The sequence below is a fragment of the Actinoallomurus oryzae genome, from assembly GCF_039541955.1.
GTDB lineage: Bacteria > Actinomycetota > Actinomycetes > Streptosporangiales > Streptosporangiaceae > Actinoallomurus > Actinoallomurus oryzae.
In genome coordinates this window covers 1-55,952 of record NZ_BAABHF010000059.1, presented here as the reverse complement: position 1 = coordinate 55,952, position 55,952 = coordinate 1, and the positions used below count along the sequence as shown (strand labels likewise).

Genomic DNA, 55,952 nt, shown 5'->3' with positions numbered 1-55,952 from the left:
CTCACGATGACCTTGGCGCCCGCGCGCCCCGCGTACAGCCACGCCGCGGTGAGGTCGTCGGTGCGGTCGAGCGCCTCCTGGCCGGCCCGGATCGGCATCAGCCGGCACTTCGGGCAGATCCCCGCGCCGAGCTTTCCGTTGTCGGTCTGCGCGCCGGCCTTCCTGAGCTGGTCGTTGGCGTGCCCGTACGTGCCGTCGGAGGTGGCCGGGTCGTTCTGGTCGTCGTAGAAGTCCCAGCCGGAGATGTCGTCGGTGAAGCCGTTGCCGTCGTCGTCCTTGCCGTCGGAGAAGGCGGCGATCAGGTCCTCGGGGTCCATCAGGCCGTTCCCGTTGGCGTCGTGGACGCGGTCGTCGTCCTTGTAGTCGGCGGCGGTGACCGCGCCGTCGCCGTCGCGGTCGTAGGACGAGGAGCCCTGCGGCTTCGGCAGTTCGCCGGTGTTGAGGTAGACCTTGTTCGCCAGGTCGGCGACGTCCGAGCCGTGCCAGTTGATGCCCGCCTCGACGTAGGCGATCACCGTGTCGGGCGACCCGGTGGTGTAGTCCCGCCAGGCCGCGTCGACCGACATTCCGGACGCGCCCTCGGGGTCCTTCGCGCCCGGCGTGCAGCGGGGCATGAAGGAGTAAAGGTTGTGCTGCTCGGCCCCGGGCGCCCCCGCCGTCAGGCAGGTGAGGGCGCCGCCCTGCTCGGCGGGCGCGTAGTCGGGGTCGTCCGGCGGCCCGGCGGGGAAGGTGGCGGCGCCGCCCCGACCGGCGGAGAGCGTCACCACGAGGACGACGGCGAACACGACGGCCAGGACACGCCTCATCCGACCCACCTCAATCGCGTCTGATCGCGCTGATCACATTGAGGCAATCGGGGAGTCAGGAATACCCCTTTGACCGCATGAGGACATGAGTAATTTTCGCGTTAACCGGGATGCGGTGAACGCCCGCGACGCGGTCGCCGTCGAGCGGGGCGGTGACCGGCATCTCCCGGCCACGGGCGGGCGCATCGCCCCGTGCGGCCGGTTTCCGCGCTACGCGGCGTCGCCGCCGAGAGGCGTCTCGTGCTCCCACAGGTGGGTGCAGGACGGGCACTGCAGGTACAGGACGCGGCCTCGGTTGGCGAGCAGGTAGCGCCAGTGGACGGTGCAGGTGCGGCCGGCGCCGCAGTCGTCGCAGCCCTCGTGGTCACGGCACCGGGGGCAGGGGATCCAGGCGCGGCGTGCGATGTCGGCGCCGGGGTCAATCGGCAGCACGGCCGGGCTCCCGTCGCGGCAGCACACCGGCCGAGACCAGCCGGTCGTAGATCTCCTGCTGCTTCGCGTCGAGACCGGAGTAGAGCAGGTCGTGTGCCGCCTCCTCGTCCCGCAGCGCGGCGGCCGGATCCCAGTGCGGGCCGAGCGCCGCGACCGCCTCGGCGCGGCGGCGGGCCTCCTCGCGCTCGAGATCGACCTCGAAGACGACGTATCTCTGGGGGTCCTGATGCATTCGGCTTCCCGGGGGTGGGGGGTGACCGGGCGCCCGGAACAGGCACGCCGATCACGGAGGGTGAAATTGGACAAAGGGGTAATGCCTCATGTTATCGCTGGTCAGCGGGGGTGCCGTCATGGGCTGAACGCCGTCCGAGCGGCCCCCGGAGTCCTTGGCCGGGGCATTGTCGTGATTGGAGAAGCGCGGGAGATCCCTTGGTGCGGACTGCGTTGTCGCTCCCCGGCGGCTGACATATGTTCTGTGAGTCCTCTGTCACAGGCCGTCATCGACGCCTCCGACCTCGCGAAGGAAGAAGGTCCGCCATGCCGCGGACAACAGAACACCTCGGTGCGGTCTTCGCCCGGCGAGAGGCGCCCGGGCGGGCGCTGGCGGCCCACGCGGAAGCGATCGCGGAGGCCTGCCACGCGATGGCCGGGCGCTTTCACCGGGGCGGCCGGCTGTTCACCTTCGGCAACGGCGGCGCGGCCACCGACGCCCAGCACATCGCGGTCGAGTTCGTCCACCCGGTGATCGTCGGCAAGCGCGCCCTGCCCGCCCTGTCGCTGACCGGCGACGTCGCCACGCTGACCGGGGTCGGCGCGGCGGCCGGGTTCGCCGACATCTTCGCGCACCAGCTGCGGCACTTCGCCGCGCCCGACGACATCGCGCTCGGTGTCTCGCCCGACGGACGGTGCGGCGACGTGCTCGCCGGGCTGCGCACCGCCCGGGACATGGGCCTGCTGACGGTGGCGCTGCTCGGCGGCGACGGCGGCGACATCGCGGCGGCCGGGGTCGCCGGCCACCGGATCGTGGTGCCCTCCGATGACCCGCGCGTGGTCAAGGAGGTGCACGTCACCGCGTACCACGTGCTGTGGGAGCTGGTCCACGTCCTCCTCGAACAGCCCGGCGTGCTCGGCCCGGAGGTGATCGCGTGAACCACTGCTCCGATGACCACTGCGTGACCTGCTCCGATGAGGCCGTCGCGGTACGCGTGGTCCGCCTGCGCGACGGCGACCTGGCCGACGTCGACGTCGGCGGCGGACGCATCGAGGAGGTCAGCGTCGCCCTCGTGGACGCCGAGGTCGGCGACGTCGTCCTGGTTCACGCCAAAGAGGCGATCGGCGTGGTGCCGTGAGCGAACCGGACCGCCCGGCGGAGGAGGGCTCATGAGAGAGCGGAGTGACGAGAGCGTGCCGTCCGGCGACGGGGCGCTCCCGGGAGGGATGCGGGAGCTGTACCCGTTCCTCTACTCCGGGACGGCCGACCTGGAGCCGGTCCTGGCCGACGTGCGCCGGTCCACCGTCGAGAAGGCGGAGGAGATCGTGGCACTGCGCCAGAGCGTGCTCGCCCTGGACGGCCCGCGGCTGGAGGCCTGCGCCGCGCGAATGGCGGTGGCCTTCCGCGCCGGCGGCCGGCTGTTCACCTTCGGCAACGGCGGCAGCTCCACCGACGCGCAGGACGTCGCCGCGCTCTTCCTCAACCCCGGCGGCGACGCGCGTCCGCTGCCGGCGCTGGCGTTGACCACCGACGTGGCGGTGATGACCGCGCTGTCCAACGACATCGGCTTCGACGTGGTGTTCGCCCGCCAGCTCGGCGCGTTCGGCCGGGCGGGGGACCTCGCGCTGGGCCTGTCGACGAGCGGCAACTCCACCAACCTGATCCGCGCCTTCGAGGAGGCCACTCGCCGGGGAATGCTGACGATCGGACTGGCGGGGCACACGGGCGGGCAGATGGCCGAGCTCGACGGCCTCGACCACCTCTTCACGGTGCCCTCCTCGTCGGTGCATCGCATCCAGGAGGCGCAGACGACCGTCTACCACGCCCTGTGGGAGCTCACCCAGTACGCGCTCTGACGCCCTCCCCGCGCCGCCCGCGGTTCGGTGGGTTGGACGTCTCCACCTGGTGGGTAACTGTCATAGGTGCCCGTCATCGCAGGTCACCGCCACGATGGCCATCGAGAGAAGGCCTCGTGAGCGCACGAGCCAGAAGACACGCGCGCGTGGTCGTCCCTCCGGCGAAGGAGGCCCCGTGACCGACCTGGAAGCCGCTCGCGCGGTCGCCGACGCCGTCCTCTACGACGGTCACCGGCCCGCCCCGTACGGCGCGGTGCGGGACCGGGTCCGCCGGCAGCTCGTTGTGCTCGTACCGCCCGGCTTCACCGCCACCGAGGAGCCGTCGGCCGCCCAGACCGAGTGCCTGCTGGACGGCGGCGACGGCGGGGTGCTGCACGTACGCTGCCGTTTCCTGCACGTACGGGCGCGAACCGCCGAGGGCGCCACACCGCGTGACGAGGCGGCCGAGCGTGAGATCGACCTCGCCTGGCCCCTCGCCGACCTGCTCGCCGGCGAACGCCGGCACGATGAACGGATCCCCGGCGGCCGTGAGACCGCCGACGGCGTCACCCGCACCGCGGAACCGCTCGACGTGCGGGTCCGCGCCTCCGCCGAGCGCCTGCCCGGCCCGTACGGCGTGGTGCGGCTCCGGCTGCGGCTGGAGAACACCAGCGGATGGACCGGCGAGGAGCGGCCCGAGGCGCTGCGGCGCTCGCTCGTCACGGCGCACGCGCTGCTCGGCCTCACCGGCGGGGTGTTCCTCTCGCTGGCCGACCCGCCGGAGTGGGCGCGGCCGTACGCCGAAGGGTGTGAGAACCTCCGCGCCTGGCCGGTGCTGGTCGCGGACGACCTGGTGCTGTCCTCGCCGGTCATTCTGCGCGACCGGCCGCGCCTCACCCGGGAGGACCCCGGCGAGCCCGCGACGACGCTCACCGACCGGCCCTGGTGCGGTCCTGGCGCCGACGCGCCGGCCGCCCCGGAGGCCGACCGGATCACCATCGCCGGACACGAGGTCGGCAGGGGCAGCAAGGTGCGCCTCACGCCGGGCGGGCGCGCCGACGCGCAGGACATGTTCGTGGCCGGGCGGATCGCGACCGTCGAGGCCGTGCTGTTCGACGTCGACGGTTCGCGGCACCTGGCCGTCACCGTCGACGACGACCCCGGCACGGACCTGCGCCGGGCCCAGGGCCGCTACTGGTACTTCGGCCCGCAGGACGTGGAGCCGCTGTGAAGATTCTGGTCGCGGGCGTGGGCAACGTCTTCCTGGGCGACGACGGGTTCGGCGTCGAGGTCGCCCGGAGACTGAGCGAGCGGCTCGACCGTACCCCGCTGCCCGACGGCGTCGTCGTCGGCGACTTCGGCATCCGCGGCATCCACCTCGCCTACGAGCTGTCCGCGTACGACACGACGATCCTCATCGACGCGGCGCCGCGCGGCGAGGAGCCCGGCACGCTGTACGCCCTGGAGCTCGGACAGGGCGAGCCCCAGGCCGCCGTCGACGCGCACGGGATGACGCCCGACGTCGTGCTCGGCCTGGTCGGCGCCGTCGGCGGCGAGATGCGCAGGGTCCTGCTCGTCGGCTGCGAGCCCGCGGACGTCGCGCCGGGCATGGAGCTCAGCCCCCCGGTCGCCGCGGCCATCGAACCCGCCGTCCGGCTGGTTCGCGAACTCATCGAGGAGGAGCTCCGTGACCATCAGGAACCCACGGTGGGGCGGTGACGTGAATGCATGAGATCGGACTCGCCGCCGCGATCCTCGAGGCGGTCGAGAAACGCGCCGCCGGACGCCCGGTCTGCCGGGCGACGATCCGGGCCGGCGCCCTGCTGCGGATCGTCGAGCCCTCGATGGACCAGGCGTTCCAGCTGGTCACCGAGGGCACCGTCGCGCAGGGCGCGGCCATCGACATGGTCGTGACCCCGGCCCGGCTCACCTGCCGCGCCTGCGGCCACGACGGCAGCACGCTCGACCCGCTGGCGGTCTGCCCCACGTGCGGCGACGGCGACGTGGACGTGACCGGAGGCGACGAGCTGGTGCTGGAATCCATCGAGATAGGGGAGGCACCCGATGTGCCTGGGAATCCCGGGGGAGATCGTGGAGATCCTCCCCGACCAGCCTGACCTCGCCAAGGTCGACGTCAGCGGCGTCCGGCGGGCGATCAACATCGGGCTGATCACCGACGAGGAGCCACGGCCGGGCGACTGGATCCTCATCCACGTCGGGTTCGCCCTGTCCAAGATCGACGAGGCCGAGGCCAAGGCGGCGATGGACTTCCTCGAAGGCGTCGGCCAGGCCTACGCCGACGAGATGGAGGCGCTACGGGAATCGAGGATCGAGTGATGCGTTTCGTCGACGAGTACCGCGACGCGGACCAGGCCCGCGCGCTGGCCGCCTCGATCGCGCGCCTGTGCGACCCGGGCCGGGAGTACAAGTTCATGGAGGTCTGCGGCGGGCACACGCACACCATCTACAAGCACGGGCTGGCGGACCACCTGCCGGACAACGTCACGCTCGTGCACGGCCCCGGCTGTCCGGTCTGCGTGATCCCGATGGGCCGGGTGGACGATGCGATCCACATCGCCGAGCAGGACGACGTGATCATGACTTCCTTCGGCGACATGATGCGGGTGCCCGGCGGGCGCGGGTCCTTCTTCGACTCCAAGGCGCGCGGCGCCGACATCCGGATGGTGTACTCCCCGCTGGACGCGCTCAAGATCGCCCGGCAGAACCCGGGCAAGAAGGTCGTCTTCCTGGCGATCGGCTTCGAGACGACCGCGCCGTCCACCGCGATGACCGTGCTGCGGGCCAGGGCCGAGGGGCTGGCCAACTTCTCCGTCTTCTGCAACCACGTGACGATCATCCCGGCGATCAAGGCGATCCTCGACTCTCCGGACCTGCGCCTCGACGGCTTCATCGGCCCCGGCCACGTCTCGACGGTGATCGGCTGCCGGCCGTACGACTTCATCGCCCGGGAGTACGGCAAGCCGCTGGTCGTCGCCGGGTTCGAGCCGCTCGACATCCTGACCTCGATCCACATGCTGCTCACGCAGCTCGCCGAGCGCCGGTCGGAGGTGGAGAACCAGTACGCGCGTGTCGTGCCGTGGGACGGCAACCCCAGGGCGCTCGGGGCCATCGCCGAGACGATGGAGCCGCGGCCGTACTTCGAGTGGCGGGGTCTGGGCTTCATCTCCCACTCCGCGCTGCGCGTCCGCGACGCGTACGCCGGGTTCGACGCCGAGCGGATCTTCCAGATCCCCGGCGGGCGGGTGACCGATCCGAAGGCCTGCCAGTGCGGCGAGGTGCTCAAGGGGGTGCTCAAGCCCTGGGAGTGCAAGGTCTTCGGCACCGCGTGCACACCGGAGACGCCGATCGGCACCTGCATGGTCTCCTCCGAGGGCGCCTGCGCCGCGTACTACAACTTCGGCCGGTTCTCCCGCGACCGGGTACGGGAGGCGGCCCGTGACTGAGGACGTGAGGCGGCCCGTGACCGGGCGTTCCGCGGAGTGGGCCGAAGCGGCCGTGCGCGAGCACGCGCACACCGAGGTCGCCGACCGCGAGGAGCAGGTGCTCGAACGCATCGAGCGGGCCCGCCGCCGCAGGCCGCGGCTGCGCGAGGACGCCATCACCCTCGCCCACGGCTCCGGCGGCAAGGCCACCCACACGCTCATCGAGGCGGTCTTCCTCGACGCCTTCCGCAACCCGCTGCTCGAACCCCTGGACGACGGCGCCCGGTTCGCCGTCGACGGCGCCTCGATGGTGTTCACCACCGACTCCTACGTCGTGTCGCCGCTGTTCTTCCCCGGCGGCGACATCGGCGACCTGGCCGTCAACGGCACCGTCAACGACCTGGCCGTCTCCGGCGCCGAGCCGCTGCACCTGTCGGCCGGCTTCATCCTGGAGGAGGGCTTCCCGGTCGCCGGCCTGCGCCGGATCGTCGAGTCGATGCGCGCCGCCGCCGAGGCGGCGGGCGTGCGGATCGTCACCGGTGACACCAAGGTGGTCCAGCGCGGCAAGGCGGACGGCTGCTACATCAGCACCGCCGGGGTCGGCGTGGCCCGGCGCCCGCCCGGCGGCGAGGTACGGCCGGGCGACGCCGTCCTGGTCTCCGGCCCGATCGGCGAGCACGGCGTGACGATCATGCTGGCCCGCGGCGAGCTGGACATCGAGTCCGACCTGGCCTCCGACACCGCACCCCTGAACGGCCTGGTCGCGACCCTGCTGGAGGCCTGCGGAGGCGGCGTGCGCCGCATGCGCGACGCGACCCGCGGGGGAGTGGCGACGATCCTCAACGAGGTGGCGAGCGACGCGGACGTGGCCGTCGTCGTGGAGGAGAACGCGATCCCGGTACGCCCGGACGTGCGCGGCGCCTGTGAGCTGCTCGGCATCGACCCGCTGTACGTCGCCTGCGAGGGCCGCATGGTCGCGGTCGTGTCCGGCGACGCGGCCGGCGACGCACTGGCCGCCCTGCGCTCGCACCCGTTGGGCGAGGGAGCCGCGATCGTGGGCCGGATCAGGGACGACCCGCCGGGACTCGTCCTGCTCAAGACCGCCTTCGGCGGCACGCGCATCGTCGACCTGCTGGTCGGCGACCCCCTGCCGCGCATCTGCTGAGGCGGCGGCCCGTCAGCGGGCGGCGAGCGCGCGGGCGGTGGCGATCGCGGCCTGGCCCAGGCTGATGCCGCCGTCGTTCGGCGGTACGCGGTGGTGGACCAGCACGTCGAAGCCCTCGGCCTCCAGGCCGGCGACCGCGCGTTCCAGGAGCAGGACGTTCTGGAAGACGCCGCCGGACAGGGCGACCGTCGTCAGGCCGGTGGTCTCGCGCAGGCGTACGGCGCCGGCCACCACCAGGCGGGCGACCGTGTTGTGGAACCGCGCGGCGACCGCCGGCACCCCCGAGGCCAGGTCCGCCACGACGGCCGCGACGAGGTCGGCGCCGCGTACGGTGAACGGCGAACCGCCGTCGAGGCGGACCGGGTAGGCGCCCTGCTCGTCCGGGTCGGCGCGCTGCTCCAGCTCGACGGCGGCCTGCCCCTCGTAGGTGACGCGGTCGCGGACGCCGAGCACGGCGGCGACGGCGTCGAACAGCCGGCCCACGCTCGACGTCGGCGGCGAGCCGACCCCGCGGCGGGCCAGCGCGACGACCCGGTCCCAGCTCGCCGCGTTGCGCCGGGCCACGTCCAGCCCGGCGGGCACGCCGTACGCGGCGGCCATCCGCCACGGCTCGCGGATCGCGGCCGCGCCGCCCGGCAGCGGCACCGGCAGCAGGTGCCCGGCCCGCTCGAACCCGACGAGGTCGGCGACGAGGAACTCCCCGCCCCACAGCGTGTCGTCCGTGCCGTACCCGGTGCCGTCGAACGCGACGCCGATCACCGGTCCGGCCCGCTCGTTGTCCGCCAGGCACGCGGCGATGTGCGCGTGGTGGTGCTGCACGCCGACCGGCGGCAGGCCGCGATCGAGCGCGTACTTGGTGGACAGGTACTCCGGGTGCAGGTCGTGCGCCACGACCGAGGGCGTGATCGCGAAGAGCCGGCGGAAGTGCGCCACGCCCTCCTCGTACGCGCGCAGGGTCTCGTGGTTCTCCAGGTCGCCGATGTGGTGGGAGACGAACGCGCGGCCCTCGTGGGCCAGGCAGAAGGTGTTCTTCAGCTGCGCGCCGCAGGCGAGCACCGCGGGACCGCCGGGCGGCAGGGGCACCGGCGCGGGCACGTACCCGCGGGAGCGCCGCACCGGCAGCTCCCGTCCCCGAAAGACCCGGGTCACCGAGTCGTCGGTGCGCACGTGGATCGGCCGGTCGTGGGTCAGGAAGGCGTCCGCGATCGCGCCGAGGCGCGCGAAGGCGTCGTCGTCGCGGTGGGCGATCGGCTCGTCGGAGACGTTCCCGCTGGTCAGCACGAGCGGCTCGGCGGTGAGCAGGTGATGCAGGGGCGTGTAGGGCAGCATGACGCCGATGGACCGGCCGCCCGGCGCGACCGACCCGGCCAGCGGGGCATCCGCCCGCCGGCGCAGGAGCACGATCGGGCGCCGCGCGCTCGTCAGCAGGACCTCCTCGGCGGGGCCCACGTCGGCCAGCCACCGCGCCGCGGGCACGTCCGCGACCATCACGGCGAACGGCTTGTCCTCCCGGTGCTTGCGGGACCGCAGCGCGGCGACCGCGGTTTCGTCGCGCGCCGTCGCGGCCAGGTGGTACCCGCCCAGCCCCTTGACCGCCAGGACGCCGCCGTCCGCCAGGAGCGCACGCGCGGCCTTCACCGGGTCGCCGGGCAGGTCCCGGCCGTCCGTGTCGCGCAGCACGAGCCGCGGCCCGCAGGCGGGACAGCAGACCGGCTGGGCGTGAAACCGCCGGTCGGCCGGGTCGTGGTACTCGACCGCGCACGCGTCGCACATCGCGAAGCGGGCCATCGTGGTGCTGGGCCGGTCGTAGGGCACGTCGGTGACGATCGTGAAGCGCGGCCCGCAGTTGGTGCAGTTGACGAACGGGTAGCCGTGGCGGCGGTCCGCCGGGTCGCGCAGCTCGCGCAGGCAGTCGTCGCAGGTCGCGGAGTCGGCGGCGACCAGAGCGGCACGCCGTCCGGTCGCGTCGCTGCCGACGATGGCGAAGCCGCGCGGCCCGCCGGGCGGGAGCGCCCGGATGGTGATCCGCTCGATCACGGCCAGCGGAGGCGGCTCGCGCAGCCCGCCGAGAAACCGCTCGACGGCCTCCCGGTCGCCCTCCACCTCGATGAAGACGCCACGCGCGTCGTTGCCCACCAGACCGGTGAGCCCGAGCCCGGTCGCCAGGCCGTGCACGAACGGCCGGAACCCGACGCCCTGGACGGTGCCCTCGACTCTCACTGCGGTGCGGACGCGCACGCTCGGTATCGTCCCCCGCACGGACCGCGGGAATCGCGACCGTACCCGGCAGAGATTGGAGGGCGGCCCTCACCGCACCCCGCCCGTGGTGAGAACCGCCCCCATCATCGCCGGCCGGGGGACCGCGCGTCCGCGCCGGCGACGGCCCGGTGGCCGCCCGGACGCATCCGGGCGGTCTCTCAGGCGGCGTACGCCTTCAGGCCGATCCAGGTGCCGAGGTCGTAGGTGCTGATCGTGTAGGTCTTCGGCACGGCCGTCCAGCCGGAGCCGCCGGCGCCCGCGCCCGCAGGGTCGGCGATGACCGCGCTGTCGCCGTCGTCGGCATAGCCGACCACGGCGACGTAGTGGTAGATCGTGCCGCTGGGGTAGCCCGGCGGACGCCAGCCGCTGACGACGTTGGCGACGATCGCCCAGCCGCGGTCGACGTCGAAGACCAGGTCCTGCTTGAGCAGGTCCCGCTGTGCCTGGGTCGGCGGGTCGTTGACGGGCTTGCGCTCGTACCAGGTGGTGCCGAGGAAGTGGTTGAGGGTGGCGACGACGTTGGAGATGTCGTCGGTGCCGTTCGTGGTGGTGCCCAGGCTCGCGGCGAGCGTGTCCTGCGACGGCGGCGTCATGCGGGCGCTCAACGCGATCTTCGTGGACGCGGGTCCGCAGTAGTAGTACCGCTCCTGCCCGAACCAGGTGAACGGCAGGGTCTTGGCGGCCGCCGCCCGTACCGTTCCCGTCGTGGTGCGGGCTCCGGTGGCGGAGGCCGACGCGGGTGGCACGACGAGCAGGATTCCGGCGGACGCACCGGCCAGTGCGATGACCGCCCGAGGGACCGATCGCTTCATCTGTGTCTCCTCAATCCGCTGTGCGCGGAGGGACCTTTCACCCACAATGCCCGTGACGGACGTTGTTTTCCGCATCTTTCAGGCACAGCCAAAACACTCCGCGCGGAGGTGGCCGACCGACCATGCTGCGGATCTGGTTCGGCAGCGAGGATCTGGAGCGGGTACGCGTGGCGCGGCGCCCGCACGCGCTCTGGGAGACCGTGCTCAGCCTGCAGACGCTGCGGACGCGGCAGCGCACGCCGCTGACCGGCTGGCGGGACGCCGCGCTGGCCCGGCTCGCCACGCCACGCGCCACGGCCGCACTGAGGACGCTGCACCCACTGGTCCCGCTCCGCGGGTACTTCCCCGACTTCCTCACCCCCGCCGCCGACGACCTCGACGGCGGCATCGCGGCGGTGCTGGGCACCCCGCGCCGGCGGGTGGCCGCCGAGCTCGAGCTCCTCGGCCGGGGCCGTACGGGCGACGAGGACGGCGCTCTGCCCCCGGCCGGCCGGCGGCTCGCGCCCGTCGGCGACGCCCTCGCGCACTATCACGATGCCGCCGTCGCCCCGTACATGCCGCGGATGCGCGCGCTGATCGACGCCGATCGCGCGGTACGCGCGAGGGCCCTGCTCGACGGCGGCGTCGAGGGGCTGCTCAAGACCCTGCGGCCCGCCGTACGCTGGCGGCGGCCGGTGCTGGAGACCGACTACCCCGTCGACCAGGAGCTGGCGCTGAACGGCCGCGGCCTGCTGCTGGTGCCGTCGGTGTTCTGCGAGCGCACGCCCGTCAGCCTCCTGGACCCGAACCTGCCGCCGACGCTCGTCTACCCGATCGACGACAGCGGCCCGGCCGAGACGCCGGCCGGCGACGGCCTCGCCGCCCTGGTCGGCAGCACGCGGGGCGAGGTGCTCCGGCGTCTCGGCGAGGCCGCGGCCACCACCAGCGAGCTGGCCCGCGTGCTGGACATCTCCACCGCCTCCGCCAGCCAGCACGCCTCGGTGCTGCGCCGTTCGGGCCTCGTGGTGAGCCGTCGCGCCGGCAACGCCGTGATCCACCGCATCACCCCGCTCGGCGCCGCCCTGCTGCGCGGCGGCGGCCACCCGCCGGCCGGCTGATGCGGTGACCCCATACGTTCACCGGGTTGTGGTACACCGGCCGGCGTCGTGAGAGTGGGGCCCCGACCGGCACCCGAGTCGCGTGCCGCCCGCTCGATCCGCGAACACCGGCTACCGTGCGGTAACGATCAGGTTCGTTTCCTGGAGCTCCAGGTGCTGTACCAGTACGCGCCGATAGGGACGACCGCGGCCAGCGCCGGTCCGGCACACACGATGAAGGTGAAGCCCTTGCCGGCACCGCCGCTTCCCAGAACCACCACGGCCATGACCGCGCCGGGCGTGACGCCGAACGCGGGCCACCATGAACCGGATTTCTTCATCCATGACTGGAGCGCCATGAGCGTGCCCCATCCCAGAAGAACTCCGCCCCAGAGCGCGAAAAAGCCGGCCTTGCCGTCGTCCGGGACCCCGCAGTTTCTTCGCGCACGTGACGCCTGGTAGCCCCAATCGCATCCGTGGGTGATGGTCCCAGCCAGTCCCCAGAGCACCAGGAACGCGGCTCCGCACAGCAAAAGCGCGATGAGCCATCCAACGACCAGCCGCATCGTCGGCCTGGCAGGCGATCGGCGCCGGCCGGGGTCGGGCACGACGCGACCTTGTGGCGTTCGGCCCGAGATCGGATCCATGACCTCACCCTCCGAACGATCGTCACCGTCGTGGGTGAGGCCATCCAGGCCGCCGTGGACTTCACCCGGCGTGTCACCAGACCCGGTGAACGCAGGTGGTCATCCTAGGAGACAATGCCGAGGTAGGCGCGGGCGCGGGCGGCGCGGACGGCCGCGGACAGGGTTTCGATGTCGTACGCGCCGTAGTGGCGCTTGCCGTTGATGAAGAACGTCGGGGTGCCGGACACGCCGCTCAGGTCGGCGGAGTCGAGGTCCTCGGCGACCCGCGCCGCGCCGAAATGGCGGCGCAGGTCCGTGCCGAACCGTTCGACGTCGAGGCCGAGCGCGCCGGCGTGCGCGACCAGGTCACGGGCGCGCAGCCGCTCCTGGTGGGCGAACAGCCGGTCGTGCATCTCCCAGAACATGTCCTGGGCGGCGGCCGCCTCGGCGGCCTCGGCGGCGAGCTGGGCCGCCGGGTGCACGTCGTGCAGCGGCAGGTGCCGCCAGACGTAGCGGACGTCGCCGAAGTCGGCGAGCAGCTCGCGTACGACGGGCTCGGCCTGCCCGCAGTACGGGCACTCGTAGTCGCCGTACTCGACCACGGTGACGGGGGCGTCCGCCGGCCCGCGGATGTGGTCGCGTTCGGGGTCGACCGGGGCGGCCAGGTCGACGATGGGTTCGGCGGTGCCGAGCAGCGCCCGCAGCTTCATCTTCTTGGGCAGCATGCGGGTGACCCGGAAGATCGCCCAGGTGAGGATCGAGGCGACGAGCGCGGAGCCGAGGATGCCGAGCTTGGCCTCCTCCAGCCGCATGCCGCGGAAGGCGAGCGTGGCGATCAGTAGCGAGACGGTGAACCCGATGCCGGCGATCGCGCCGCCGCCGACGACCGCCGCCCACCCGACCGGCACCTGCACCCGCCCGCGCGTCAGCCGGCTGATCAGCCATGAGCAGCCGGTGATGCCGATCGGCTTGCCGGCGATGTAGGCGATCAGGATGCCCAGCGTGATCGGCGAGGTCAGCGCGTGGGAGAGGAGCCCGCCGCTGATGGCGACCCCCGCGTTGGCGAGGGCGAAGATCGGCACGATGACGTAGCTGGTCCACGGGTGGTAGAGCAGTTGCAGCCGCTCGTTCGGGGAGATCGCCGAGGCCAGTCCGTCGCTGGCGGTGCGCGCCAGTTCGGCGGTCGGCTGCTCGCGGAACAGCCGGAACATCTCGCTCGCGCGTTGCAGGTCGTCGCGAGCGGCGGGGGAGGCGTAGGTGAGCAGGCCCAGGATGAGCCCGACGACGACCGGCTCGATGCCCGACTCGAACATCGCCACCCACGCGGCGATGCCGAGCACCGCGTACACGATCCCGTGCCGCTCCCCGCGGACCCGCAGGGCCAGCACGACGACGAGGATGGCCAGGGTGACGAGCAGCGGCACCACCCGGACGTGGCTGCTGTAGAACACCGCGATCACGGCCAGGGCGACCAGGTCGTCGACGACCGTGACGGTGAGCAGGTACGCGCGCATCCGCGACGGAACGTTCTTGGCGGCCAGGGTGAGCATGCCGAGCGCGAACGCCGTGTCCGTCGACATCGCGGCGCCCCAGCCGTGCGCGGACGGCCCGCCGGCGTTGAACGACAGGAAGATCACGATCGGCACGATCATCCCGCCGACGCCCGCCGTCAGCGGCAGCACGAGCCGCCGGCGGTCGCGCAGCTCGCCCATGTCGAACTCGCGGCGCGCCTCCAGCCCGACGACGAAGAAGAAGAACGTCATCAGCCCGGTGTTGACCCACTCACGCAGGTCCTGGGACAGCCCTGAGCCGCCGAGCCGGATCGACAGGCGTGTGCCCCAGACCGACTCGTAGGAGGACGTGTCGACGTTCGCCCACAGCAGCGCGGCCACCGTCGCGGTCAGCAACAGGGCGGCGCCGCCCGTCTCCGTACGAAGGAACTCGCGCAGCGGCGTCTTCAGCTGCATCGCCCAGGCGGTGCGCCCGGAGAACCGCTCGGCTGCCTCCCCGGTCTCGCTCATTCCGGAGAGCCCAACTGGTGCCGTCTCCCCTGGAGACCGGTCAAGATTCCCACAGAAAACATCGTAATCGGGCATGACCGCACCTCAGGCCATGTGCGCCGGCGGGCGGCGCGCCGCCCCCGCCGGGCGCGGACACGGCCCGGGACGGAGCCGGGCGAAGCTCTCGGCCGGTGGCGCGGCGCGGCCACCGGCCGAGAGCCCCGCCCGCTTGCGGCGGTCAGGGCACGCCAGGCGCGTGACGTCGTTTCCAGGCCGTGTTTCGAAGCCGGGTTGTCTGCGCTGCGGCGTGTCGTGATCGTTAAGCCGTGAGGACTCCGGTAGGTGGTTCGGCGACCAAGCAGAACCTGTAACCGGAGGCCTCGTGGCCGCCCTAGCGGTGACGAGAGTTGATCGATGGGATCCGATGGCGGGTGTGGGTCGGCGCGCCGTGGCGGAATGTGCCGGAATGCTATGGCTCCTGGCAGACGGTGTAGGGGTTGTTCCGCCGATGGCAGCGTTCCGGCGTGTGGGAGCGGACCGTTGGTGGCCTGCCGGCCGGCGCAGATATGGCTGGGTTGATCATCTGGCGTGTGAGCAGTGCCAAAAGCCGATGTCGATCGTGGTGACCGGCGGGCAACGCGGGGACAGCCCGACGACAAGCTCGCCGTCCGCTAGGAAGCCACCATCCACATAACCACCATCAACGAATGGCTCCACTCACTTCGAAACACGGCCTAGCGCCACTCCGGTTCGCGTAGCGGTGCCCAGTGTTTCCGGTAGTAGCCGTGAATCGCCACGAGCAGCATGATCGAGGCGATCAACAGCAGGACGAACAGTACGATCAGGGCGATGACACCGCCCGGGAGCGCGGCGCTGACGTCGTCGGCGTCGGACAGCAGGAGGATCGTCGGGCCGGCGCCGAGGAGCGGTGCGAACAGCCAGCAGTACAGATAGGTGCGGATGATCTCGCTGCCGCGGAGCGGGGCCACGCCGAAGATCTCGTACCTGGTGGTGGTCGTCGAGCCGAACCCGTGGGAGACCACGGTCATCCCGGTTTCTTTCAGGTAGTAGCGGTCCAGCGGAACCAGCGGCAGCCCGAGAGCGGTGACCCACCGCGTGGCGAAGCACCGGCCGCTCTCGTCGACTCTGGTGAGCCCCATCATGGCCCACCCGAACCCGTTGCCGGTGCCCAGCCGCGGGCCTCGGCCGCCGGCGAACGGCGTCACTCTGTCCGGCATGGCGGAGATCCTAGCTGGATCGTGACCGAAATGTTCCGGAGAGTGGCCGTAGGCCGGGACCGGCCATGGGCAGGGCCGCCCCGACGCGTGGATAACCCGCCTGGCGTGGTGCCTCCTCTCCCGGCTGAGGGCCGATGGCCGGTAGCGCGCGGGGCCCGTCTCAACGGCCCGCTGTCCTACTGCACGGCAACACGGCCGGGACTTCGAGACAGGCCCCAAGCGCGGTACGAGACGTCCGGCGGCGCCGGACGGGGACTGCGAGCCCTACCCCGCCGGAACCCCGATCTGGATCTCGGCGGCCGAGGCGTATCCGCCGCCCCCCTCGACGGCGGTGAGCCGGACATAGCGGGCCTCGACGTCCGGCAGGGAGATCGACTTGCGGGTCGCGTCGAGCGGCCAGGTGCCGCTCGCCACCCGCGTGTAGGTCACCCCGTCGACGCTGGTGGCCAGCTCGTAGCGGGTGATCACGCCGTTGTGGTTGCCGTCCTCACGCGGCTGGTAGGTCACCTGCGAGATCCGCCGCGTACGTCCCGTGTCCACGGTCACCGCCTGGGGGAGGGCGGCGCGCGGGCTCCACTCGCTGTGCCACATCGACTCGACGCTGCCGTCGACCGCCTTGCGCGGCTCGTAGCCGTGGTGGAATCCGGTCCCCGTCGCGCTCAGCCACTGCCCGGGCAGATACCGGACGTCTCCGGTCGGGGCCACGGGCGTCACCGCCAGGTCGTCGAACTCCGCGTGCCGCCACGGCGCGACCGCCAGCCCGGCCTGCCCCGACACGTGCGTCGACGAGACGACCCGCGCCAGCCGCCTGCCGTCGAGAGACGCGGTCACCTCATCGCCGGAGAAACGCAGCCGCAGCCGGTGCCACGTGCCCTCGCCGACCGTCGTACGGCCCGCCGCCAGCGTCCGGCGCTGGACCGGGCGCCGGCTCTGGGCCTGGACGCCCGCGCAGGCCGGGTCGCTGGGCACGCAGAGCGTGGAGTCCTGTCCCTGGAGGTTCTCGTCGTACAGCTGCCAGTCGCCATCGCCCGACACGCGCAGGTGGATGCCGGAGACCGCGTCCGCCCACTGGCCGTCGACCCGGCCCAGCAGCTCCACCCAGCCGTCGCCGTCGCCGTCGAGGCGGGCGTCCACCCCGGCCTCGTAGTCGCGCCAGGACCTCAGGTCCCCGACGATGGTCACCGGCCGCCGGAGCCAGCCGTTCCACCACACGGGTTGCTCGCCGATGACCTGGCGCAGGCAGCGTCCGGGCCGCCCGTCGCAGCGCGCCACCTCGAACGCGCCGTCCAGGTCGGAGACGTAGCGCGGCGACGACCCGACGGCGGAGGAGTCGAAGCCGTCGCGGTAGGGCAGCCGGAGCGGCGCCGCCGGCGGTGAGACGGCCCGGCCCTTGCCCTGCCCTCGTGTCGTCGTCAGCGTGTAGACGTGCCCGGGCGCGAGCGTGAGGGTGTCTCCGGGCCGTACGGTCCCCTCGCGGACGAACCACCGCCGCGAGTCACCGGAGGACAGGTCCGTGGACCACAGGGTGGCCGGGCCGTCCGCCAGGCCGCCGGTGACCGTGAACCGCAGCCGCTGCGGCGCGGTGGCGTCGATGGTCTCGGCGATCAGGCTGTAGTCGCGGGAGTCCGGGGAGCGCAGCGCCACGTAGCTGCCGCCGCCGTCGAGGTAGCCCTTGGCGGAGTCGACGTAGCGCCAGCCCGGCCGGGTGAACTGCGTCGTGTGGGCGACGGCCCACAGGCTCGGACCCGCGACGTACGCGCCGGACCACGGCTCGTTCGCGCCCATCAGCCCGGACGCCTGGAAGGGCATCGTGTCGTACCAGGAGGCGATCAGGGACCAGTTGATCGTCGAGGTCATCGCGCCGTCGATGTAGGGCCGCGAGAGCGCGCGGGCCAGGGGCGCGGCGCCCGAGTCGTACGGCAGCGACCCCTGTTCGCTGGCGTGCAGCGGCTTGCCGAGGGCCTGCGCCGCGGCCGGGCTCGGGCACTGCAGGTAGTCGCTGAGGTACCCGCAGACGTAGTGCTGCCCGACGACGTCGACGGCCGCGGCGAAGGCCGGGTTCGCGGCCATCGGCTGGAGCACGTCCCAGTTGAAGCTGTCGTCGGCGACCACCTTGACATCGCCGTACCCGTGCTCGCGCAGGGCCTGGTGGAGCCGTACGAACCAGTCGCCGTCGGAGTAGCCCTCGTTCCAGCCGCCGAGGTAGTCGATGCGCAGGTGGTGCCGTGCGGCGCAGCCGAGCCAGGAGATCAGATAGTCGATGTTGCGGTCCGTCCACACGGTCGGGCGCGCGTCGCCGCTGCCGGTCCAGCCGGGCGCGCCCCACTGCAGCGCGGACAGCTTGATCCCCGGGTTGCGGGCCTTGGCCTGCTCCATGAGCCACCATTCGTAGCCGCGGTCGCAGTTCAGGTCCGAAGGGGTGCGCATGTGGCTCGGTTCGGCGCCGTCGGTGGAGTTGGTGTCGCCGCCGATCTCGACCTTCAGGATCTGCAGCGCCGCCCCGTAGCCGGGCTTGAACAGGTAGTCGAGTATCCGGCTTCGCTGCGGCTCCGGATAGTCGACGAGCAGCCGGGACGAGGCGCCGGCGCTGAGCGCGCCCACGCCGTCGAAGACCCGTCCGCTCGCGGCGCCGTCGATCGTCACCTGCGGCGGGGCGGCGGCACGTGCGGGGGCGGCCAGGGCCAGCAGGGGCAGCAGGCCGAGGACGAGCAGGATCCAGCGGGGGCGGGGGCGCATGTCGTCTCCTCACGAAACGCAACGCACCACCGATTTTCACGTCCGTCACCGGACGTCAACAGATCTGTCCGGAACCGGCAGGGCGCCGATCCGGAGGTTTGCCCGCCGGAGACCGTACGGGAGCCGTCAGCCGCCGGGTGTGAACAGCACGTGCTCGGGACGCACGCGGACCGTGATCCGCCGCTCCTCGGCGGACCGGTAGGGGTACCGGTCGACGCCGAGGTACTTGTGCGCCAGCCGGTCGATCACGTCGTCGGCGCCCTCCTCTTCGAGCCGCGCGTGCCCGGAGACGCTGACGGTGCGGAAGGCGTCGTTCGGGTCGACCATGCTCACCGACACCCGGGGGTCGGCGCGCAGGTAACGCTCCTTGGCCCGCCCGACGGCGGTGTTGAAGATCACGTCCTCGCCGTCGACGTCGACCCACACGACCGTGTTGTGCAGGGAGCCGTCGGGGCGCACCACCGTCGCCCACCCGGGAAAGGCCTCGGTCAGCAGCGCCTTGGCGCCGTCGCTCAGCGTGGTCATGAATGGAGCCCCCGTCTGTCGCGACGGTGTGTGACGCCGCCGCCTCTTCGCGTGACCGAACCGAGTGTGGCCGCTGATCATTCCCAGCGGAACGACCAGACCCGCGCGTCGCGGATCTGCTCGGCGTGCCCGGCCAGCGAGCCCGGTCCCTGGACGATGACCTCGGGGCAGAACGTCGCGTGCTCGGCGGCCACCCGCAGGGCGTGCCGGAAGGTGACGGGAGGCGCGGCGACGCTCAGTTCGAGGGTGTCGAAGCCGAGCCCGACCACCCGCACGCCGAACCGGTCCTCCCAGCCCCGCACGACCGCCGACAGCGGCGCGGTGAGGGCGTTGTGGTGGCTCGCGCCCTGCCAGCCGACGGCGGCCAGCACGTCGGCGCCGCGCGCGGCCGGGACGAGGCCGAGAGGACGTCCGGCGAGCCCCGCGGAGAGGCGCTCGGCGGCCACGCCGGGATCCTCGCGGAGGCGCCCCGCCGGGGCGAGGCCGGGGGAGTAGCGGCCGAACGGCGTCAGGTCGATCGGGGGCTCGAACCACTCGGCCCACACCTCGGCCACGAACGCCGCGGGGTCGTAGGCGTCGATCTCGGCCACCGGCTCGGGCGCGATCTGCCCGGCCGACCAGGGCTGGGCGGAGTCGTCCAGCAGCAACGGCCACAGGCCGGTCTCGGCGTGCGCCGCGTGGAACCGGGCCCACAGGCCGGGCGGCGCCGGCCCCTCCGTCATCCAGAGCGCCGGCCCCGTCACCCCCTGGTGCTGGGGGAAGCTCGGGTCGGGCCACACCGCGTATCCGGGCGGGAGCGTCACGGAGAGTGACGGGTCCAGGGCATGCCCGGAGAACAGCTCGTCTACGCCTGCCGTCAGCGGTTCGAGATCGTCCATCGCATCGCTCCGGCACCGGGCCTCCCGGCGCTGCGGGAGATCGTAATGCGGCCGGGCCGCCCATGTGCGGGCGGCCCGGTCAAAGTGTGATTTCGGTACGGGAGCCGTCGCGGTGTCAGCTGTCCTTCGCGTGCGACGCGGTCAGGGCGGCGCCGGCCGCCGAGGTGAATACCGGCAGGTAGCCCGACGCGTGGCCGGTGGCCGTCGGGTGGTACGAGTTGCCGATGTTGGTGAAGTCGACCGCGTGCAGCCAGTCGTCGCCGGAGCACAGCTCGTGCCCGGAGAACTGGCTGCGTACGTCGGCGAAGGTGAACTGCGCGTTCGAGGCCGCGGTCTTGATCACACCGTCGAGCACGTCGGCCGCCTGGTTGAGCGCCACGTGCTTGGTGTGGCTCATGCCGATGCAGAACGTGTCGTTGGTGATGTACAGGTGCGGGTAGTCGAGCACGACGAAGCGCGCGGAGGGGGCGCGGTTGCGCATTGTGGAGAACAGGTTGTTGAGTTTGCCCGGCAGCGTGTTCTTCGCGTAGCTCTCGGCGGTGGCGACGGCGTTCAGGCAGTCCTGGTCGCTGCCCAGAACGCACGTCTGCATGGTGCTGGAGAAGCCCGCGTCGTTGCCGCCGATCGTGATGCTCGCCAGCGTGGTGCTGGAGCTCAGGGCGCTGACCTGGTTGTTCAGGACATCACCGGTCTTGGCGCCGGAACAGGCGACGAACTTGAACGACGCGGGGGAGTGCGAGGACGCCCACAGCGCGGCATAGGCCTTGCTGCTGCGCTGACAGCCGCTGTCCAGGTCGTAGGACCCGGTGCCGGTGCCGGAGGAGTAGGAGTCGCCGAGGGCGACATAGCTGGTGGACGACGCGAACGCCGGCGAGGTGGCGGCGGTGACGGCGGCCGCCGCGAGGGATACGGCGCAGGCGGTCGAGGCGACGAGGCGGGGGAATTTCATCGGCTCTCCAAGGCGGGACTGACGCTCGCCTTACTCAAGCACCGTTTTCGCCATTTGGGGAGGAGCCAATATCGGCCGATTTATGGGCAATTTCGCCATTGACAAATGTGGAGGGTATGTGTCAGATAACCGACTGTTACTTATGCGAGCGTGACCTGGCGGTCGCGCCCGAGCGCGATGAGCGTCAGGTTCCGCAATGACGGCGAACCAGGCCGCAGGTAGTCGCTGTGCCCCGCCGAGCCGGCCGCGAAAACCCGGGCGCCGAAACCCGGGGAGACCGGGTCGGCGCCGAAGCCGAGCCCGAGCACGTGGACGTGCGGCACGAGCTGGATCCAGTCGCCCGACCCGCGCGCGGCCCAGACGTTCGCACGCGTGCCGAGCGCGCCCACGGTCGCCGCGCGCATCCCCGGACTGCCGAACGCCGCGACGTCGTTCACGGGCAGCCCCCGCAGAGCCTCGCCGCACACCACCGAGCCGTAGCTGTGGCACAGCAGCGTCGTGCCGGCCCTGGGGTTGAGGCGGTGCAGCGCGCGGACCAGCCGGCGCAGCCGCGGGGCGGCGGCGTCGGCACGCACGTCCGTCATGACGCCTGCGCTCGTCACCTTCGGCGGGCGGTAGCCGAGCCAGGCGACGACGGCCAGGCCCGGATGCGGATCGAGCGCCCTCGCCTCCGCGAGCAGGGCGCGCGCGCCGCCCCCGGGCGTGGCGTACGGCCGCTCTCCGCGGGCGTCGAAGGTGGACAGCGTGGTGTCGGCGCCGGGCACGAAGACCGCCACCCGCCGGGCGTGCGCCAGGTCGCCGATGACCTCCACGGCCCGCCCGGTGCCGCGCGGGTCGAAGAACAGGAACTGCCGGCCGGGTGCCAGGAGACGGCTCAGCGACCGGGCGCGGTCACGGTCCTGGATGCGGCGCGCCGTCCGCAGCGCCTGCCCGACGGCGCGGCGGTTCGCCTTGTAACGCGCGGCGAGCGTGGACACCGAGATGGCGGGCAGCGCGCCCGGCCGGGAGTACAGGTCCACCCTGGACGCGCCCAGCGTGGTCACCCAGACCGCGATGATGACGGCCGTGGCCGCCAGGCACCTCCCCAGAACGCGGGAGCGGGGAAGGTGCGGCGTGGCCATACGGGACATCCTCCAGGCGTCGGGTGCGGGGAACGGGAGCCGATCCCCGGAGCGGATCGGCCACGGCCGGCGCGACCGCCCCGAGTCGCCGATGGTGTCAGAGGAAACGCCGACATGTCCGGGATCTGGCCGCCATACGAAGTGAGACGGGCGGCCGGAGGATTTTGTTCCGCCCGGCCGCCGCCGATCCTAAGGGCTGTTCTCACCCCGGCGGACCGGCGAAACACCCGCCGGGGACGGCCGCCTCGGCAGTTCGCCCCGGTCGCGCCGGTCGCGCCGGTCGGGCCGGTCGGGCCGGTCGGGCCGGGCACACGGTGACGTCCGACCCGGGTGGCCCGCGTTCGTGGATGCGGCCGACGTCACAGCGGCCCCGCGGCGGCCGGCCGCGTCGGGGTGGTTACGCTCGTCGGGTGGACGGCGGCCGGGGAGGCGAGATGGAGACGGAGACCGGGTCGCGGCCGCCGGCGGTGACCGGGCGTGACCCACGTCGCCGCCGCTCGCTGCTCGACGCCGCCGACCGCATCATCCTCCGCGAGGGGCCCGACGTGTCCATGGCCTCGATCGCGGCCGAGGCGGGCATCAGCAAGCCGATCCTCTACCGCCACTTCGGCGACAAGAGCGGGCTCTACCAGGCCCTCGCCGAGCGCCACGTCCGCGTGCTGATCGACGGCGTGCGCACCGCGTTCCGCGGCCCCGGCGAGCTCCGTGAGCGGGCGCGGGCGGCGATCGACACCTACCTCGCGACGATCGCCGCGAACCGGCACCTGTACGGCTTCCTCGTCCACCGCGCCGGCGCCGAGGACACCGCGACGCACAGCGTGATGGGCACGCTCATCCGCGGTCTCGGCGGGGAGCTCGCCGAGACGCTCCTCGCCGAGGGACGCCTGCGCGACCCCGTCCGCGGCCACATCTGGGGACACGCCGTGGTCGGCATGGTCCAGGCCGCCGGAGAATGGTGGCTGGAGCACGCGACCGTGCCCCGCGCCACCGTCGTGGACGGCATCGTCGACCTGCTCCTCGACGGCTTCACCGCCGCCGGCCACCCCTGAGTACGGCCGCTGCGGCCAAGCTCACACGAATCCGCCGCCGGTAGGCGGGGCCGGCCAGGACCGGCCCGGGGTTGTCCACAGCCGCTGCCGCGCCCTTCTCAACGTGTGGGCGCTGGACACTGGAAGTGGGCTGGAGCCCCGGGCGGGCGGGGACCACTCACCCCGGGCGGGTGGGGCGGTCGTGGCGACGGCCCGGCGGAGACCGCCGGGCCGTGCCGATGCTCGCTCAGGTGGCGAGGCCCTCCTCGACCTCGCGGGTGCCCTGGACGACCTTCGGGTCGCCCTCGTCGGCGAGGTAGTCGTCGGTCCGGGTGACGTCGACGCCGTCGGTGGTTTTGAGCGCCCGCAGCAGCACCGTCGCCAGCACCGCGACGATCAGGTTGATCGCCAGCGCGATCGCGCCGACGTACACCGTCATCTTGGTGTCGAGCCCGATGTCGCTCAGCGGGTAGGCCGAGCCGCCGAAGTGCAGCTTCTTGGTGGCCGGGTTGGGGATGCGGTAGAGCATCCACATGCCCGCCGCCATGCCGGCCACCCAGCCCGCGATCAGGCCGCCGCGGTGGAACCAGCGGGTGATCAGGCCGAGCCCGACCGACGGCAGCGTCTGCAGGATGATGACACCGCCGATCAGCTGCAGGTCGATGGAGAACTGCGGGTCGAGCAGCAGGATGGCCAGCACCGCGCCGATCTTGACGACGAGGGAGGCGAGCTTGCTGACCGTGGCCTCCTCCGACGCGCTCGCGTCGCGCCGGAAGTACTCCTTGTAGATGTTGCGCGTGAACAGGTTCGCCGCGGCGATCGACATGATCGCGGCGGGCACCAGCGCGCCGATGCCGATCGCGGCGTACGCCACGCCCGTGAACCAGCTCGGGAAGATGTGGTCGAACAGCAGCGGCACCACCGTGTTGCCGTCCGGCTTGCCGTTGCCCCCGGCGACCGGCTTGATCCCGCCGGCGATCGCCATGAAGCCGAGCAGCGCGATCAGCCCGAGCAGGAAGCTGTACGCCGGCAGCGCCGCCATGTTCCGCTTGATCACGTTGCGGTTCTTGCTGGCCAGGACGCCGGTGACGCTGTGGGGGTACAGGAACAGCGCGAGGGCGGAGCCGAGCGCCAGCATGGCGTAGTTCAGCTGGTTGTTGTGGTTCAGCAGGGTCCCGTCCGCCGGGGCGGGGGTCTTGTCGAACTTGGCCTGCGCCGCGCCGAAGATGTGGCCCCAGCCGCCCAGCTTGTGCGGGATGTAGAAGATCGCGACCAGGATCACGATGTAGATCAGCAGGTCCTTGACGAACGCGATCAGCGCCGGCGCGCGCAGGCCCGACTGGTACGTGTAGGCCGCGAGGATGGCGAACGCGATGATCAGCGGCCAGTGGCCCGTCACGCCCATCGCCTCCAGCGTCGCCTGGATGCCGACGAGCTGCAGGGCGATGTACGGCATGGTCGCGACGATGCCGGTGATCGCGACGAGCAGCGCGAGCGTCGAGGACCCGAACCGGGCCCGTACGAAGTCGGCCGGCGTGACGAAGCCATGGACGTGCGAGACCGACCAGAGCCGGATCAGCACGAGGAACACCAGCGGGTACACGACGATCGTGTACGGCACGGCGTAGAAGCCGGCCGCGCCCGCGCCGAACACCAGCGCGGGGACCGCCACGAAGGTGTAGGCGGTGTACAGGTCGCCGCCGACGAGGAACCAGGTGATCCACGAGCCGAAGCTGCGGCCGCCCAGTCCCCACTCGTCCAGGCTCTGCATGGTGGTCGGCCGCCGCCAGCGGGCGGCGACGAAGCCCATCGCGCTGACGATCACGAAGAGGACGGCGAAGACGACCAGTTCGGTGGTGTGCCTTCCGGACATCGGTCAGTCCTCCTTCGGTGCGGCCGGGGACGACGCGGAGGCGTTCTCGCCGCCCGACGGGCGCCGCGTCACCAGATAGACGATCGTCGTGCAGCCGACGCCGAGGACGATGAACGCGAACTGCATCCAGTAGAAGAACGGAAAGCCGGCCAGCCGGGGCTCGTCCTTGTTGAAGAGGAACGTCAGCAGGGGAACGACGACCGGGATGATGAGCAGCCAGTTCCAGGGGCTGCGGTCACTCCGGCGTGGTCCGGGCTCTGTATCGGCCAACGGTCCTCCTCACGTACACCAATGTGGAGCCGCGCCGGGGCACCTTCCGGGCGGCCGAATCTCGTTCGCAGAAGATTTAAGGAAGGACGGGTCTCGGTTCGGTCTCGGCTACGCGTCTCTTTGGACGTTTCGTCCCTCGATCTGGCTCGTTGTCCATGCTCACGGCGGGGGTGCGGCTGGCGCGCGGCCCGGTCAGGGGGTAGCCTCGTGCCATGCGAACCCCGGCCAGGCAGCAGTGGTGGTGGCGCCGCTAGGCGGCGCGGGTTTCGCGTTCTCGGACACCGCAGCGACCGCCCTCGTCCGGCGGTCGTTTCTCGTTTCCGCCGACGAGGGCCTGGATGATCGAAGGGCCGATCGTGGAGACGACGACGGACTATACGACGGCGGGCGGCCTGCGGGTCGTCCGTACCGACACGCCCGTTGACCCGGCGCGCAAGAGCGAGGCGCTGGACGCGCTGGTCGAGGCCGTGGGCACGCGCCGGGGCGGCGTGCTCAGCTCCGGCATGGAGTACCCCGGCCGGTACAGCCGCTGGCACATGGCCTACGTCGACCCCTGCCTGGAGATCGTCGCGCGCGGGCGCCGCCTGGCCGTACGCGCCCTCAACGAGCGCGGGCAGGTGCTGCTCCCGGCCGTCTCGTCGGCCGTGGCCGCCACCGGCGAGCCCGCCGAGTTCCCCGGTGGCGTCGAGGTCTTCGTCCCCTCCTCCGACGAGGTCGTCGCCGAGGAGGAGCGCAGCCGCCGGCCCACCGTCTTCACCGCGCTGCGCGCCGTCTGCGACCTGTTCGCCGGGCCGGACCCGCACCTGGGCCTGTACGGCGCGTTCGGCTACGACCTGGCGTTCCAGTTCGAGCCGATCCGGCTCGCCATCGAGCGCCCGGCCGACCAGCGCGACCTCGTCCTCCACCTCGCCGACGAGATGATCGTGGTGGACCGCAAGCGCGAGACGTCGGCGCGGATGTCGTACGACTTCGAGGTCGGCGGCGTGAGCACCCGGGGCCTGGCGCGGCGGACCGAGCCGACGCCGGTGCCACGGCCGCGCGAGCTGCCGCCGCAGCCCACGCCCGGTGCGTACGCCGAGGTGGTGCGCGCGGCCAAGGAGAAGTTCGTCCGCGGCGACCTGTTCGAGGTCGTGCCCGGCCACGTCATGTACGGCCCCTGCCCGTCGCCGGCGGCGTTCTTCGAGCGGTTGCGGGTCACCAACCCGGCGCCGTACGAGTTCTTCTTCAACCTGGGCGAGGGGGAGTTCCTCGTCGGCGCCTCGCCGGAGATGTTCGTGCGCGTCACCGGCGACCGGGTCGAGACGTGCCCGATCTCGGGCACCATCCGGCGCGGCGACGACCCGCTGGAAGACGCCGACAACATCCGTGAGCTGCTCAACTCCGCCAAGGACGAGTCCGAGCTGACGATGTGCACCGACGTCGACCGCAACGACAAGTCGCGGGTCTGCGTGCCCGGCAGCGTCAAGGTGATCGGCCGCCGGCAGATCGAGATGTACTCCCGGCTGATCCACACCGTCGACCACATCGAGGGGCGGCTGCGGCCCGGGTACGACGCGCTCGACGCGTTCCTGACGCACATGTGGGCGGTCACGGTGACCGGCGCGCCCAAGACCTGGGCGATGCAGTTCATCGAGGAACACGAGGAGACGCCGCGACGCTGGTACGGCGGCGCGGTCGGCTGCATCGGGTTCGACGGCTCGATGAACACCGGCCTGACGCTGCGCACCGCGCAGATCCGCGACGGTGTCGCCGCCGTACGCGCCGGGGCCACCCTGCTGTACGACTCCGACCCCGACGCGGAGGAGCGCGAGACCTACCTCAAGGCGCGCGCCCTGATCGCCGCGCTCTCCCCGGCCGACGAGACCGGTGAGGAGACGGAGGTCGGGCGGGCGCGGGCCGGCGAGGGCCTGCGGGTGCTGCTCGTGGACCACCAGGACTCCTTCGTCAACACCCTGGCCGACTACTTCCGCCAGCAGGGCGCCGACGTGACGACGCTGCGGTTCGGCTTCCCCGACAAGATGCTGGACGAGATCCGGCCCGACCTCGTCGTCCTCTCACCGGGCCCCGGCCGGCCCGCCGACTTCGACACGGCCGGCCTGCTCGACGCCGTCTACGCCCGCGACCTGCCGGTCTTCGGCGTGTGCCTCGGCCTGCAGGGCATGGTCGAGCACGCCGGGGGCGAGCTGGCGCTGCTGCCCGAACCCGCGCACGGCAAGCCGGGCCGCGTCGTGGTCGCCGGCGGGCGGCTGTTCGAGGGGCTGCCGGCGGAGTTCACCGCGGCGCGCTACCACTCGCTGCACACGACGCGGGACCGGGTCGGTGAGAGGTTCGAGGTGACCGCGACGCTGGGCGACGTGGTCATGGCGATCGAGGATCCGCTCCGCCGGCGCTGGGCGGTGCAGTTCCACCCCGAGTCGATCCTCACCGCGACCGGCGAGACCGGCCACCGCATCATCACGAACGTACTGGAGATGTGCCGCGCCGCCCGTCCGTGAGCCGCGCGGAGACCGTACGGGAATCCCGGCCGTGGTTCCCGTACGGTCATCGGCCGCCCGAGCGGCCGTGGGAGCCTCCTCGGCGCGACCGCGGGCCTCCGGGGAGCGCCCCGGTCCCACGTGACACCGTTCCGGCGGCGGCCGGGCTCCCGGTACGGCCTGTCACCGGCCGCTCAGGCGGGCGTGGAACTCCTCCAGCAGCGGCCGCAGGTCGGCGGGCGACAGCCGCGGCGCGGCGCGGCTGAGCCGCTCCTCGTCCGCCCCGGCCAGGTAGACGTCGGTCGCGGCGGAGGCCACCTCGCCCTGCACGATGAGCGTGCTGGTGCCCTGCGCCATCGACGCGGCGTTGTGCACGATCGCGTACGGCTGGTGGTAGTACTCGCCGGACGCGACCTTCCGCCGCCGCACCTCGAGCAGCCGGGCGGGGCCGGTCAGCCGCAGGACGTACTCCGCGCGGGATCCGGGCGACTCGTAGCGGTAGTGGCTCACCGCCAGCTCGCCGTGCGGGTCCTCCTCGTACTCCGTCAGCTCCAGCTCACCCGCGGCGAGGTAGGACACGAAGTCCCAGCGATGGTTGTGGTAGTCGCCGTCCACCCAGGGCTGCCGCTGCCGCCACTCATGCCAGACGAGCTTGCGTCCGGCGGGCGAGACCGCGAGCACCACCTTGGTGAAGTCGTTGTGGTGCCGGTAGCCGTTCGCGGCGCACCAGGCGAGACGGCTCTCGTCCGCGAGGATCGACCGGATGAGCGACCGCGCGCCGCCGCCCTCGACGAAGGGCCGGTAGAAGGTCTCGATGTAACCGGGAGACAGCGGCAGGGCGTCTCCCAGGTCCGTACATACCGCTTCGTGCGTCATCACGCTCCGATCGACCGATGATCAGTACAGGCCAATACCCGTACGTCGCCTGTCTTGATCGGTTCAGCGGTGAGGTGCGCCGGTGGCAGGCCGCGGCGGGCAGGATCCACCGGGAATATCAGTAAATCTCAGGAAAGATCAACCTCGACACGGTTGTCATGAAAGACCGCGCCGTGCCTCATGTCCGCGTCCCGTTCGTCGATCGTCGCGTTGACGGTGGCGCCACCGGTGAACTTCGCCCAGCGGCCCTTGGTGGTGGCGGCCACCCCGGGACGTACGCGGTCCGAGACCTCCGCGGTGGCCTCGAACGCGCCCCGTGCGTTGTGCACGCGGACCGCGTCGCCGTCGGTGATGCCCCGCGCGGCGGCGTCGTCCGGATGCAGGACGATCACCGGCCCGCCGGCCCGGCGCCGCAGCTCGGGGTTGTTGCCGAAGGTCGTGTTGAGGAAGTGGTGGGGCGCGGCGGAGATGAGCACGAGCCCCTCGCCGGGATCGGCGTGCGGGGTGAACCCGGGCAGCGGGTCGAGCCCCAGACGCGTGGCGCGCTCGGAGTAGAACTCCAGCCGCCCCGAGGACGTCGGGAAGCCGTCGGCGAACGGCAGGAAGGGCCGGTCGACCCGCAGCCGGGCGAACCCGCGCTTGCGGAGTTCCTCCACGGTGATGCCGTCCAGCCACGGGTGGGCCGAGTCGAGGAGCTGCCGTACGAGGTCCTCGTCGGAGTCGTACAGGCTCGGCTCGGTCATGCCCATGCGGCGGGCCAGCCGGCGGAACGTCTCGGAGGTGGACAGGCACTCGCCCGGCGGGGCCACGGCCGGTTCGTTCCAGACCAGGTAGAGGTGCCCGTACCCGGCGATGACGTCGAGGTGCTCGGTCTGCATCGTGGCCGGCAGCACGATGTCGGCGTAGTCCGTGGTGTCCGTGGGAAAGTGCTCCAGCACCACGGTGAACAGGTCCTCGCGGGACAGCCCGCGGCGCACCTTCCCCTGCGCCGGGTTGCTGCCGACCGGGTTGGCCGCGATGACGAACAGCGCCTTGACCGGCGGGTCGTCCACCTCGAGCAGCCCCTCGCCGAGGCGGGTCATGGTCAGGCTCCGCACCGGATGCGGCAGCAGGTCGATCCGCACGAGCTTGGGCAGGTTGAGCTTGAAGTGGCCGCTCGTGGAGTAGTACAGGCCCCCGCCGGGGAGCGCCCAGTCGCCGGTCACGCCGGGCAGGCAGGCGAGTGTGCGCAGCGCCATCCCGCCGCCCGCGTGCCGCTGGATGCCCTGCGTGGCGCGGATCGCGGTCGGCCGGGTCCGGGCGACGCGCTCGCCGAGCGCGACGATCCGCTCCTCGGGCAGCCCGGTGATCTTCGCGACCCGGTCGGGCGGGAACTCCTCGATGCGGGCGCGGAAGGCCTCCCAGCCGAGCGTGCGCGCGTCGATGTAGTCCTGGTCGTGCGCGCCCATGCGGACGATGACGTGCAGCAGGCCGAGGGCCAGGGCGGCGTCGGTGCCCGGCATCGGGGCCAGGTGCTCGTCGGCCTGCGCCGCGGTGCGGGTGCGCACCGGGTCGATGGCCACGACGTACGCGCCGTCGCGCCGGGCGTCCTGGATGAACTTCCAGGAGTGATGGCCGCTGGTCAGCGGGTTCGTGCCCCAGAGCAGCACCAGTTTGGACCGGGCGAAGTCCTCCGGATCCATGCCGCCGGAGGTGCCGAGGGTGTACTTCAGGCCCGCGCTGCCGGCGATCGAGCAGATGGTCGGCTCGTGCACCGAGGCGCCGAGGACGTTGAAGAAACGGCGGCCCGCGAAGCCCTCCAGCCCCTGGACGTACCCGAGCGAGCCGGTGCCGTGGAACGGCCAGATCGCCTGGCCGCCGTACTCGCGCGTGATGTCGCCGAGCCGGCCGGCGATCTCGTCGAGGGCCTCGTCCCAGCTGATCCGCTCGAAGCGGCCCTCGCCCTTGCGGCCGACGCGCCGCATCGGGTGCAGGATGCGGTCGGGTGCCGAGGTCTGCTCCAGGTAGCGGTTGACCTTCACGCACAGCGCGCCGCGGGTCACGGGGTGGGCGGGGTTGCCGCGCAGCTTCACGGCCGTGCCGTCGTCGTCCACGGTCACCAGCCAGGAGCAGCCGTCCGGGCAGTCGAGCGGGCAGGCGCCAAGGACCGTCTTCACACGTCACCCTGGAAGCGCTGGGCGAGGTAGCCCTCGATGTCGGGTCCGCCGGGCCGGGCGAGCACGTGTTCGAGCCAGGCGCGCCGCTCGAACTCGGTGACGGCCAGCTCCCACACGCAGCCGATCGCGGGCGTCGGATGCGGCCGCATCGCGCCGAGCCGCGTCGGCAGTGCGGAGTAGATCCGCTGGTGGAGCTCGTTCTCGCCGGCCCACCAGTCGAACAGGGCGAAGGCGTAGTCCCTCGCGTCGTGGAGGATGACGAAGCCGACGCCGTACCGGTCGATGTCGTGCGGGTCGCCGCCTCCGCTGTACACGGCCGGGCTCGGCAGCACCGAGGGCACGAGCGCTTCGCCGACCGTGACGAGCTCGGCCCGGGGCGGCCCCCCGTTCACCGTGATGCCGTAGAACTTCAGCCGCCAGCCGGCCGCCTCGTGGATTTTGAGGAAGCTGATGGCCCGCGGTCGGTACGCGCCGGTCCTGGTGATCGTGCTCTCCGTCACGGGCCCTCCTGCGGACTGGTGTTGCTCCCTTTATACCCGCCAGGAATGTCCGTATTGAACGCGCATTACACCCGGCCCGGTGCCCGTAGCACGGCCTGCGTCTGGGTGGTCTGCGCGACGTGGCGCCCGCCGTCGTCGTACAGGTCGGTCTGGACGACGATGGTCCTGCGCCCGGCGTGCAGCGGGCGCGCGACCGCCCGCACCTGTCCCTCGCGCACGGCGCGGAAGAAGCGGCTGCTCGACTCGACGGTCGTGGTGGCGGCGTCCGGGGGCAGGTTGAGGAAGGCGCAGACGGCGCCGATGCTGTCGGCGAGGGTCATCAGCGCGCCGCCGTGCAGCGCGCCGCCGGCGGTGCAGCGCTCCGGCGCCCAGCCGAGCGTTCCGGTGACCTCTTCGGGGGACGCGGTCTCGATCATCACGCCGCTGGCCTGCGCGAACGGCATCGCCGAGCGCAACTCGTCGGGGGAGGGCATGCGCGGCATTCTGCCAGTCCCGGCGCGCCGGGACCGTTACCTCCGAGGTCATTGCGCCGATTCCCGGCCCGCCGTAAAGAGATTTCCCGTCGCCCGGATAGGGCACCTCATTGACATTCGTACCTATGGTGATGCATTTCTTAGTGTGTGGAGGTGATAGCGGAGTCGGAGTTTCCGGCGCTTTACCGTGCCGCCGACCACAGCGCGACGGTGGGGCAGCGACGTTTTCTCCTCGCCGTCCGGTTCCAGCTCGCCTCGCTCCTCCTCGCCGCCGTCTTCGGCTCGTTCAGCCTCAACGCCGGGCGCGTCGACGCCGCCGCGATCTGCGCGGCCGCGTCCCTGGCGACGGCCCTGGTCACCGAGGTCTTCCTGCTGACCGTCCGGCCCGACCGCCACTGGTACGAAGCGCGCGCCGCGGCCGAGTCCGCCAAGACCCTCGCGTGGCGCTACGCCGTGGGCGGCCAGCCGTTCGACCTGGACGGGGGCGCGGACGAGCGCGGCGCCGAGCGGCTCCTCCTGCGGCGCTTCACCGGCATCACCTCCAGCCTGCGCGACTTCGCCCCGGTTCCCGTACGCGGCGAGGACCGTCAGGTGACCTCGGCGATGCGCCAGGTGCGCACGCTGCCGCTGGAGGAACGGCAGCGGCAGTACCTCATCGGGCGGATCAACGACCAGCGGGCCTGGTACGCCGGCCGGGCGCGGCGCAACGAGCGCCGCAGCGCCCAGTGGTCGGTCGCGCTGGCCGCCCTGGAGACGGCCGGGCTCGTGGCGGCCGTGCTGGCGGCCGTCCAGCTGGTCGACTTCGACCTGCCGGGGATCTTCGGCGCGCTCGCCGCCGGCGGCGTCGCGTGGCTGCAGACCCGGCAGCACCAGCAGCTGGCCAGCGCCTACTCCGTCGCCGCGCTCGAACTCGCCACCATCGCCGAACGCGCCGAGTGGCCGCAGACCGAGGTCGAGTGGGCCCACTTCGTGGACGAGGCGGAGGAGGCCATCTCCCGCGAGCACACTCTCTGGTGGGCCTCGCACACCTGAGATGACGTCCGTGGCACCGGCGGGGCGGCCCGCGCGTCGAAGGAAGGAGGGCAGGGCTGGACACGGAGGAACGTTTGAGTCAGGGAGCGGCCGGCTTCGACGTATTCGTCAGCTATGCCCATGATGACGACCCGCAGCTCATCCAGCGGCTGGTCGAGGAGCTCCAGGAGACGTTCGCCGCGATCGCCGGTCGCCGGCTCACCGTCTTCCTCGACCAGGACGGGATTCCGACCGCGCAGCGCTGGCAGCGGACCATCACCGGCGCCCTGCGCACGAGCTCGGTGATGATCGCCGTCCTCACCGAGCGGTACCTGATCTCGGACTGGTGCGCGCGGGAGTATGAGTTCTTCGTCCGGGCCGAGCGGGACCACTCGCTCGAGGAGGGCTCGGCGCGCTCGGTCCCGCGGATCTTCCCGGTCATGCCCGCCGGTTCCCCGGCCGAGGAGGGCCTGACCGCGGAGCAGCGGCGACGGCGGCTGGATGTGAACGAGCGCCAGGGGATCGACCTCGCGGGGCTGGCGGGCGCGGAGTTCACCCGGGAGGTGACCCGGCTGGCGCGCGACATCCACGACGCGCTCGTCCGGCTGAACGGCGCCTCGCCGGCCGTGCTCGCGCCGGCCGGCGACGAGGAGACCGAGCACCCGCAAGTCACCTCCGGCTACGTGGGCGAGGGCGACCGGTTCGTCTCGCTGCTCGCCGAGGCCGTGAACGTCACCGTCGTGGGCTGGACCAACACCAGCCTCGCCGAGTCGCTGGAGGCCGCGCTAAAACGGAAGCGGTCCCGGCACGGAAGCCACGCCTTCTGGCGTTCGCTGCGCATCGTCTTCCTGGAGGACGGCCTGCTGGAGCTGGTCCGCGACGAGCACGACGCGCAGTTCCCCGACAAGGAGACGGCGCTGCGGCGCCGCCGGCAGAACGCCGGCTACGGGCGGCGGTCCCTGTCGGCGTTCCTGCAGAAGGAGAACCAGCCGCACCGGCTGACGCTGCACGAGTACGGGCACATCCCGCCCTTCACCGGGACGCTGTTCGACATGCCCGACGGGCGCCGCGTCGTGCAGATGGTGATCCGCCCGCCGCGGCGCAGTGCCTCCGACCACCTCATGCTGGAGTTCGCCGACCGCACCGACCAGTACTTCGGCGCCGCGTTCAACGACATCGTCGACCTCAGCACCAAGTACGACGAGGTGCTGCCCATCGGCGAGCCGGATGACGACGACATCTTCCAGATCACCGAGGCCCGGTTCGGCAACCGCGTCCTGCAGCGCGGCTCCGGCGCGACGGGCTGGCTGCCGCTCGTCCTCGTCGTCACCTGGTGGGAGTCGCGGGGCGCGGCCGTGCCGCTGCTGCAGTTCCGCACCTCGCGCAATGCCGAGCGCGAGCTCGACCACCTGTCCCACCCCGCCGGCTACATCACGCAGGAGGACTACCGGCGGCTGGAGGAGCACGCCGGGGTCGGGACCTTCCCCCTGCCGCCGCACGCGCCGATGGTCGCCGCCCGCCGCCGGATCGCGCTGGAGCTCGGCGCGGACCTGTCGCAGGGGGTCACGTTCGCGCGGAACATGCGCTACTACCACCACGCCAAGGAGCACCTGTTCTACTGGGTGTTCGACTGCCGGCTGCCGGCGCGGTTCCAGTTTCCGGCCGACGCCGAGATGCGCCCGTACACCCTGGAGGAGCTCCTGGCGATCCGGGAGAACCAGGCCGTGGAGTACGCCCTGCGGCTGTGCCGCGACCACCACGCGTCCCGGCGGGACGTCGAACGCATGGCGCGGCTGTCCGCGGACAACCTGATCGTGCACGGCCACGAGGAGCCGGCCGCCGCGCTCCTGGACGCCGTGCGCGGCGAGGGAACGGCCGAGACGGCGGCGCTCCAGGCGGAGCTGACCACGCTCGCCGAGCGGACCCGCCGCACCTACCGCACGGGCGTGGGGGAGCGGCCGGTCCTCGGCCTGTCCGGCCTGGAGTACCGGGAGTTCTTCACCGGTATCCTGCCGCTGTACGTTCGGCTCGGCGTACCGGGCGCGGTCGAGTACCTCGAGGGGCTGGAGGCCGACGCGACGCGCTACGCCGCCGTCGAGCGGCTGGCCGCGACCTACGCCGACGCCGCCGTGATGACCGAACTCCCGCTGGAGACCTGAGTTGACGACCGGCCTGCCGACCGGATGCCCGCGCGTGGCGGTCACCGGCCACCGCGACCTCACCGAGCGGACCGCGCGCCTGGTGTCGTCCGCCATCCACGAGGCCCTCGAGCCGTACGGCCCGGACCTGGTCGGCGTCTCCTGTCTGGCCCCCGGCGCGGACCAGATCTTCGCCCGCGCCGTACTGGGGCTCGGCGGCCGGCTGCACGCGGTCGTCGCGGCGAACGGCTACCGCGCCACGCTCCCGCCGGACGCGCGCCGGGCCTACGACGCGCTCCTGAGCCGGGCCGAGAGGGTCGACACACTGCCGTTCGACCTGCCGATCCCGGCCTCGTACGCGGCGGCCAACGAGCTGATGCTGCGGGGCGCGGACCGGCTGATCGCCGTGTGGGACGGCCGCCCCGCCCACGGTCGCGGCGGCACCGCCGAGGCCGTGGAGCAGGCCCGCCGCCGGGCGATCCGCGTCGAGGTCATGTGGCCTCGCGGCGCGCTGCGGCGAGCGGCGGCCGGAGCGCCGTGCTGAGCCGGGCGAGCCGACGACGGCCCTCGCCTCTCCCCCGCGTTTGAATGCAGTTCGCCCGTTACGGAACTCACGGGGGAGAGGCGAGGACTACTGGTTTCCACCGTCACGGACGCCTTCGGTGTCACAGGTTCCCGAGGGCGCCCGCCACGGAATCGGCCTCGTCCTGCGCGATCTTCTTCGTGGGGCTCGTCCCGATGAGCTTCCGCGGTCGGACGGACGGAACGCCCACCTTGACCGTTGATTTGTCCCGCGGGGTGTGACTCTTCGGTTTCCCGGGCGGCGTCTCCGTCTCCTGCGACGGCCGTTCGCTGCGCCCGGCCTCCGGTGTGGGGTGCGAGGCCGCCGCCGTGCGTGGAGTCGGGCTCGTGCTCGGACGTGGGCTCGGGCTCGGAGGCGGGCTCAGGCTCGGGCCGTAGCGGCCCGTCGTACGGCCTGACCCGGCCGGGGCGCCGGTACGCCCGGGGTACCCGGTCCTCGCGGGTCCACGCGAGTGCCCGGTGGCCGCCACGGCGACGCCCCCGGCGAGCAGCAGCACGAGGGCGGCCGCGGCCGCCTTCAGCCCGGCGAGCGCACGGATCCGGCGCGGGCCCGGGGACGGGAGCGAACGCGCCTCGCGGAACGCCGCGACGGCCGCCTCCTCACCGTCCGGCTCCCGTACCGGGCGCGCGGACGCCGCGGCGAGCAGCGCGGTGAGCCCCGGCGGTCCGGCGGGTTCTCCGCGGAGCATCCGCTCGGCGGTGTCGGGGTCGAGACCGGGATCGTTCATCGCGGGAGCTCCAGGTCGTTGATGAGACGCTCGAGACGGCGCAGCCCGCGGTGCGCCGCCGTCCGTACGGCTCCGGGGCGCTTGCCGACGAGCCGCGCGACGGCCTTGGAGTCCAGGCCGACGACGACGCGCAGCACGATGATCTCAGCCTGGTCGCGGGGCAGGCGGGCGATCAGCGCCAGGGCCGCCCGGGTGGACAGCGAGTCCAGCGCCGCCGTCTCGGTGTCGTCGGGCGCGGGCGGGTCGGGGAACTCGGCGACCGGCGCCTGCTCGACCGGACGGCGCCGGCGACGGCGAAGATGGTCGAGCGCACGGTGGCGGGCGATGGTCGCCGTCCAGGCGCGGAAGCCCTCGGCGTCGCCGTCGAAGACGGTGATGTCCCGGGCGATGCGCAGCCACGCCTCGGAGGTGACGTCTTCGGCGTCGTCGCCGACCAGCGTGCGCACGTAGCGCAGCAGCCGAGGGTGGAACTGCCGGTAGAGCGTGCGGAAGGCGTCCTCGTCCCCCTCGCGGGCGGCCCGGAGAGCCGTGTCGAGATCCTCCGGACCCGCCACCGGCCAAGGCGGGTGATCGAGCTCCTCTGCGTGACTCACCCGGGACATGATGCGGCATATGAGAGGTACGCCCCAAGCCGTCGCCGACGAACGGGTGCGCACGGGGCGGACGCTCGTGGAGCGGGCGGTCCGTGGGGCTGGAATAGTGGTCACCCGCCGGCCCCACGTGAAGCGGGACATCGGACGAGGTGCGCCGGTCCGACCGCAGCAGACGTTCGATGGAGCGCAGCAGTGACCTCTCTTCCTCCCCACCGGGTCCTCGTCGTCCGCAACGCGGAGCGGAGCCCGCTCGGCCGGCTCCTTCCCTGGTGGGAGGCTGACGGGCTGCACATGGTCGAGGTGACGGGCGACGCGGTCCCCGCCGCGCCGGACGGCTACGACGCGGTGGTCCTGCTCGGCGGCGGCCTCCTGCCCGATGACGACGAACGCGCCCCGTGGCTGGCGGCCGAGCGCGAGCTGACGCGGAACGCGGTGGCGCGCGGCGTCCCGCTGCTGGGCATCTGCCTGGGCGCCCAGGTGCTGGCCATGGTCGCGGGCGGCGTGGTCCGCGGCGATCACGGCCGTCCGGAGCGCGGTTCGTGCCGCGTCTCGCTGCGCCGCGAGGCCGACGGGGACCCGCTGTTCGCCGGGCTGCCGGATCGGCTCCGTTTCATCCAGAACCACCGCGACCAGATCACCGGGCTCCCGCCGGACGCCGTCCTGCTGGCCGAGAGCGACGCCTGCCCGATCCAGGCGTTCCGCGTGGGGGAGCGGGCCTGGGGCGTGCAGTTCCATCCGGAGGCGGGAGCCGACCGGCTCGACCGGTGGGACGAGGCCGCCCTCGCCGATGCCGGCCTGGACCTGCGCGTCCTCCGCGCCGAGGCCGAGCGGGCCGAGCCGGAGTCGTCCCGGCACGCGCGGCGCCTCGCGTCCAACTTCGCCACACTCGTGCGCGAGACCCCGCGCACCTCCGCCGCCCGCGCGAACCTGCCCGGCTGACCCGCCGCTCGCCCTACGGCGCCGGACCGCCGGCGCGCTCTCCCATCGGCAGAAGGTTGCTTGAGGCAACCAAGCGCGATTATCGTTGCTCCAGGCAATCAAGTGCCGTAACGGTGGGAGAGGAGCGATGGTGACCGCGGTAGCGTCCGGGCGGCGGGAGCAGGAGTCCGATTCGGCGGCACCGATGTCGCATCGGCAGATCATGGAGGCGCTGTCCGGGCTGCTGCTCGGCCTGTTCGTGGCGATCCTGTCGTCGACCGTCGTGTCCAACGCCCTGCCCACCATCATCGCCGACCTCGACGCGGGCCAGACCACCTACACCTGGGTCATCACCGCGACGCTGCTGGCGACCACGATCACGACGCCCATCTGGGGCAAGCTCGCGGACCTGACGAGCAAGAAGGTGCTGGTCCAGCTCGGGCTGCTCGTGTTCGTCGCCGGATCGGCCTTCGCGGGCCTCGCGCAGAACCCCGCCATGCTCATCACGGCCCGCGTCGTGCAGGGCGTCGGCGCCGGCGGCCTGACCGCCCTGGCGCAGGTGATCATGGCCGTGATGATCGCGCCGCGGGAACGCGGTCGCTACTCCGGTTACATCGGCGCCGTGTTCGCGCTCGCCACCATCGGCGGCCCGCTCATCGGCGGCGTGATCGTCGACACCTCCTGGCTGGGCTGGCGCTGGTGCTTCTACGTCGGCGTGCCGTTCGCCGTCCTCGCACTGATCGTCCTGCAGAAGACGCTCCACCTCCCGGCGCGGAGGCGTCAGGTGAAGGTCGACTGGGCGGGCGCCACGCTGATCGCCGCCTCGACCTCCCTCGTGCTGGTGTGGGTGTCGTTCGCCGGCCACGACTACGACCGGCTGTCCTGGCAGACCGCCCTCATGCTCTGCGGCGCGGTGGTCCTGGCGCTCCTGTTCCTGCTCGTGGAGCGGCGCGCGAGCGAGCCGATCCTGCCGCTGCGGCTGTTCCGCATCCGCACCGTGAGCCTGGCGGTGGTGGCCAGCCTCCTCGTCGGCGTCGCGATGTTCGGCGCGACGACGTTCCTCAGCCAGTACTTCCAGCTCGCCCGGGGCGCGAGCCCGACCCGCGCCGGTCTCATGACCCTTCCGATGATTTTCGGTCTGGCGGTGGCCTCGACCGTGGCCGGGCGCATCATCACCAGGACCGGGCGCTGGAAGGGCATCCTCGTGCTGGGAGGCCTCTTCCTGTCCGGCGGCTATGACCTGATGAGCACGCTGCGGCACGACACGCCGTACTGGCGGGCCGCGGTCTTCATGGCCTTCGTCGGCATCGGCCTCGGCATGGTGATGCAGAACCTCGTGCTGTCGGTGCAGAACCAGGTCCGCCCGCAGGAGCTCGGCGCCGCCAGCTCGGTCGTGGCCTTCTTCCGCACGCTCGGCGGCGCGGTCGGCGTGTCGGCGTTGGGCGCGGTGCTGTCCGGCCGGGTCGCGCACTACACCGCGCAGGGCCTGGCCGGCATCGGCGCGCGCGGCACGGGCACCGGCGGCGACTCCATCCCCCGGCTTTCCGCGCTCCCTCCGCAGATCAGGCCGATCGTGGAGGACGCGTTCGGCCACGGCATCGGCAACGTGTTCGCCTACGCGTCACCGTTCGCGGTCCTCGCGCTGATCACTATCCTGTTCATCAAGGAGGTGCCGCTGCGCACCGCGAACACCGGCACCGCCGAGACCGCCGCGGCTCCGGCCGCGAGAGCGGCGTACCGGCCCGCGCACGCCGCGCCGAATCGTACGCCCGAGACCACGCACGCGGCGCCGAATCGTACGCCCGAGACCGCGTACGCCGCGCCGAGCCGTGCGCCGGACACCGGGAACGTCATCCACGGGACCGTGCGCGACGCCGCCGGCGTCCCGGTCGCACGCGCCGCGCTCACGCTCATCGACGCCAGCGGCCGCCAGGTCGGCCGTGCCACCGCCGGGGCCGACGGCCGGTACACGCTCACGGCACCTGGGCGCGGCGGCTACGTCCTGATCGCGTCGGCGGGCGAGCACGACCCGTGCGCGGTCCCCGTCGACGTCGGCGACCGGCCCGCGCGGCTCGACGTGGCGCTCGCCGGTTCCGGCGGGCTCGCCGGCACGGTCCACGACGCGGACGGCGCACCGGCGCGCGAGGCGCTGGTCATCCTCACCGACGCGCGTGGCGAGGTCGTCGCGACCGGCACGACCGGCGGCGACGGCGCCTACGCCTTCGCCCGGCCGGCGCCCGGGCCGTACACCCTCACGGTCGGGGCGGGCGCGCACCGGCCGGTCGCGGTGCCGGTCGAGGTCGGCGACGGGCGGACCCGGCAGGACGTCACGCTGCCGCCCACCGCCCGGCTGCGGGGGGTCGTCCGTGCCGACGGGCGCGGGCCGCTCGCCGACGCCCGCGTCACGCTGCACGACGCCGCCGGCAACGTGGTCGGCGTCGCGACGACCGGCCCGGACGGGGAGTACGCCTTCGGCGATCTGACCGGCGGCCGGTACACCCTCACGACCTCCGCCTATCCGCCGGTGACCAGCCCGGTCGTCGTCGACGGCCGGGGCGAGGACACGCACGACGTGTGGCTCGGCCGCCCCGGGCGATGACACACGGCGGTCCGGTGAACAGGGCCGTTCGCGCCGGCGCTAAGGTGACGCGTGGATAATCCTCGCCGGCGGCAAGCATCCGGACGAGGCGAGAAGACGGTGATGACGATCGCGGCCGACCACGAGACCTACGACGCCGTCGAGCACGAGCTCGGCGTCCTCCTGCGCCGCGCGCGTGCGCTGTCGGTCGGCATGATGCGTGAGGTCCACCAGGGGCTCGACCCGGCGGCGTACGGCCTGCTCCTGGGCCTGTACGACCGCGCGCCGGTGCGGCCGAGCGACCTCGCGGCCTACTTCGGCGTGGGCAAGGCGACGATCAGCCGCCAGCTGAGGGCGCTGGAGGATCTGGGTCTCGTCGAACGCCGCGCCGATCCCTGCGACGGGCGTGCCCACCTGCTCGCGCTCACGAGCGAGGGGCGGCGCCGGATGGACGCCGTACGCGTCGCGCGCCGGGAGCGCTTCTACGCGCTGCTCGACACCTGGCCGGAGGAGGACGTGCGCACCCTGGCCACGATGCTGGCGCGCTTCAACCAGCTGGCCCAGGAGAACGGCACTCCCGCACGCTCCCGTCCGGCGGGGAGTGACGAGGGCCTGCCCCAGAGTCCCCGTCCGTAGCGAACGGCAGGCGGTGCCCCGAGAGAACCGCCGCATCGGCTCCGCACAGCGGCACGGTCTCGAAGGACGGCTCAGCTCACGCCGGTGCGGTGAACGGGACACACGCCCGACCGCGCCAGCCGGCGGGCCGGACAGCGGTGGAACCAGCGCGACCACGGCGCGCGCGGCAACTGCCCGACGAACAGGGCGTCGCCGTGCTCGGCGCGTGCGATCTGCGCGAGGCATCGGTCCGGACGGCCTGAGACGACCTTGAACCGCCAGGACCGGCCCGTCGGGTCGAGGGTCTGGACGCACTGGAGCCAGGCGTCGATCTCCCGGCTGTCGCGGCACTCGCGGCTGATCGCCACGGCGCCCGGCGCGAGGAACGCCGTCATCTCGCACATGCCGGGCAGAGAGCGGACGTGGACGCATAGGATGCGCGCGTCGACCTGCGCTGCCTGGTCGGCGGCCTCGCGGAGCGCGGCGAGCCCGGAGTCGGTGCCGTCCACGCCCACGATGAAGAGCGGTCTGTTCCGCGAGCCCCGGACAGCGCTGTCCGAGCCGTCGGGTCCGAATGAGTGATCCATCACCGTCCTGACTCCTTACCGCCGTTCCATAGTACGCTATATAAATCGGTGAGCGGGGGATGAAGCGTGGAGCTTTTCGATGAATTCGTCGATGCTGTCCTGGACCTGATGCGCACGGCGCGGCGTACGGGTGGCGCCGCCCACACCGTCCGGGGAGACGGTGTCTCGGTGCCGCAGCTCGTCGTCCTCGCCGCGGTCGACGTCGCGGGCGGGCAGGGAGTCACCGCCGTCGCGGAGCGCGCGGGGCTCGCGCAGCCCACGGTGACCCGTGCGCTGGCGGCGCTGGAGCGCCGGAGCCTGGTGCTCCGCACGCCGCACGCCAGTGACGGCCGGACCACGTCCCTGGCGCTGACCCCCGGGGGCAAGGCGGTGCTGGAGGAGACGATGCGGAACGTCGTCGCACGCTTCGGCGAGCTGTGGGAGTCGCTGGCGGAGGACCAGCGCGAGCACGCGGTGCGGCTCATCCGCAGCCTCTCGCGGATCACGGCCGAACTCACCTGACCCGCCTCGTGCGGCGCCTGGCATGGGTCCGGGCGGTCTCTCAGCCGTCGGGCGGGTCGGGACGGGGAGGGCCGCCGGCGTGGGGGCGGATGAGCAGATGGTCGAACGACCCGTGCTTCATCGCCTCGATGAGGCCCTTCACCTGGGCCTTGGTGAAGATCAGCACCGGGCCGTCGGGGTGCCGGGAGTTGCGCATGGCGATCTGCTCGCCGGGCAGCGCGGCGAGCTCGACGCAGTTGCCCTGCGGGCTGCTGACCGGGCTCTTGTGCCAGTGGGCGTCGGGCAGGTCGCCGGCGGACATGCCGTAAGGGAGCGGGCTCAATAGTCGTCCATGATGCGGTTGATGATGTCGACCGACTCGTCGGGGGAGGCGCTGATGATCGACAGGCGCTCCATCGCGAGCAGGTAGGCATCGACCTCCTCGCGTTTGTCCAGGTACAGCGCGTTCGTGAGCTGTTCGACGTAGATGACGTCGGTCATCTGCGGATCGGGGAAGCGGAGGATGGAGAATCCGTTCAGCGCGGTGTGCCCCCCGGCGGCGAACGGGGTGACCTGCAGGGTCAGGTTCGGCAGCTTGGTGGCGGCCACGAGCTCTTCGAGTTGGTGGCGCATGACGCCGGCGCCGCCGAGCGGCCGGCGCAGCGCGGCCTCGTCGATGATCGCCCACAGCCGGAGCGCGCCGTCGCGGAAGCGTCGCTGGCGGTCGCGCCGGAGCGTGACCCGCCGGTCGACCTCCTCGGCGCGGAAACCGTCCAGGGCGATCACCGCGGCGGCGTAGTCGGAGCTCTGCAGCAGGCCGGGGATGTAGTGCGACTCGTACGTCCGGATGCGCTGCGCGGCGTTCTCCAGACCGACGTAGGCCTGGAACCAGCCGGGCAGGACGTCGTTGTAGCTGTGCCACCAGCCGGGCTGGTTGGCGCGCCGGGCCAGCGACAGCAGGTCCTCGCGGATGGTCTCGTCGCCGACGCCGTACAGGAAGAGGAGTTCGGCGACGTCCTCCTGCTTGAACGCGTTACGGCCTCGCTCCATCCGGCTGATCTTCGACTCCGACGCACCGATCTCGTGTGCGGCCTGCTGGGGCGTGACGTCGGCGAGTTCACGAAGGCGGCGGAGTTCGGCGCCGAGGAGAATGCGCAGGACCACGGGTCCCGAGCCGGAAATGTTCATTACGGCCACCCTAAAAAGAGGCGTACGGCCAGAGCCGGTTCCGTGCCGCGGTGGCCGCGCGATTGGGTCCGAACATTATGCGTCCGGATCGGCCGATGTGGTTGCGGATGCAATTGCACGGCGGAATGATATCTCGACAACGGGGTCGCCGTCCTGACCCTGGAGTCAAACACCGAGGACTTTCGATGGTCGGAACACCGGTGACCCGGGCGGAGGTCGTCTGCCCGGAATTCGGGTTGATCATGGATCACCCCGATGGCGAGGATGATCCAGATATATCCCTGCATATAACGACTCGTCCGGGTGACGATGTGACGATCGCGCTGGGCGACGATCTCACCTGGGTGAAGTTCGCTCGCGATCGCACGGCCGCCGTCATGAACGCCTGGGGGCTCGGCGGGCACATCCCCGCCGCGACCCTGGTCGTGTCCGAGCTGGTGACCAACGCGCTCCGTCACGCCCTGCCGTCCGTCGAGGTCCGGCCGCATCCCCCCGTCCTCCTGCGGCTGGTCCGACGTCGCCGGTCGGTCGTGTGCCTGGTCGCCGACCCGAGCGACCGGCCGCCCGTGCTCGCCGAGGCCGACTTCGCCGCCGAGACGGGCCGCGGCCTGTACCTCGTGGCCGCCCACAGCCGCCGATGGGACTGGGCGCCGAGGCGCGATCGGCCGGGCAAATGGGTCTGGGCCCTGTTACCACCCCCGCCCGATGCGTCACGATGACAGAATCAGCCTTTTCTTCCCCGCCTTGGCAACAAGGGAGGCTCGATGTCGAGTACCCGGCCGTCGGACGTGTTCCGGCCCGACATCCCCAGCCCCGCACGCATGTACGACTATTATCTCGGCGGACGTGATCATTACCCGGCCGACCGCGAGGCCGCCGAAAAGGTGATCGCGGCCATGCCGAAAGGGCTCGTCCGCGGCGCCGCGCGGCAAAACCGCCGGTTTCTCGGCCGTGCCGTGCGGTATCTCGCCGCCGAAGCCGGAATTCGCCAGTTCCTCGACATCGGTGCCGGCCTGCCGACCATGGGATCGGTGCACGAGATCGCGAAAGACATCGCGCCGGAAAGCCGCATCGTCTACGTCGACAACGACCCGACCGTCATCGCCCACGGCCGGGAGATGCTGCAGGGAGTCGACCAGACCGCCATCGTCCAGCACGACCTCCGGGAACCCGAGAAGATCCTCGGTGACGAGTGGCTGCGGCGGACGCTGGACTTCGACCGGCCGGTCGCCGTGCTCCTCGTGGCGATCCTCCACTTCCTCTCCGACGAGGAGGACCCGCGCCGGGTCATCGACACGCTGCTCGCGCCCCTTCCCTCCGGCAGCCACCTCGTCGTCTCCCACGCGACCGCCGACAGCTTCCCCGAGCTGGACGAGGCGATCCAGGTCTACCGCAAGGCCACCGAGACCGCGTACAACCGCACGCGCGAGGAGGTCGCCGCCCTCCTGGAGGGGCTGCCGCTCGTCGAGCCGGGACTCGTCTGGCTGCCCCAGTGGCGCCCGGACGCCGACACGGGCCTCGTGAACGACCCCGGCCGGTCGGTCTGCTACGCCGCCGTCGCCCGCAAGCCCTGACGCCGGAGCCGGTGCCCGGTGCCCCGGGCCGTCTCTCAGCGCAGGCTCGGAGGCGCGGCGGCCAGCGCGATCAGTTCGGCGAGCTCGGCGATGCGGTCCGGGTCATCCGGCAGTCGGCTGGTGGCGATGCGCAGGTGCGGGGCGGCGGCGGCCACCTGGTAGCGGCTGCCGGGTACCGCGGCGACGCCGTGCGCGGCGAGCGTGACCAGGGCCGCGGACTCCTCGGTGACCGGCACCCACAGCATCAGGCCGTCGTGGTTGCCCGTGGGCACGCCGCGTTCGGCCAGCGCGCCGGCCAGGGCCTCGCGGCGCCGGGCGTACGCCTCGCGGGCGCGGGCGACCGACTGCCGCGCCCCGGGGTCGGTGAGCAGCCAGGCCAGGGCGTCCTGCAGGATGCGACTGGTCCACCCGGTGCCGTAGCTGCGCAGCACCCGCACCTTCTCGATGGTCTCGCCGGCGCCGCCGATCACGGCGACGCGCAGGTCGGGGCCGTGTGACTTGGAGTAGGACCGCACCAGCACCGTACGTCCGGGCAGGTGTTCGCCGAGAGTGACCGCCGGCGCGGTCGACACCTCGCCGATGCCGTCGTCCTCGACCGCGAGGGTGCCGGTGGGGGCCAGCAGCGCGGCCAGCTCCGCCGCGCGGGCCGGGCTGAGCGTGTGTCCGCACGGGGTCTGACCGCGCGGCTGGTAGACGAACGCCGCCGGGTTGGTCCGCAGTGCGCGGGCCAGCGAGGAGGGGATCGGCCCGTCCCGGTCGCAGGCGACCGGCACGACCTCCGCGCCCAGCGCCTCGAAGATGTCCAGCAGCCGGGCGCCGGTCGGATCCTCGACGGCGATGCGGTCGCCGGGCAGCGCCAGAGTCTGGCAGACGAGCTGCACGCCCTCGTACCCGCCGCCGACCACGAGCCAGCGCTCCGCCGCGAACGGCCAGGTCGGCTCGACCGCCTCCCGCAGCCGCCCGGTGATCGTCTCGCGCGCGTAGTCGTTCAGCCGCTCGGTGCGGGCGGCGGCGGCGAGCGCGTCGTCCAGGCGCGGCAGGAGCGCGGGGTCGGGCGCGGCGATGGCCAGGTCGACGGCGAGCCGGCTCCCGAACTCCCCGATCCGTTCGTAGCGCGCGGGCCGCGGGACGCTGGGCGGCCCGATGACGACGGTGCCGCGCCGTCGCTGCGCGCTGACCACCCGGTGGCGGCGCAGAGTCGACCACGCCTCGGCCACCGTCGCCGGGCTCACCCCGAGCTCGGCGGCGAGCCCGCGCACGGTCGGCAGGCGGGAGCCCGCGGCGATGTCGCCGCGCCGGATCAGGCCGGTCAGGGCCGAGGCGATGCCCCGCGCGCTGCGCTCGCCGATGTGCCCGGCGAGCCAGCTCGCCTCGACCGTGGACTCACCCATGTTCCCCCGACCTCACGGATTTCTTTGTGCAGTAACAAAACACCCATTGTACTCACGGTTGGCTGAACATAAGGTCGGTCGTCATTACGGCCAATCCGAAACGGAGTGTTGTGTCGGTTCCACGCATTCGCCTCGCCCTGCGGGACTGGGACCATCTCGTCCCGCTCGTCACCGGCCAGGTCCGCCCCCGCGGCTTCGAGCTGGAGATCGAGTCCCGCGCCGTCACCCCGGACGTTCTGCGTGAACCCGGGCTCGACGGCGGCGAGACCTCCTTCAGCCGGTACGCCCTGGGGCGCGGCGACGGCGACGGCCGGCTGACCGGTCTGCCGATCTTCGTGATGCGTGGGTTCCGCCACCGCTGCGTCCTCGTACGCCGGGACAGCGGCCTGACCACAGCCAAGGAGCTGGCCGGGGCGCGGATCGGGCTGACCGGCTGGCCCGACTCGGGCAACACCTGGACGCGGGCGATCCTGCGCTCGGCCGGCGTCGACCTGAGCGACATCGCCTGGACGGTCGGCCCGCTGACGGCGGGGGAGACCGGCAAGGACCGCGTCGGCCCCCGCCCGCTGCCGGCCAACGTCACGGTGACCGAAGAGCCGCTGGTGGACGGGCTCGCGGGTGGCCGCTACGACGCGATCTTCACGCCGTTCATGCCGGAGGAGATGTTCACCTCCGGCGGCCGTTTCCGCCACCTGTACGACGACCACCGCGGTGCCGAGCTCGACTACTTCGGCCGGACCGGCTTCGTGCCGGGCATCCACCTGCTGGCGCTGCGCAGCGAGGTGGTCGACGAGCACCCGTGGCTGCCGTCGGCGCTGGAGGAGGCGTTCGAGGAGTCCAAGCGGCACTGGCTGGCGCGGCGGCGGCACCTGGCCGACACGACGCCCTGGCTGCTGGCCGAGCTGGAGGCCGGCACGCGGATCTTCGGCTCGGACTGGATGCCCTACGGCGCCGCAGCCAACGCCGCGATGACCGCGGCCTTCTGCACCGAGCTGCATGAGCAGGGCATCGCCCCGCACCCGATCGACCCCGAGGAGCTGTTCGCATGAGGATCGCCGTGGCCCAGTTCGCCTCCACCGAGGACTGGACGGCCAACCTCAAGTCCTGCCTGGCGCTGGTGGACCAGGCCGTCGCCGGCGGCGCGGACCTGCTGGTGCTGCCCGAGGACTCACTCGCGCTGTTCATCGACGAGCCCGCCCGCATCGCCGAGGTCGCCCAGCCGCTCGACGGTCCGTTCGTGACGGCACTGGCCGAGCGCACCGCGGAGACGTCCGTCACCGTCGTGGCCGGCCTGCACGAGCCGGCCGGCGACGGGAAGGTGTTCAACACGCTCGCCGCGGTCCGGGACGGCGCGGTCGTCGCGTCGTACCGCAAGATCCATCTGTACGACGCGTTCGGGTCCCGGGAGTCCGACCGCGTCCGGCCCGGCGACGGCGAGCCCGTGGTCTTCGACTGCGCCGGATGGACCGTCGGCCTCATGACCTGCTACGACGTAAGATTCCCGGAAATCGCCCGGTTGCTGGCCGACCGCGGCGCCGAGGTGATCGCCCTCCCCGCCGCCTGGGTCCGCGGGCCGGCCAAGGAACGGCACTGGGAGGTCATGACCGTCGCCCGCGCGCTGGAGAACACCTGCTACGTCGCGGCCTCCGGCGAGTGCGGCCGGCGCAACATCGGCGCGAGCATGGTCGTGGACCCGCTCGGCACCGTCCGCGCCCGGCTCGCCGACGCGCCCGGCCTGGCCTGGGCCACCGCCGACCGCGCCGAACTCGACGAGGCCCGCCGCCGGCTCCCCGTGCTCGCCAACCGCAGATTCGCCGTCGACCCCGCGATCCGTCCCCTGGAGGAATGGTGTTGAAAGGCATCATCGCCGTACTCGCCGCGGCCCTGCTACTGGGCGCGTGCGGGAAGAACCCGCCCGAGGCCGAGGGCATCCTGGGCGGCCACAAGTCCCAGGGCGTCGACCCGGCGGACCTGCGCCAGACGACCGACCACAAGCTGCACGACCGGCTGCCGGCCAAGGTGCGCGCCGCCGGCAGGCTGATCTCGGTGAACAACGGGTCCTTCCCGCCGTACGAGATCGCCGGCTCCGACGGACGCTCGCTGAGCGGCGCCTCCGCCGACATCGCCACCGCGCTGTCCCAGCTCCTCGGCGTCAAGATCGAGCACGTCACCGTGGACGGCCTGCCCAGCGAGCTGACCGGGATCAAGGCCGGCCGGTACGACTTCGCGATCGGCCCGATCGGCGACTTCCCCGACCGCGAGGGCGCCGCGGACTTCGTCGACTGGGTGCGGGAGTTCGTGGTCTTCGCGGTGCCCAAGGGCAACCCCAAGCACATCGGCTCCATCGCCGACACCTGCGGGCTGCGGATCTCGGTGATGGCCGGCGGTTCGGCCGAGGACGTGATCAAGAAGCAGTCCAAGACGTGCACCTCCCAGGGTCGCCCCGCCGTGCAGGTGCAGTCCTACAAGGACCAGCCGACCTCCATCCTCGCCGTGCGCTCCGGCCGGGCCGACGGGTTCTTCTCCTCCCAGGCCCCGCTGACCTACTTCGTCCAGCAGTCCGGCAAGGACCTGCAACTGGCCGGCACCGGTAAGGCCAACGGCTTCGCCGACCTGTACCAGGGCGCGGTCGTCGCCAAGGGCTCGCCACTGCGCGACGTGCTCCTCGACGCCCTGCGCACCCTGGTGAAGAACGGGACCTACACCAAGGTCATGACCAAGTGGGGGCTGAGCGCCAACATCCTGGCCAAGCCCGGCGTCGACCTGGCTCCGAGAGAGGGGTGATGAGCATGACCGTCACCGACCGGCGGCCCGAGGAGGAGCGAGCGGAGGTCGACGTGGCCGGAGCCGCGCGCCCGCGGCACCCGTTGCGCTGGGTGGCCTCGCTCGTGCTGCTCGTCCTCGCGGCACAGCTCGTGCACCTGCTCGTCACCAACGACAACTTCGAGTGGCACGTGGTCGGCGAGTACGTCAACGCCTCGATCATCGGCCACGGCATCGCGATCACCCTCGAGCTCACCGTGGTCGCCATGGCGGTCGGCATCGCCGGCGGCGTCCTGCTCGCCGTCGGCCGCCTGTCGGAGAACCGCCTGCTGCGCGGCGCCTGCGGCCTGTACGTCTGGTTCTTCCGCGGTATCCCGGTGCTGGTTCAGCTCGTGTTCTGGTACAACCTGTCCGCGCTGCTGCCGAGGATCTCCTTCGGCGTGCCGTTCGGGCCGGAGTTCGTCAGCGGCGAGACCAACCACCTGATCACGCCGCTGCTGGCCGCGATCCTCGGCCTGGGCCTGAACGAGGCCGCGTACATGGCCGAGATCATCCGCGGTGGCCTGCTCGCCGTCGACCCCGGCCAGACCGAGGCCGCCCAGGCGCTGGGCATGAGCGACGCGCGCACGTTCCGGCGCGTCGTGCTGCCGCAGGCGATGCGGTTCATCGTCCCGCCCACCGGCAGCCAGGTGATCAACATGCTGAAGGCGACGTCGCTGGTCAGCGTCATCGCCCTGGCCGACCTCCTGTACACCGTCCAGTCCATCTACAACCGGACGTTCCAGACGATCCCGCTGCTCATCGTCGCCTGCCTGTGGTACCTGCTGATCACCTCGATCCTGTACGTCGGGCAGTCCTTCATCGAACGCCACTACGCTCGCGGCGCGACCCGCCAGGCGCCCCAGAGCTTCTGGGACTTCGCCCTGCTCCGCCGTCGCGCCAGGACCCCGGAGGTGCCGTCATGACGACCGCGATGGTGCGCGCCGCGGGGGTGCGCAAGAGGTTCGGGCACCTGGAGGTGCTGAACGGCATCGACCTGGACGTCGCGCCCGGCGAGGTCGTCGTCGTCCTCGGCCCCTCCGGGTCGGGCAAGTCCACCTTCCTGCGCTGCATCAACCACCTGGAGACCATCGACGGCGGCTCCATCCACGTCGACGGCGAGCTGATCGGCTTTCGCGCCGACGGCGGGCGCGTACGGCACCTGCGCAAGCGCGAGATCACCCGGCAGCGCCGGGAGATCGGGATGGTGTTCCAGCAGTTCAACCTGTTTCCGCACCTCACCGTGCTGCAGAACATCGTGGAAGCGCCCACCGGCGTACGCCGCGAGCCGTCGGCGCGGGCCCGCGAGCACGCGTCGGAGCTGCTGCGCCGGGTCGGGCTGGAGGAGAAGGCGGGCGCCTATCCCCGGCAGCTGTCCGGCGGCCAGCAGCAGCGGGTCGCGATCGCCCGTGCCCTGGCCATGCGCCCGAAGCTGATGCTGTTCGACGAGCCGACCAGCGCGCTCGACCCCGAGCTGGTCGGCGAGGTCCTGACCACGATGAAGAGCCTGGCGGACGACGGCCTCACCATGATCGTGGTGACCCACGAGATCGGCTTCGCCCGCGAGGTCGCGGACCGAGTGGTGTTCATGGACGGCGGCCTGATCGTGGAGTCCGGGCCCCCGTCGGAGGTGCTGGAGAACCCCGCCAACCCGCGGACGAAGGCCTTCCTCAGCAAGGTCCTGTGAACCGGCGGGTGCGCGTCACGCGGTGACGCACTCGATCCAGTAGCGCCCGTCGTCGTCGCGGTGGGCGCCGTGGATGTCGGTGGCGAGGTAGGGGAAGGAACGGTCGAAGTCCTCCAGAGCGCGCAGGTAGCGCATCAGCGGGCCGTCGTCGGGCCCGGTCGACTCGCCCGGTGTCAGCATCGGGATGCCGGGCGGGGTGACGACGACGGTCGCGGCGGAGACCCGGCCGGCCAGTTCGCGGAGCGGCACCCGCTCGGTCCGCGACCGGATCAGCGCCTGGTAGCAGTCGGCCGGCGTCATGCGCGGCTCGGGCAGGTCGGTGAAGACCTGGTCGAGCAGCGCGCCACGCCGGGAGTCGTGGATGCTGCCGTGGACCTGCCCGCACAGCTCCCGCAGCGTCACGCCCGACGGGCCGAACCCCGGCAGCACCTCCGCCAGCGGCACGTCGTCGTCGTGGGCGTTCTTGAAGTCGATCAGCGCGTCGATGAGCGTGCCCCACTTGCCCTTGGTGATGCCGAGCGAGAACAGCACGAGCAGGGTGTAGTCGCCGGTCTTCTCCACCACGATGCCGCGGCGCTCCAGGTAGGCGGCCACGATCCGGGCGGGCACCCCCCACTCCGTGGTGCCGCCCGCCGCCTCGGCGCCGGGACAGGTGATCGTCACCTTGATCGGGTCGAGCATGCAGTGGCCGTCGTCCAGCCCGTCGAACCCGTGCCAGGCGGCACCGGGTTCGAGTGCCCAGCAGTCGGGCCGGGTGGCCAGCAGCTCCGGATCGGCGTCCTCGAACGCGACCGTGTCGCCCGTACGGGGATCGGGCACCCGGGGCGGCTGCCAGACGCCGAAGAACCAGTCCGGGCGGGTGCCGTCGTCGCGGATGCGGGCGGCCAGCCGTGCCATCGCCTGCCGGAAGCGGACCGCCTCGACGATCGCCTCACCGGTCAGGAACGCGCCCGACGGCCCGTCCATCATCGCCGCCGCGACGTCCAGCGACGCGATCATGGGGTAGAGCGGCGAGGTGCTGGCGTGCATCAGGAACGTCTCGTTGAGCCGGTCGTGGTCCACCGGCGCGCGCGGCGAGGAGCGCACGTGCAGCATCGACGACTGTGACAGCGCGGCCAGCAGCTTGTGCGTCGACTGCGTGGCGAAGACCGTCGGCCGCGCCGGGCCGGGCAGGGTCCGCCCGTCCACCGCCATGCCGTACCGGCGCTCGTACAGCGGGTTGAACCGCGCGTAGGCGAACCACGCCTCGTCGAAGTGGACGCGCGGTACCGACGCGCCCAGCAGGCCGGCGACGCCGACCGCGTCGTAGCACAGCCCGTCGTAGGTCGAATTGGTGATCACCGCGTAGGTGGGGCCGGGCGCCGCCGCGCCGTCGGCGAACGGATGGCCCGCCAGCCGGTGGCGTACGGCGGCCGCGGAGAGGGCATGGGCGGGGATCGGCCCGGCCAGGCCGAGACCGTTGCGCTCGGGCACCAGGTAGACCGGCCGGGCGCCGGTGATGGTGAGGGAGTGCTGGATGGACTTGTGGCAGTTGCGGTCGACCAGCACCAGGTCGTCGCGGGCGATGGCGTGGTGGCCGACGACGCGGTTGGCGGTGGAGTTGCCGTTCACCACGAAGAACGTCCGCTCGGCGCCGAAGATCCGGGCGGCGTTGCGCTCGGCGTCACCGATCGGGCCGGTGTGCTCCAGGGGCGAGCCCAGCTCGGGCACGGAGATGGACAGGTCCGTGCGCAGCAGGCGTTCGCCGTAGTAGTCGAAGAACGCGCGGCCCACCGGTGACTTCAGGAACGCGACACCGCCGGCGTGGGCGGGCGTGTGCCAGGAGTAGCGGTGGCTGTCCTCCAGGTGCCGCAGCGCATCGAAGAACGGCGGCAGCATGCCCTCGGCGTACTGCTCGGCCGCGTGCGCGATGCGCCCGGCGATGAAGCCGGGAGTGTCCTCGAGCGGGAAGACGTAGCCCTGGATCACCTCGTGCACCCACAGGGGCACATCGCGCGGCTCGTGCTCGGTCGTCAGCAGGAAGACCGGCAGGCGGTGGAACCGCTTGGTCACCGCGGTCATGATCTCTTCGGCACCGGCGGCGTCCCACGCGGCCAGCACCGCCGACAGCGTCGCGTCCGACCGGATCACCGCCAGCGCGTCCGCGCTCCGGTGGGTCCAGCGGACCTGCACCCCGTGCTCGTCCATCGCCGTACGGAGGCGGCGCAACTGCTCGGCGACGGCCGAGTCCCCGTCCGGTCGTTCGTCGACGGCGATGAGAGCCACGCGCTCCATGGGAGACCTCCGGGGGTCGCTGCGGGATGCCGGGCGGCATCGATCGTGTCGAGCACTACGAAAAGTGGCTGATCTACTGCGCAATGTAACCGCGCGCTCCGGTGAACGTAAAGTGCCGGTCCGGTCGCCGACGGTGAGGGAGGCGTCAGGGGCGCTGGTGTGGCCGGTGTGGCGCTCGCCGCGGCGCCGGGCGGTCCCCGGCGGCCCGGCACCGCGTTTCATGCGGTAGGCAGGGAGGATGCGTCTTACCTGGTACGCGGCTCTACGGCAGGCGTGGCGTCCGGGGCGTGCCCTGCTGGTGATCCCGGTCGCGCTGATCGTCGCGATCGTCGCGGTGGACCTCGTGAACGGTCCCGGTGTCCATCTGGGGCCGCTGCTCATCGTGGCGCCCGCGATCACGGCCGCCTTCGCCGGTCCCGGGCTGGTCGCCCTGATCGGAGCTCTCGCCGTCGCCGGTGAGGTGTCCACCGTCCTGATCGAGGGGGCGGCCGGCGGCACCGAGAACGAGACGCACGTCGTCGCGCTCGCGGTGGTCTCGGCACTGATCGTGTTCTTCTCCATCGTCCGGGAACGGCACCGGCGCCAGCTGACCAAGGCCCGGGAGGTGGCCGAGATCGCCCAGCACGCGCTGATGCGCCCGCTCCCCGAGCGTGTCGGCCCGCTGCGCCTCGCGTCCGTCTACCTGACCGCCGAGCAGGAGGCGCGGATCGGCGGAGACCTGTACGCCGCCGCCCGGATCCGATCCGGCACGCGCCTGATCGTCGGTGACGTCCGGGGCAACGGCCTGGCGGCCATCGACACCTGCGCCCTGGTGGCCGGGGCCTTCCGCGCGGCCGCCCACCAGCGGGCCGCGCTGCCCGAACTCCTCGACTTCCTGGACAACGCCGCCTGCTTCGAGCCCACCGCGCCGGACACCGACGTCCCGGACCCCGACGAATGCTTCGTCACCGCCGTGGCCGTGGACATCCCCGACGACCGGCCGGTCGTGCACATCATCAACCGGGGGCACCCGGCACCGCTGCTGCTCAGCGGCGGCCATGTCATCGAGCTGGCGGCACGCGAGCCCGCCCTCCCGCTCGGCCTGGGCGGGCTGGCGCACGTCGGGGGGAACGTCGAGTCCTTCCCGTTCGAACGGGGCGACCTGCTCCTGCTGTACACCGACGGTCTGATCGAGGCTCGTGACGCCGGCGGACGGTTCTACCCCCTGGTCGAACGCGTCGCGGGCTGGCCGCGCACCGACCCCGCGGGCCTGATCACGCGCCTGCGCGAGGACCTCACCGCCCACGTCGACGGACGGCTGGGCGACGACGCCGCCATGATCGCGATCCAGCGGTCCGCCTGACGCCGGTGACCGGCGGGCCTACGGAGCCTCGAGCCGGAACACCGGATGCCGGGCGGCCTCGGCGGCGAACTCCTCGACCGCGGCGTCCTTGCCCACGTCGAAGTAGGCGCCGACGGAGCGCGGGTGCTCGGCCAGATACCGCTTGAGGATCGGCGCGGCCTCCGCCGCCGGCAGCTCCGTGACGGCGAACGACTCACTCGTACGGCCCCGGCTGAGCGTCACGCGGCCGGCCGCACGGGCGTTCCGCACCCAGCCGCCCGGCCCGTACGGCGCGACGAGCCAGCGGCCCTCGTCATCCTCCAGCGGAGCGACCGGTGTCGTCCGGGGGATGCCGGTCCTGCGCCCCGGCACCGTCAGCAGGTGGATCCCGGGCGGCCCGACGCCCTTGGTCAGCAGGAACGTCATGACCCGGTCGCGAAGGCGTCCGGATAACGTCGGCCGGTAGGCGCGTGCCACGGTCAGGTCTCCTCTCCCGCACCGTCGTGCGGTGGTGCCGGCGGGGGGACCACCTCACGCGTCTCCAGACTGACAGATTCGCGACGGCAGGGACAGGCACCGCGGGCGCTCGTCGTACGGGGCGGACGGCGGCGCCGGGATCAGGCGTCGGCGGCGGGATCCTCGTCGCGCGGCCGTACGGCCGGGAGGCGGGGGAGGACCATGGCCGCCAGGCCGAGCAGCACGACCGTCATCAGCCATCCGCCGGCCACGTCGGTCGGCCAGTGCACGCCGAGATAGATCCGGGTGAGCCCGACGGCGGCCGCCCACACCGCGAGAAGGGACACCGCGACCGTACGCGGCCACCCGCCGTCGCGCCGGCACAGCGCCCAGATCAGCAGCCCGGCCGCCGTCGCCGAGGTCACCGTGTGACCGGAGGGAAAGGCGAACCCGGAGACGTGGACCGCCCAGTCGGCCGCCGGAGGACGCGAGCGGCCGATGGCGGTGGCCAGCCCGAACCGCAGGAGCTGCACCACCAGCAGCACCAGCATCGCCGCGACGGCGGCCAGCGCCCGGCCGCGGGCGCCGCGCCCGGTGAGCGCCCCGGCGGCCAGCGCGAGCACGTACGGCACCACGCCGACGCCGGTGGCGGTGAGAGCGGCGGCCACCGCCCTCGCCGCGCCGGGGCGATGGCCGAGGCTCCAGCGATGCAGGGACAGGTCGGGCGGGAACGGCCGGCCGTGCCGCATCACGACGGCCGTGAACAGCGCCACGAGCAGAACGGCCGCGACCGCGACCGTGATCCTGCCCGCCCGGGCGAGAGCCGGGGCGCAGGCCGAGGGCACGGCGTCGGCGGCTCGGGTACGCATCGCTCGACACTACCGCAGACCTACTACATCGGTAGTAATGGCGACGGGCGCTCGGCAGGTGCACCTGCTCACCGGCCGCGCGTCCACGCCGGACCGGCGGTCCCGTACGGCCGGCCGACGATGACTCATCGGACTCATGCGCCCATGCACGCCCATGCCCGGCGGCACATCACATCCGCGACGAAGGGGGTGCGTATCGTTTATCTGACCGCGTAAGACGGTGTCGCATGGGGGAGCGCGGGTGCTGCCGGGCCGGGATCCGCCCGTTCGGGCCGAGACAGTCCACGAGAGTCGACAGACGCGTGTCACGCGCCTGGTCTTCTCCGATGGGCGTTCTGTTGTGGTGAAGGAGCCGTTGGGGCCGGATGCTCAGCGGCGGTTGTCGCATGAGCTGGCGG

At 72.4% G+C, this 55,952-nt stretch carries 56 protein-coding genes (1 of these 56 running past the window's edge); 28 read left to right on the top strand and 28 right to left on the bottom strand.

What is annotated here, in order from left to right:
* The 3 genes from ABEA10_RS45670 to ABEA10_RS45660 all read right to left on the bottom strand — a co-directional run.
* On the bottom strand, positions 1–806 hold the beginning of the coding sequence (locus tag ABEA10_RS45670) for an FG-GAP-like repeat-containing protein (RefSeq protein ID WP_345474966.1). It extends 2,722 nt beyond the left edge of the window; the window shows 806 of its 3,528 coding nt (coding positions 1–806); the start codon lies at positions 804–806; its stop codon lies beyond the left edge, outside the window.
* Positions 807–1,016: 210 nt separating this feature from the next.
* On the bottom strand, positions 1,017–1,238 hold the full coding sequence (locus tag ABEA10_RS45665) for a hypothetical protein (RefSeq protein WP_329236186.1): 222 nt from the start codon (positions 1,236–1,238) through the stop codon (positions 1,017–1,019).
* Positions 1,225–1,470 carry a DUF6400 family protein gene (locus tag ABEA10_RS45660; protein ID WP_329236184.1) on the bottom strand — a complete coding sequence of 82 codons (246 nt, stop codon included), beginning with the start codon at positions 1,468–1,470 and terminating at the stop codon, positions 1,225–1,227. The genes ABEA10_RS45665 and ABEA10_RS45660 overlap by 14 nt, the downstream gene beginning before the upstream one ends.
* A 305-nt stretch (positions 1,471–1,775) precedes the next feature.
* Here ABEA10_RS45660 and ABEA10_RS45655 point away from each other — a divergent pair, with 305 nt between their 5' ends.
* The 9 genes from ABEA10_RS45655 (at position 1,776) to hypE (ending at position 7,892) form a co-directional block, all read left to right on the top strand.
* Positions 1,776–2,387, top strand: coding sequence for a D-sedoheptulose-7-phosphate isomerase (locus ABEA10_RS45655; RefSeq protein WP_345474965.1), 612 nt, complete (start codon positions 1,776–1,778; stop codon positions 2,385–2,387).
* Positions 2,384–2,587, top strand: coding sequence for a HypC/HybG/HupF family hydrogenase formation chaperone (locus ABEA10_RS45650; RefSeq protein WP_345474964.1), 204 nt, complete (start codon positions 2,384–2,386; stop codon positions 2,585–2,587). The genes ABEA10_RS45655 and ABEA10_RS45650 overlap by 4 nt, the downstream gene beginning before the upstream one ends.
* A gap of 31 nt (positions 2,588–2,618) precedes the next feature.
* Positions 2,619–3,305, top strand: coding sequence for a D-sedoheptulose-7-phosphate isomerase (locus tag ABEA10_RS45645; protein ID WP_345474963.1), 687 nt, complete (start codon positions 2,619–2,621; stop codon positions 3,303–3,305).
* A 175-nt stretch (positions 3,306–3,480) separates the two neighbouring features.
* Positions 3,481–4,515 carry a hypothetical protein gene (locus ABEA10_RS45640; protein WP_345474962.1) on the top strand — a complete coding sequence of 345 codons (1,035 nt, stop codon included), beginning with the start codon at positions 3,481–3,483 and terminating at the stop codon, positions 4,513–4,515.
* On the top strand, positions 4,512–5,003 hold the full coding sequence (locus ABEA10_RS45635) for a hydrogenase maturation protease (protein WP_345474961.1): 492 nt from the start codon (positions 4,512–4,514) through the stop codon (positions 5,001–5,003). Before ABEA10_RS45640 ends, ABEA10_RS45635 begins: the two co-directional genes overlap by 4 nt.
* Positions 5,004–5,008: 5 nt before the next feature.
* Complete coding sequence (locus tag ABEA10_RS45630) at positions 5,009–5,401, top strand: hydrogenase maturation nickel metallochaperone HypA/HybF (protein ID WP_329236173.1); 393 nt, start codon at positions 5,009–5,011, stop codon at positions 5,399–5,401.
* Entirely contained in the window at positions 5,376–5,621 is a 246-nt protein-coding gene (locus ABEA10_RS45625; RefSeq protein ID WP_329236170.1) for a HypC/HybG/HupF family hydrogenase formation chaperone, read from the top strand. The genes ABEA10_RS45630 and ABEA10_RS45625 overlap by 26 nt, the downstream gene beginning before the upstream one ends.
* Complete coding sequence (hypD, locus tag ABEA10_RS45620; protein ID WP_345474960.1) at positions 5,621–6,748, top strand: hydrogenase formation protein HypD; 1,128 nt, start codon at positions 5,621–5,623, stop codon at positions 6,746–6,748. The genes ABEA10_RS45625 and hypD overlap by 1 nt, the downstream gene beginning before the upstream one ends.
* Positions 6,741–7,892, top strand: coding sequence for a hydrogenase expression/formation protein HypE (gene hypE / locus ABEA10_RS45615; RefSeq protein ID WP_345474959.1), 1,152 nt, complete (start codon positions 6,741–6,743; stop codon positions 7,890–7,892). Before hypD ends, hypE begins: the two co-directional genes overlap by 8 nt.
* 12 nt (positions 7,893–7,904) lie before the next feature.
* Here hypE and hypF read toward each other — a convergent pair whose 3' ends face one another.
* Positions 7,905–10,130 (bottom strand): carbamoyltransferase HypF, encoded by a 2,226-nt coding sequence (gene hypF, locus ABEA10_RS45610; protein WP_345474958.1) that lies wholly within the window; start codon positions 10,128–10,130, stop codon positions 7,905–7,907.
* Between the two features lie 179 nt (positions 10,131–10,309).
* The gene (locus ABEA10_RS45605; protein ID WP_345474957.1) at positions 10,310–10,963 is read right to left on the bottom strand and encodes a C39 family peptidase; all 654 of its coding nucleotides are present in this window, start codon (positions 10,961–10,963) and stop codon (positions 10,310–10,312) included.
* 122 nt (positions 10,964–11,085) lie between these two features.
* Here ABEA10_RS45605 and ABEA10_RS45600 point away from each other — a divergent pair, with 122 nt between their 5' ends.
* Positions 11,086–12,060 (top strand): ArsR/SmtB family transcription factor, encoded by a 975-nt coding sequence (locus ABEA10_RS45600; protein ID WP_345474956.1) that lies wholly within the window; start codon positions 11,086–11,088, stop codon positions 12,058–12,060.
* Between the two features lie 128 nt (positions 12,061–12,188).
* On the opposite strand, the gene ABEA10_RS45595 is transcribed toward ABEA10_RS45600, so the two are convergent.
* Entirely contained in the window at positions 12,189–12,686 is a 498-nt protein-coding gene (locus tag ABEA10_RS45595; RefSeq protein WP_345474955.1) for a hypothetical protein, read from the bottom strand.
* 104 nt (positions 12,687–12,790) lie between these two features.
* Complete coding sequence (nhaA, locus tag ABEA10_RS45590) at positions 12,791–14,686, bottom strand: Na+/H+ antiporter NhaA (RefSeq protein ID WP_345474954.1); 1,896 nt, start codon at positions 14,684–14,686, stop codon at positions 12,791–12,793.
* A gap of 386 nt (positions 14,687–15,072) precedes the next feature.
* Between nhaA and ABEA10_RS51465 the strand changes: the two genes are divergently transcribed.
* On the top strand, positions 15,073–15,159 hold the full coding sequence (locus ABEA10_RS51465) for a hypothetical protein (protein ID WP_425551046.1): 87 nt from the start codon (positions 15,073–15,075) through the stop codon (positions 15,157–15,159).
* 240 nt (positions 15,160–15,399) lie between these two features.
* Here the strand turns inward: ABEA10_RS51465 and ABEA10_RS45585 are convergent, their stop codons facing one another.
* The 6 genes from ABEA10_RS45585 to ABEA10_RS45560 all read right to left on the bottom strand — a co-directional run bounded on the left by ABEA10_RS45585 (position 15,400) and on the right by ABEA10_RS45560 (position 22,112).
* The gene (locus ABEA10_RS45585; protein ID WP_345474953.1) at positions 15,400–15,903 is read right to left on the bottom strand and encodes a hypothetical protein; all 504 of its coding nucleotides are present in this window, start codon (positions 15,901–15,903) and stop codon (positions 15,400–15,402) included.
* A 264-nt stretch (positions 15,904–16,167) separates the two neighbouring features.
* Positions 16,168–18,639: a discoidin domain-containing protein gene (locus ABEA10_RS45580; protein WP_345474952.1), complete on the bottom strand. Its 2,472-nt coding sequence runs from the start codon at positions 18,637–18,639 to the stop codon at positions 16,168–16,170.
* 126 nt (positions 18,640–18,765) lie between these two features.
* On the bottom strand, positions 18,766–19,164 hold the full coding sequence (locus tag ABEA10_RS45575) for a PPOX class F420-dependent oxidoreductase (protein ID WP_345474951.1): 399 nt from the start codon (positions 19,162–19,164) through the stop codon (positions 18,766–18,768).
* Between the two features lie 77 nt (positions 19,165–19,241).
* Complete coding sequence (locus ABEA10_RS45570) at positions 19,242–20,042, bottom strand: DUF4253 domain-containing protein (RefSeq protein WP_345474950.1); 801 nt, start codon at positions 20,040–20,042, stop codon at positions 19,242–19,244.
* A gap of 115 nt (positions 20,043–20,157) precedes the next feature.
* Positions 20,158–20,991, bottom strand: coding sequence for an SGNH/GDSL hydrolase family protein (locus ABEA10_RS45565; RefSeq protein ID WP_345474949.1), 834 nt, complete (start codon positions 20,989–20,991; stop codon positions 20,158–20,160).
* A 140-nt stretch (positions 20,992–21,131) separates the two neighbouring features.
* Positions 21,132–22,112, bottom strand: a complete 981-nt coding sequence (locus tag ABEA10_RS45560) for an alpha/beta hydrolase (protein ID WP_345474948.1) — start codon at positions 22,110–22,112, stop codon at positions 21,132–21,134.
* 434 nt (positions 22,113–22,546) lie between these two features.
* Between ABEA10_RS45560 and ABEA10_RS45555 the strand changes: the two genes are divergently transcribed.
* The gene (locus ABEA10_RS45555) at positions 22,547–23,161 is read left to right on the top strand and encodes a TetR family transcriptional regulator (protein ID WP_345474947.1); all 615 of its coding nucleotides are present in this window, start codon (positions 22,547–22,549) and stop codon (positions 23,159–23,161) included.
* 226 nt (positions 23,162–23,387) lie between these two features.
* On the opposite strand, the gene mctP is transcribed toward ABEA10_RS45555, so the two are convergent.
* Both mctP and ABEA10_RS45545 read right to left on the bottom strand, forming a co-directional pair.
* Positions 23,388–25,013 (bottom strand): monocarboxylate uptake permease MctP, encoded by a 1,626-nt coding sequence (gene mctP / locus ABEA10_RS45550; protein WP_345474946.1) that lies wholly within the window; start codon positions 25,011–25,013, stop codon positions 23,388–23,390.
* Between the two features lie 3 nt (positions 25,014–25,016).
* Positions 25,017–25,283: a DUF3311 domain-containing protein gene (locus ABEA10_RS45545; protein ID WP_345474945.1), complete on the bottom strand. Its 267-nt coding sequence runs from the start codon at positions 25,281–25,283 to the stop codon at positions 25,017–25,019.
* A 338-nt stretch (positions 25,284–25,621) separates the two neighbouring features.
* On the opposite strand from ABEA10_RS45545, the gene ABEA10_RS45540 reads away from it, so the two are divergent.
* A complete protein-coding gene (locus ABEA10_RS45540; RefSeq protein ID WP_345474944.1) occupies positions 25,622–27,778 on the top strand; it encodes an anthranilate synthase component I in 2,157 nt (718 codons plus the stop codon).
* Positions 27,779–27,940: 162 nt separating this feature from the next.
* On the opposite strand, the gene ABEA10_RS45535 is transcribed toward ABEA10_RS45540, so the two are convergent.
* The 4 genes from ABEA10_RS45535 to ABEA10_RS45520 form a co-directional block, all read right to left on the bottom strand.
* Positions 27,941–28,633, bottom strand: a complete 693-nt coding sequence (locus ABEA10_RS45535; protein WP_345474943.1) for a hypothetical protein — start codon at positions 28,631–28,633, stop codon at positions 27,941–27,943.
* 128 nt (positions 28,634–28,761) lie between these two features.
* Positions 28,762–30,789 carry a molybdopterin-containing oxidoreductase family protein gene (locus ABEA10_RS45530; protein WP_345474942.1) on the bottom strand — a complete coding sequence of 676 codons (2,028 nt, stop codon included), beginning with the start codon at positions 30,787–30,789 and terminating at the stop codon, positions 28,762–28,764.
* Positions 30,786–31,289, bottom strand: a complete 504-nt coding sequence (locus ABEA10_RS45525) for a hypothetical protein (RefSeq protein ID WP_345474941.1) — start codon at positions 31,287–31,289, stop codon at positions 30,786–30,788. Before ABEA10_RS45525 ends, ABEA10_RS45530 begins: the two co-directional genes overlap by 4 nt.
* Positions 31,290–31,354: 65 nt before the next feature.
* Positions 31,355–31,762: a PaaI family thioesterase gene (locus ABEA10_RS45520; RefSeq protein WP_345474940.1), complete on the bottom strand. Its 408-nt coding sequence runs from the start codon at positions 31,760–31,762 to the stop codon at positions 31,355–31,357.
* A gap of 153 nt (positions 31,763–31,915) precedes the next feature.
* Here ABEA10_RS45520 and ABEA10_RS45515 point away from each other — a divergent pair, with 153 nt between their 5' ends.
* From ABEA10_RS45515 to ABEA10_RS45505, 3 genes are all read left to right on the top strand, one after another.
* A complete protein-coding gene (locus ABEA10_RS45515) occupies positions 31,916–32,794 on the top strand; it encodes a DUF4231 domain-containing protein (RefSeq protein WP_345474939.1) in 879 nt (292 codons plus the stop codon).
* A gap of 74 nt (positions 32,795–32,868) precedes the next feature.
* On the top strand, positions 32,869–34,932 hold the full coding sequence (locus ABEA10_RS45510; protein WP_345474938.1) for a toll/interleukin-1 receptor domain-containing protein: 2,064 nt from the start codon (positions 32,869–32,871) through the stop codon (positions 34,930–34,932).
* Between the two features lies 1 nt (position 34,933).
* Positions 34,934–35,455, top strand: coding sequence for a hypothetical protein (locus ABEA10_RS45505; RefSeq protein ID WP_345474937.1), 522 nt, complete (start codon positions 34,934–34,936; stop codon positions 35,453–35,455).
* A 121-nt stretch (positions 35,456–35,576) separates the two neighbouring features.
* Here ABEA10_RS45505 and ABEA10_RS45500 read toward each other — a convergent pair whose 3' ends face one another.
* Positions 35,577–36,221: a hypothetical protein gene (locus tag ABEA10_RS45500; protein WP_345474936.1), complete on the bottom strand. Its 645-nt coding sequence runs from the start codon at positions 36,219–36,221 to the stop codon at positions 35,577–35,579.
* Positions 36,218–36,814 carry an RNA polymerase sigma factor gene (locus ABEA10_RS45495; protein ID WP_345474935.1) on the bottom strand — a complete coding sequence of 199 codons (597 nt, stop codon included), beginning with the start codon at positions 36,812–36,814 and terminating at the stop codon, positions 36,218–36,220. The genes ABEA10_RS45500 and ABEA10_RS45495 overlap by 4 nt, the downstream gene beginning before the upstream one ends.
* Before the next feature lie 192 nt (positions 36,815–37,006).
* Here ABEA10_RS45495 and ABEA10_RS45490 point away from each other — a divergent pair, with 192 nt between their 5' ends.
* The 3 genes from ABEA10_RS45490 to ABEA10_RS45480 all read left to right on the top strand — a co-directional run bounded on the left by ABEA10_RS45490 (position 37,007) and on the right by ABEA10_RS45480 (position 40,946).
* Positions 37,007–37,753: a type 1 glutamine amidotransferase gene (locus ABEA10_RS45490; protein WP_345474934.1), complete on the top strand. Its 747-nt coding sequence runs from the start codon at positions 37,007–37,009 to the stop codon at positions 37,751–37,753.
* A gap of 130 nt (positions 37,754–37,883) precedes the next feature.
* Positions 37,884–40,331: an MFS transporter gene (locus tag ABEA10_RS45485; protein WP_345474933.1), complete on the top strand. Its 2,448-nt coding sequence runs from the start codon at positions 37,884–37,886 to the stop codon at positions 40,329–40,331.
* 102 nt (positions 40,332–40,433) lie between these two features.
* Complete coding sequence (locus ABEA10_RS45480; protein WP_345474932.1) at positions 40,434–40,946, top strand: MarR family winged helix-turn-helix transcriptional regulator; 513 nt, start codon at positions 40,434–40,436, stop codon at positions 40,944–40,946.
* A gap of 71 nt (positions 40,947–41,017) precedes the next feature.
* Here the strand turns inward: ABEA10_RS45480 and ABEA10_RS45475 are convergent, their stop codons facing one another.
* Positions 41,018–41,512 (bottom strand): universal stress protein, encoded by a 495-nt coding sequence (locus ABEA10_RS45475; protein WP_345474931.1) that lies wholly within the window; start codon positions 41,510–41,512, stop codon positions 41,018–41,020.
* A gap of 66 nt (positions 41,513–41,578) precedes the next feature.
* Here ABEA10_RS45475 and ABEA10_RS45470 point away from each other — a divergent pair, with 66 nt between their 5' ends.
* Positions 41,579–42,013, top strand: a complete 435-nt coding sequence (locus tag ABEA10_RS45470; protein WP_345474930.1) for a MarR family winged helix-turn-helix transcriptional regulator — start codon at positions 41,579–41,581, stop codon at positions 42,011–42,013.
* A 40-nt stretch (positions 42,014–42,053) separates the two neighbouring features.
* On the opposite strand, the gene ABEA10_RS45465 is transcribed toward ABEA10_RS45470, so the two are convergent.
* Together ABEA10_RS45465 and ABEA10_RS45460 are read right to left on the bottom strand one after the other, a co-directional pair.
* On the bottom strand, positions 42,054–42,335 hold the full coding sequence (locus ABEA10_RS45465) for a DUF397 domain-containing protein (protein ID WP_345474929.1): 282 nt from the start codon (positions 42,333–42,335) through the stop codon (positions 42,054–42,056).
* Positions 42,332–43,180: a helix-turn-helix domain-containing protein gene (locus ABEA10_RS45460; protein WP_345474928.1), complete on the bottom strand. Its 849-nt coding sequence runs from the start codon at positions 43,178–43,180 to the stop codon at positions 42,332–42,334. Before ABEA10_RS45460 ends, ABEA10_RS45465 begins: the two co-directional genes overlap by 4 nt.
* A 311-nt stretch (positions 43,181–43,491) precedes the next feature.
* Here ABEA10_RS45460 and ABEA10_RS45455 point away from each other — a divergent pair, with 311 nt between their 5' ends.
* On the top strand, positions 43,492–43,899 hold the full coding sequence (locus ABEA10_RS45455) for an ATP-binding protein (RefSeq protein WP_345474927.1): 408 nt from the start codon (positions 43,492–43,494) through the stop codon (positions 43,897–43,899).
* A 45-nt stretch (positions 43,900–43,944) separates the two neighbouring features.
* Entirely contained in the window at positions 43,945–44,754 is an 810-nt protein-coding gene (locus tag ABEA10_RS45450; protein WP_345474926.1) for an SAM-dependent methyltransferase, read from the top strand.
* A 35-nt stretch (positions 44,755–44,789) separates the two neighbouring features.
* Here the strand turns inward: ABEA10_RS45450 and ABEA10_RS45445 are convergent, their stop codons facing one another.
* Positions 44,790–46,145 carry an aminotransferase class I/II-fold pyridoxal phosphate-dependent enzyme gene (locus ABEA10_RS45445; RefSeq protein ID WP_345474925.1) on the bottom strand — a complete coding sequence of 452 codons (1,356 nt, stop codon included), beginning with the start codon at positions 46,143–46,145 and terminating at the stop codon, positions 44,790–44,792.
* Positions 46,146–46,255: 110 nt separating this feature from the next.
* On the opposite strand from ABEA10_RS45445, the gene ABEA10_RS45440 reads away from it, so the two are divergent.
* From ABEA10_RS45440 to ABEA10_RS45420, 5 genes are read left to right on the top strand one after another with little or no spacing between them, the layout of a single operon-like run.
* Positions 46,256–47,194: a substrate-binding domain-containing protein gene (locus tag ABEA10_RS45440; RefSeq protein ID WP_345474924.1), complete on the top strand. Its 939-nt coding sequence runs from the start codon at positions 46,256–46,258 to the stop codon at positions 47,192–47,194.
* A complete protein-coding gene (locus tag ABEA10_RS45435; protein WP_345474923.1) occupies positions 47,191–48,000 on the top strand; it encodes a nitrilase-related carbon-nitrogen hydrolase in 810 nt (269 codons plus the stop codon). The genes ABEA10_RS45440 and ABEA10_RS45435 overlap by 4 nt, the downstream gene beginning before the upstream one ends.
* The gene (locus ABEA10_RS45430; RefSeq protein WP_345474922.1) at positions 47,997–48,929 is read left to right on the top strand and encodes an ABC transporter substrate-binding protein; all 933 of its coding nucleotides are present in this window, start codon (positions 47,997–47,999) and stop codon (positions 48,927–48,929) included. The genes ABEA10_RS45435 and ABEA10_RS45430 overlap by 4 nt, the downstream gene beginning before the upstream one ends.
* 5 nt (positions 48,930–48,934) lie before the next feature.
* Entirely contained in the window at positions 48,935–49,873 is a 939-nt protein-coding gene (locus tag ABEA10_RS45425; RefSeq protein ID WP_345474921.1) for an amino acid ABC transporter permease, read from the top strand.
* Complete coding sequence (locus ABEA10_RS45420) at positions 49,870–50,634, top strand: amino acid ABC transporter ATP-binding protein (RefSeq protein ID WP_345474920.1); 765 nt, start codon at positions 49,870–49,872, stop codon at positions 50,632–50,634. Before ABEA10_RS45425 ends, ABEA10_RS45420 begins: the two co-directional genes overlap by 4 nt.
* A gap of 15 nt (positions 50,635–50,649) precedes the next feature.
* Here ABEA10_RS45420 and ABEA10_RS45415 read toward each other — a convergent pair whose 3' ends face one another.
* Positions 50,650–52,908, bottom strand: coding sequence for an Orn/Lys/Arg family decarboxylase (locus tag ABEA10_RS45415; RefSeq protein WP_345474919.1), 2,259 nt, complete (start codon positions 52,906–52,908; stop codon positions 50,650–50,652).
* A gap of 238 nt (positions 52,909–53,146) precedes the next feature.
* Between ABEA10_RS45415 and ABEA10_RS45410 the strand changes: the two genes are divergently transcribed.
* Positions 53,147–54,250, top strand: a complete 1,104-nt coding sequence (locus tag ABEA10_RS45410) for a PP2C family protein-serine/threonine phosphatase (protein WP_345474918.1) — start codon at positions 53,147–53,149, stop codon at positions 54,248–54,250.
* A gap of 18 nt (positions 54,251–54,268) precedes the next feature.
* Here ABEA10_RS45410 and ABEA10_RS45405 read toward each other — a convergent pair whose 3' ends face one another.
* Positions 54,269–54,706: a nitroreductase family deazaflavin-dependent oxidoreductase gene (locus ABEA10_RS45405; RefSeq protein WP_345474917.1), complete on the bottom strand. Its 438-nt coding sequence runs from the start codon at positions 54,704–54,706 to the stop codon at positions 54,269–54,271.
* Between the two features lie 140 nt (positions 54,707–54,846).
* Positions 54,847–55,554: a phosphatase PAP2 family protein gene (locus ABEA10_RS45400; RefSeq protein WP_345474916.1), complete on the bottom strand. Its 708-nt coding sequence runs from the start codon at positions 55,552–55,554 to the stop codon at positions 54,847–54,849.
* Between the last annotated feature and the right edge of the window lie 398 nt (positions 55,555–55,952).

Coding starts and splice junctions, on each gene's coding strand:
- ABEA10_RS45660 (WP_329236184.1), bottom strand. CDS start 1,470: ATGCATCAGGACCCCCAGAGATACGTCGTCTTCGAGGTCGATCTCGAG.
- ABEA10_RS45655 (WP_345474965.1), top strand. CDS start 1,776: ATGCCGCGGACAACAGAACACCTCGGTGCGGTCTTCGCCCGGCGAGAG.
- ABEA10_RS45645 (WP_345474963.1), top strand. CDS start 2,619: ATGAGAGAGCGGAGTGACGAGAGCGTGCCGTCCGGCGACGGGGCGCTC.
- ABEA10_RS45630 (WP_329236173.1), top strand. CDS start 5,009: ATGCATGAGATCGGACTCGCCGCCGCGATCCTCGAGGCGGTCGAGAAA.
- hypD (WP_345474960.1), top strand. CDS start 5,621: ATGCGTTTCGTCGACGAGTACCGCGACGCGGACCAGGCCCGCGCGCTG.
- ABEA10_RS45605 (WP_345474957.1), bottom strand. CDS start 10,963: ATGAAGCGATCGGTCCCTCGGGCGGTCATCGCACTGGCCGGTGCGTCC.
- ABEA10_RS45600 (WP_345474956.1), top strand. CDS start 11,086: ATGCTGCGGATCTGGTTCGGCAGCGAGGATCTGGAGCGGGTACGCGTG.
- ABEA10_RS45595 (WP_345474955.1), bottom strand. CDS start 12,686: ATGGATCCGATCTCGGGCCGAACGCCACAAGGTCGCGTCGTGCCCGAC.
- nhaA (WP_345474954.1), bottom strand. CDS start 14,686: ATGAGCGAGACCGGGGAGGCAGCCGAGCGGTTCTCCGGGCGCACCGCC.
- ABEA10_RS45585 (WP_345474953.1), bottom strand. CDS start 15,903: ATGCCGGACAGAGTGACGCCGTTCGCCGGCGGCCGAGGCCCGCGGCTG.
- ABEA10_RS45580 (WP_345474952.1), bottom strand. CDS start 18,639: ATGCGCCCCCGCCCCCGCTGGATCCTGCTCGTCCTCGGCCTGCTGCCC.
- ABEA10_RS45575 (WP_345474951.1), bottom strand. CDS start 19,164: ATGACCACGCTGAGCGACGGCGCCAAGGCGCTGCTGACCGAGGCCTTT.
- ABEA10_RS45570 (WP_345474950.1), bottom strand. CDS start 20,042: ATGGACGATCTCGAACCGCTGACGGCAGGCGTAGACGAGCTGTTCTCC.
- ABEA10_RS45565 (WP_345474949.1), bottom strand. CDS start 20,991: ATGAAATTCCCCCGCCTCGTCGCCTCGACCGCCTGCGCCGTATCCCTC.
- ABEA10_RS45560 (WP_345474948.1), bottom strand. CDS start 22,112: ATGGCCACGCCGCACCTTCCCCGCTCCCGCGTTCTGGGGAGGTGCCTG.
- ABEA10_RS45555 (WP_345474947.1), top strand. CDS start 22,547: ATGGAGACGGAGACCGGGTCGCGGCCGCCGGCGGTGACCGGGCGTGAC.
- mctP (WP_345474946.1), bottom strand. CDS start 25,013: ATGTCCGGAAGGCACACCACCGAACTGGTCGTCTTCGCCGTCCTCTTC.
- ABEA10_RS45540 (WP_345474944.1), top strand. CDS start 25,622: ATGATCGAAGGGCCGATCGTGGAGACGACGACGGACTATACGACGGCG.
- ABEA10_RS45535 (WP_345474943.1), bottom strand. CDS start 28,633: ATGACGCACGAAGCGGTATGTACGGACCTGGGAGACGCCCTGCCGCTG.
- ABEA10_RS45520 (WP_345474940.1), bottom strand. CDS start 31,762: ATGCCCTCCCCCGACGAGTTGCGCTCGGCGATGCCGTTCGCGCAGGCC.
- ABEA10_RS45500 (WP_345474936.1), bottom strand. CDS start 36,221: ATGAACGATCCCGGTCTCGACCCCGACACCGCCGAGCGGATGCTCCGC.
- ABEA10_RS45480 (WP_345474932.1), top strand. CDS start 40,434: ATGACGATCGCGGCCGACCACGAGACCTACGACGCCGTCGAGCACGAG.
- ABEA10_RS45475 (WP_345474931.1), bottom strand. CDS start 41,512: ATGGATCACTCATTCGGACCCGACGGCTCGGACAGCGCTGTCCGGGGC.
- ABEA10_RS45460 (WP_345474928.1), bottom strand. CDS start 43,180: ATGAACATTTCCGGCTCGGGACCCGTGGTCCTGCGCATTCTCCTCGGC.
- ABEA10_RS45450 (WP_345474926.1), top strand. CDS start 43,945: ATGTCGAGTACCCGGCCGTCGGACGTGTTCCGGCCCGACATCCCCAGC.
- ABEA10_RS45445 (WP_345474925.1), bottom strand. CDS start 46,145: ATGGGTGAGTCCACGGTCGAGGCGAGCTGGCTCGCCGGGCACATCGGC.
- ABEA10_RS45435 (WP_345474923.1), top strand. CDS start 47,191: ATGAGGATCGCCGTGGCCCAGTTCGCCTCCACCGAGGACTGGACGGCC.
- ABEA10_RS45425 (WP_345474921.1), top strand. CDS start 48,935: ATGACCGTCACCGACCGGCGGCCCGAGGAGGAGCGAGCGGAGGTCGAC.
- ABEA10_RS45420 (WP_345474920.1), top strand. CDS start 49,870: ATGACGACCGCGATGGTGCGCGCCGCGGGGGTGCGCAAGAGGTTCGGG.
- ABEA10_RS45415 (WP_345474919.1), bottom strand. CDS start 52,908: ATGGAGCGCGTGGCTCTCATCGCCGTCGACGAACGACCGGACGGGGAC.
- ABEA10_RS45410 (WP_345474918.1), top strand. CDS start 53,147: ATGCGTCTTACCTGGTACGCGGCTCTACGGCAGGCGTGGCGTCCGGGG.
- ABEA10_RS45400 (WP_345474916.1), bottom strand. CDS start 55,554: ATGCGTACCCGAGCCGCCGACGCCGTGCCCTCGGCCTGCGCCCCGGCT.